Below are 40,476 nucleotides of genomic sequence, written 5' to 3' on the forward strand. Positions count from 1 at the left end.
CCCCGCCCCCCCCCCCCCCCCCCCCCCCCCCCCCCCCCCCCCCCCCCCCCCCCCCCCCCCCCCCCCCCCCCCCCCCCCCCCCCCCCCCCCCCCCCCCCCACGGGGTGCCGGACGGTCTCGCTGCAGACCACCACCGACACGCCCGAGCAGCCACGGCCCACCCCGGCGTGCTCGCTCCCGCCTGCAGCACCGCTGTCCGCCGCGGCTCCGCACGCCCGGTCATCCCGCTGGCCAGGACGTCGCCGACCGCCCGGATCCGTCGATCCGGGCGTTGCCCCCACGCTCGATCACGGTCACCGTGGAGCCGTGCCGCGACGATGGGTCCCCGCCATACCACCGGACGACACCGGCGTGCAGGCCCACGGCCCGCTGCTGCTCAGCGAAGCACCCGGCATCCGCGCCGAACTGGACCACGTCCAAGCCCACGCCCACCCCGCCGGGCTGATGCTGCACCTGAACCTGCACGCCGACGGCGCGCCCGCCCGAGCCGCCCAGCGGCAACTGCTCGACCGGTCCCGCGACCCCCTGGACCCGGCCGGCGGCACAGCCGACCTCGGCTCCCAGCCGGTGCTGCACGTGACGATCAACGACCTGGCCGACCAGGTCCACGCCAAGCAGCGCTCGGTGCGCACCCACCAGGACAACGGCACCGGCGAGGTGCGCCTGACGATGCACGCGCGCTACTGGATCGCCGAACTGCCCGCCGATGCCCGGGTGCGCCTGAGCATCTCCTGGCCACGAGCTGGCCTGCCCCGCACCGAGCACACCCTCACCCTGTCCAGGAACACAGGCCGCTGAACCCCGCGGAGACCCGCACCGCAGGCTCTCGACGCCGGCAGAGCACCAAGACGCTCCAGGGACGACCGGCTGCGCACGGGGCCGCGGCAGTCAGTCCACCCGTTCCAGCTCCTCCTCGCTGAAGACGAAGCCGCCGGCCACGGGGAAGCTGACGAGGAAGCCACCGACAGCGAGCTCCACGTGGACCACCCCGACCACATCCGTCGTCAGCCCGCTCAAGCGATCCTCTTCGTCCACCGCCTTGAGCCGCACCCGATCCCCCGAGCTCAGCCTGCCCCGGGCGTTGACGGGCTCTCGCTCACCCGGGCCTGCACCGCTCACACCCCGATGCTCCACCACGCGCGCGGCGCCCGGACGCACGCACGCGTGAACGGGCGCCGGCGCCCGCTCCTGCCGATGTCGTGACGTCCCCTCCGTGGTGATCTCGCACGGTCGAGGGTTCAACAGTGCGGGATCACCACGGGTGCTGGACGGTCTCGCCGCACCCCGTCGCCGGTGCGCTCGAGGAGTGTCGGGCCGCCCCGGCGTGCCCGCGCTCGCCCGCGGCGCCGCTGTCCGCCACAGGTTCCGACGCACGGGAGTGCCGCGCTCCGGGAGCGGGGGAGCAGCGGCCCCGGCTGCCGGCTGCACGTCCGCAGAACGCACCCGGCGAATGATCGTCGTCGGTACCGTCGGTCCACGTTCCAGCAACAAGGCCCGGTCACGACCAGTTCGAGTAGCGGCTGACGCCAGGCCGCCCCGCCCTCCCGGTGTCGTGCGGTAGGAAGAGGCGTGGGCTACCGCGACACCTTCATCTCCGTGGCCGAGGACTGCCGAGCGGGCACCGGTGAGGTGCCGCCCGCGCGGACCCGGCCCACCGTGGCCGGTGTGCAGCACGCCATGCTCACCGCGCGCCCCGGGCACTACACGCAGGAGGAGGTGCTGCTGGCCTGCTCGCCCCGGCTGCGCGCCCGCGAGGACGTCGACGAGCTGGAGCAGCTGCCCGCCGAGGAGCTGCAGCAGCTGATGGCCGAGTACTTCGCCCAGCCCCGCGCCTGCCTGCGCGCCTCGCCGCTGGCCAAGACCTACGGCTGGGGCCTGCACCACGACGAGCACGGTCGCATCACCCTGCACGCCGTGGACTCCCCGGAGTACGCCCGGCTGAGCGCCGACGCCTCCCTGACCCAGCTGAAGGCGATGCGCTCACGCCGCGCCGGGTGAGCGCGGCGCCGACCCCGCCCGTCCCGCCCTCGCCCCGAACCCCGAACCAGGAGCACGCGTGAGCCCGACGGTCCAGGACCGGCGCCCTCCCCAATGGATCATCGACCGCGTCGCCAACCCCGTGGTGCGCTTCCTGGCCCCCACCCGGTTCGGCTCCCGCCTGCCGGTGGCGGTGCTGCGGTTCACCGGCCGGCGCAGCGGACGCCGCTTCGAGGTCCCCGTGGGGGTGCACGACGTCGCCGGGCAGCGCCTGGTCTTCACCGGCGCACCGTGGCGGGTGAACTTCCGCGGCGGAGCGCCCGCCGGGTTGCTCACCGGCGGGCGGGTCAGCGCGGTGCGCGCGAGCCTGGTGGAAGACCCCGCCGAGGTGGGCGGGTGGTTCCGCGCCGCCTTCGCCGCGGGCACCACCCCGGCCCAGCTCGCCCTGCGCATCGCCCCCGGTCACGACCCCGGCGACGAGGAACTCGCCGCGCAGCGCAACGTCCTGCTCCTGCGCTAGGCGGGCCGCGCCCGCCGCCGGCGCCCCGCGCACCCCGCCGGCGCGTCACACTGTTCGCCATGGCGAGGCAACCCTGGTGGCGGGCGACGAAGACGCTGGAGCAGTCCAAGCGGGCGGGGATGCTCTACGCGGCCCTCGCGGCGTTGTCGTGGACCCTGTGGCACGGCGACAGCAGCCCCCTCATGTGGCTCGTCAAGATCACCTTCACGGTCGTGGGGCTCTACTTCCTCGCCGCCTGGTACGTCAGGCGCTCCCGCGAGGAGGAGGCCGGCTAGTCACGCCGCCGCTGCCGGTCGGGCGCAGCCGGGTGTCGATGGTGTCGACCAGGCCGTCGCGGTCGTTCCAGCGCGGGCGCAGGGCCGGGGCCGTGTGCGGACGCGTCCCGGTCGACGTCTCCTGGCGCAGGGGGTGCGTGCCCCGGTGGTCCGGGGCTGTCGTCGGCGGGCAGGGCCCAGCACGATGGGGGCGTGAGCGAGGAGAGCACCTCCGCCGGCGCTTCCGGTCGTCCTGCGGCCCGCAGCGGGTGGATGAGCAAGGACGAGATGCCCCCGCACGTGCAGCGGCTGCTCGAGGGCACCGGAGCCGAGCGGCGCGAGGCGATGCGCTGGGTGCTGGAGCACGTGCGTCAGGCGGGGCAGCCCCGTGCCGCGGACTCAACGGACTGAAGGCGTCCTCAGCGAGGTCATCGGCCACGGCGTCTTCGCTCGTTCGAGGAGCGGTTCGCCTCGGCGGGAGCACCAGCACCTCGGCACGAGCGCGCAGCCCACGTCGGTGCAGCTCGGGCATCGGGCCCGGCAGGCCGGCGATCGATCCGGGAAGGCGGCGTCGTGGTCGGTGCCGGCGAAGGAGGTGCCGAAGCGCACCGGGTGCGCCGTGACCGCGTGCACGACCGGTGGGGAAGCAGCGGTGCTCACCGGTTGCCGGGCTAGCGTCGAGAGCGTGCCGGAGCCTTCGCTGCAGCAGCCCACGGACGACGCCCGCCAGCCCTTCCGCATCGTGGTGGACGTCCTGGCCACCCCCGAGCAGGTGCACGCGCTGCAAGAGGTCCTCGCGCGAGCGCTGTGCGCGGCCCCGGGAGGGCATCCCGGTGCGTGCCGCGTCGCCTGGTCGATGGCGCACGCCGGTGGTGGTGCCGACGGTCTGGACGGCTCGTACGGCCTGGACGAGGAGGAGGCGGCCTTCCTCCGTGGACACCTGGCACAGGTGCCGGTGTGGCCGCGAGCGGAGGTCGACCGCAGCCTGGGGGTGTCGTCGACCCCGCACCCGTGACCGGCACCCGGCACCGTGGTCGCGTCGCCGGGGCGACCGGCGACGCCCCAGTGCACGCTCAGGTCTTCGATCTCCTCAGGCTTCAGCACGCTGGTGACCACCAGCTCGACGACCCGCCGGCGCAGCTCGGCCAGTCGCTCGTTCCCGGCACGGGTGACCGGACCGGGACGGCGTTCACCCACCGGCCCAGGTTGCCCGAAACCGTGCGGCCGGGTGTGTGCTCGGCGCCCGGCCGTCAGTCGAGGTAGCCGGTTCGCGGGTTGACCCCGGTGAGGAAGTCCGCGATGGCTACTTCCATCTCTGCTGGTGCCATCGCCGAGCCGTCGGAGGACTTCGAGGTGAAGCCGTACGGGTGGGGGCCGCTGAGCCGGTCGGCGTCGTAGGTGCCGGGCTCGCTCTCCCGCTCACGCACCACCCACTGGTGCCCTTCGACGGTGAAGTGCCAGACGGCCATGCGAGCCACGATGCCTGGGGCAGCCGGTGCTCGCTCGTCGGCAGGGGAGGGCGGTCGCGGGACGTCCAGGCCAGCGGGATGACCGTGAACTCGATGGGGCCATCTCGTCGCTCCAGTGCTCAGGAAGCTGCCGTCGCCGGGATCAGGATGGGCAGGTTGATGAGCAAGTGCAGCGTCATGACCGCGCGGTGCGCTGGCGCTGCTGTGAGCGGTGCAGTGCCCTGCCGGTGCGGCCTTCAGGAGGCGGTGGGTCCTTGCAGTCGGCTGTGTTGGTGCCGCGGCTGGTTGCTGTGGGCGCTGTGGATGCTGATGCTGCCCAGCGTGACTACCTGGGTGGTGGGGTCCAGGTGCCCGGTCAGGAATGCCGCGAGCTCTTGTGCGCCGGCCTGGTGCCCACGGGGCTCGTGCGCGTTGCGGGTGAGGATGTGCTCGACGCTGACGTAGCCGCCCGAACCGTCCAGCGGTGTGCCGATCGGTGCACGGGTGCCGTCGGGCAGGGTCAGGGTGCGCGACGCCTCGTCCCAGGTGGTGCCGTGCGGCCAGATGGCGGGGTACTCACCGATGCTCAGGCAGCCGTGGCGGTGGCCGAGCTCACCGTGCACCGAGGCGGTGGCGCTGGTCGTGCTGGTGGTGTGCAGGGTCAGCAGGGGGCCTTGCACGGACCAGGACGCGGTGGGCCGGGTGGGTGCGGTGCCCGGCGCACTGTCCTGCGCGGGGGGCACTGGCTCTGCGAGTGGCGGCAGGATCAGAGCACTTCGATCATTCGGATCGTTGGGATCATCCCCGCGCGGGACACCGGACCAGGGACGGGTCGCCAGTGTCAGCACGCCCATGGCCAGGCTGAGCACGACGAAGACGGGGGTGCCGCTGTGCTGGGCGTTCATCCGGTTGGGCAGGGGTAGCCGCACGCCCTTGACGGTAGGTCGATGAGCGGCCGCGTGAACAGGTGCTCATCGACAAGAGCGCGAGTCGCCGGCGTCCATGATCGCGCGCTGAGCGCGAGATCACCGGCCCCGCCCTAGTACCGACTGAGGCACCTGCAGCTCACGACGTCGCGGCCGTCCCCGCGGCGGCACCCGGTGTCGTCCCGGGGCACACCTCCGCCCAGCCGATGCCGTCCTGCAGGCCGGTGTGCTCGGCGTTGTTAAAGACCACCCGCAAGCTCGTCCCCTCCCCCTCGGCGCTGATGGAGCCGTGCCAGCCGTAGTGGCCCTTGCCGGAGAAGGGCCACCGGGGACCACCGCCGCCGCCCGGTTCAGTGCCTTCCTGCCACACGAAGCGCAGGTCGGCGTCAGGCTCGACGACGACCCCGGCATCGGCGAGAACGTCGGCGACGTCCTGCTTGGCCGCCTGCAGCTGCACGGTGGCCTGCAGGTGCCAGACCGCCTCGACGGGAGTGCCGTAGCGGCAGGTGCTCTCCACGGTCTGGGCGATGCCGGCGCTGGTGAGGGGGTCCAGGAAGTGTTCGCTCAATTGATCTTCAGCGTCGTGGATCTCACCGCCACAGCCAGTGAGCGTCATCATGATCAGCGTGAGGGCGCCGACGGCGCCGAGCGTGCTCCGTCCGTAGCGCACGTGGTGCTCCTCGTCTTGGTTGGAGAGCGGTGTCCTCGGTGTCGAGTCTGCATGCCCTCGGCTCACGCCGATGGGCAACGGGCGAACGAACGACCGGCGGAATCGGGATCGGCGGTGGTGGTCAGCGGGGCCTGCAGCTCGGCGCCCGGCAGGTGATCGCGGCCTCGAGCGACCGCTCGGTCATCGACATGAGAGCAAGATCGTCGAGCTGCCGTTATGGCGCGGATCGCGGCAAGAGCGGGCGTGCCGCAAGGTGGCCCCTACCGTGGTGGCATGGAGCGCCAGCGATCTCGTGCGTGGCGGGTGGCTGAGCGGCTACGGCTCGTCGAGGAGCCTGGGCTACGTCCGGTGGGCAGTCGAGCGTGGTGGCGCCGTTTGGCGTTGGCCCTCGGTGTGGGCTTGGGCGCCAACATCCTCATCCATGCCTTCGACTTCTTCGGCTGAGTTGCCACTGCACGCACCTCGCGGGATGACCGTGCGTGTCGCCTCCGTTGACGGCGGTGCGTGACCGGATGCTCGTCATGTGTCTCGCTCGCTGCACCTGTCGCTTCCGGTGGCCGTCGCGTCCTCTGCTGCGGTCTTGCCCGCGGCGGTCGTCCTGATCGCTGAGCTGGTGCAGTGGCACGCCTCCCGCCACGGCTGGCCGACGGGCGGCCCTGAGCGCGGTGCACGGCTGGTGCCGGGCCCGCAGGTGGTGCTGGTGCTCGGCAGCCCCAGCCGCCCCGGCGGGCAGTTGCACCCGATGCAGCGCTGGCGCACCGACATCGCGGTGCGCTCGATGCACCCGGTGCACGGTCGGCTGCTCTTCACCGGCGGGTGCACCGGCGCTCCTGGCGAGCCCAGCGAGGCGCGCGTCATGGCCGATCACGCCCGCGAGGTCCTCGGGGTGCCGGCGCAGCGCATCGAGCTGGAGGAGGCCGCGCGCAGCACCTGGCAGAACGTGCAGCACTGCCTGGACCAGCTCGAGCAGGCGGGCAGCATCGTGATCGCCTCCGCGCCCACGCACGCGGGCAGGGCGCGGCGCTACCTGGCCCGGCTGCGCCCGGACCTGGCGCAACGGCTGGTGCCGGCTGCGGACTACCGCTTCGGGGAGCGCAGCGGGTGGAAGGCCGCCACCCTCGCCTACGCGCTGGCGCGCACCGCCGGGCGCGTCCTGATGCCCAGGATCGCTGCTGCGTGACAGCGGCATGAGCGAGCGGTCGAGCCCTCAGCCGTCGAACCGGTCCCGGAGGTTGCCGTTGACGAGCTGGTCGATGCGGTAGCGCAGCCGGCGGACCTCTGCGGCGCTGCTGAGAGGTTCGTGCAGCAGCAGCGTCCAGGTGAGTCGACCTCCCCGTGGGTCGTCGGAGAGGCCGAAGCGGATGCGCGCGGTCGGCAGCTCGGGCCACAACGACGACCAGGTGAGCGACGTCGGTTCCTCGGCCGCGATGACGTCCGGCTGCTGCTCGTCGGGGTGCAGCAGCAGCCAGGGGCGGTTCGGGTCCTGGCCGGGGTGGGCCAACGCGTCGAAGAGGACGTGGGGTGGTGGAGCGTGCAGGGTGCTTCGTCCGGCTGCTCTCATCACCGGACCGAGGCTACGGCGCTGCGGCGTGCTCCTACCAGCTCGTCGAAGCCTGGCCGTGTTGGCGGAAAGCGCTGGTCAGCGCCATGAGCGTGATGCGGGTGGTGGCGGGAAAGCGTTGAGGCTGCTCTTGCTGCCTGAGCTCCTCAACGCACCAGGTCCAAGTCCTCGCAGGCTCCGCCCAGCACGTCGGCGGCGTCCGCGTCGATGACCACGCACGCCGCGCTCTCGCCGCGCACCCGCACGGTGACCAGCCGCACCGCCTGCCCGGTGGCCCGGGAGAGCGCCAGGTCCTCGGCCGGGGTGAACACCAGGTGCGGTTGCGACTGGCTCAACCCTGCTGATGCCTCCTCGGCGACGACCTCCCACGCCGGGGCGGTGCGCAGGTCAGCGCCGGCGGCGGTGCGGTCGACGGTCTGCACCACGCGCTCGGCCAGCCCGGCGGCACCACCGGCGGCGGTCACCTGCTCGGTGGCGTCCACCGCGAACAGGTCGTACGGCGCGGCGGGGCGGAAGGTCAGCCACGCCAGCGCCGCGGTGGCAACCACCCCCACCAGCGCCACCGCGGCCGCGGCGCGGGGCGGCACCAGCAGCGCCAGCGCGGCCGTTCCCGCCCCCACCAGGGCACCGGCCAGCAGGCCGATCGGCACCAAGAGCACCAGCAGCGAGCCGACGTCGGCGCTGTAGAAGGCGACGTCGAGCACCACCGCCAGGACCAGACCCAGCCCGGCACCGGCCAGCGCGTGCCGGCCCAGCAGCCCCGCCCCGCGCGCGGCGCCGCTGAGAAGGCGCGAGAGCAGCACCCCGACGTACGTGCACGCCACCACGACCAGCGCCCACCAACCGCTGTCGCGGTCGGTGCCGTCCTGGCCGGTGGCCAGCGCCCCGAACGCCAGGGCCAGCAGCGCCACCACCCCTGCACCGGCCAGGCGCCGCCACCAGCGCAGCGCCCCGGTGCCGAAGGCGTCGGTACGCACCCGCGAGGTCACCTCTCGTGCCGGTTCCCCGTTCAGCCCGGTCGCGCTCACAGCACCAGCATCGCGCTGCGGCCTGCTGGAGGGCACGGCCGAGCGGGCGTTGGGAGCTGTTCCGTGCGCCACAGTCCGCGGGAGCCGAACGGTTCAGCGGGGCGCCCGGCAGCACACAGTGGGGTGGGGTCCGCGATGGTGCACGCCACGTCAGCGTCATGACCGCGAGGTGGTGGCGTCCGTCCTGCACGAGCGATTAGCTGCGCGGGTGGCTGGTCGCGCTCACCCCTGTCGGGCTGGGTGTGGTTGCGGGATGTCGACCACGCCGAAGAAGTCGAAGTAGTAGGCCGCGTCGGCGGTCAGGTAGAGACCGACCACGAAAGCCAGGGTGAGAACCAGACCGCGTCCGGAGCGGGCCAGGGACTGCGATCGGCGCTGCGCCCAGGTCTGGAACCGCGCCCCGACCAGGCGACTGGCGATCAGCAGAGCCAGCGGGAGCAGGACGACCACGCCGTTGTAGCCCACCAGCAGCGGAACCCACTGGATCGGGGGCAGGTCGGAGCTGCCGATCAGGCCCAGGGCGGCCAGGTAGGGGACGGCGGTGGGCAATTCGACGACGGTGACGGCCAGCCCCAGCAGTAGCAGCCGTCCCGGGGAGGCAGTGGCGGCGTCGTTCGTGCGGGGTGGGCGCGCTGAGCGGGTGGGTGTCAGGGTCCCGACGAGGAGCAGGGCCGCGCCGACGACGAGTCGGATGACGTAGGTGGTGCGTGGGGAGACCGAATCCTGCGCCGTGGTGAGGGCTGCGTCGAGGCCGAGGAGCAGCAGGACGCCGCCCGTGATCATGGTGAGGAAGATGCCGGCGAGGTAGGGCAGGACGAGATGAGCGGGGTGGGCGCGGCGCTCGGCGGCGCGCAGGATCAGCAGGAGGGTGACGGTGATCGCTGAGGGGTTGAGGCTGTCGAGGGCGGCCAGGCCAAGGATCGGCAGGATGAGGGAGAGCACCGCGCCTCCTTGGCGGTCTGTTTCGTGTCCAGCGCGGGGTCCGGTTCCGCTCGTCGTGGTGGCGGGGCCTTCACGCAGCTGACTCTCTTGGGTGGTCGTCGGCAGCTGCATCAGTCGATCGGGTGGGGGATCGGCATCCACCGCTGGAGTGCCCACGCCCGCCAGCGCACGTCCATCGGGAAGGATGGACACCGTGATCCTGGAGCAAGCCGTCCTCGACGTCCGAGCCGGCCGAGCCGACGCCTTCGAGGTCGCCTTCTCGAAGGCGAAGACGATCATCTCCGCGATGCCCGGCTTCCGACGCCTCACGCTGTCCCGCTGCGTGGAGCGTCCCGACGCCTACCTGCTGCTGGTGCAGTGGGACACCCTCGAGGACCACACCGAGGGCTTCCGGGGATCAGCGCAGTACCAGGAGTGGAGGCGGTTGCTGCACCACTTCTACGACCCGTTCCCCACCGTGGAGCACTACCGCGAGGTCGCTACCGCCTGAGCCGACTTCGGTGACGCTGGTCGGCGGCACGACCGCGCACACGGAACGCACCTCCCAGCAGTGGCGCCGGGCACGCCTGTCGTCGATCGCCGAAGGGTCCTGGCGCCTCGCCGCGCTCGATCGCCCGGTCCCGGGCGGGCGCTGCGAGCATGGGCGGTGGTGATCGAGCGGGTCGAGGCGGGAGGGGTCATGCCGGTGAGCGCGGTGCTGTCGCGGGTCGGGTTGGTGCTGGTGCACCTGGGGGGTGCGCTGGCTCTGCTGGCCCTCTGGTCCGACGCCACGCTGACCCCTGGTGAGGGCGCCAACATCGGTGGGGCCCTGGCCGTCGTGGCTGGTGCGGGTCTCTTCGTCGTCGGGGTGCTCCTCGAGGCCGGCGCCTTGATCACCCACGTGGTGGGCAGGGGCCGCGACCGCCGTCGTGGTCGGGTCGCAGCCGCCCGCTGAGGACGACGGGCCGTTCGTGGGCGTCCACGACAGCGCCGTGAGCGCGCACCGCGGGAGCCGGTGGGCTACTCGCCCTCGGTTCTCGGTGGTCTGCGGGTGTCGTCCTCGCTGGTGGTGGTCCGCGTCGGTGGGGAAGGCACCGATCGCGAGTCGCCGGGTGTCCAGCCGTAGATCGCCGACTGCACCGCTCCGGTCCGCACGAGGGGGTCGGCGACCTTCGATCTGACGTCTCGGCGCTTGTCGGCCCAGCTCCTGCACCGTGGCACGAGCGGGTCGCGGGCGGCCAGTGGGAGCCTGCCGCGCGCGCCGTGGAGCAGCGGTGGGAGCGGGCGCCGCGCAGGTTCAGTCGCGAGGGGAGCCGCTCGCCAGAGCGGCCAGGCTGTGCGCGATCGACGTCAGGGCCAGGGCTTGGACGGCCTCCCAGGTACCCGGCTTCAGGTTCGCGGCCGTAGCGGCGGCGTGCTCGGCGTAGGACTTCGCTGCTGCGAGGTTCTGGTCGCTCACCTGGAGCACCTCGCCACTCACGCGCGTCCAGCGTCTCGCGGCTCGTCGTGCCGGGGACCAGCCCGGGTGGTGGGCCGGGACGTGCCCGGCACGCCCTAACCTCGGGGCGTGCCGCTGCCCCCGCCCGTCCCCGCCGGCCGGCGAGCGTGAGCGGTGTCCTGACCGGCTTCGTCGTCGTGGCGAGCGTCGTGGCCGTCGGCTACCTGCTGGGCCGCACCGGCGCCCTCGGGCCGGGGGCGCAGGCGGTGGTCTCGCGGCTGGTGTTCTTCGTGGGCACCCCCGCGCTGCTCGTGCGCACGCTCGCCGGCACCGACCCGCGCGAGCTGCTGTCCGAGCAGGTGGTCCTCACCGGCGCGGGGGTCGCCGTCTGCGCGGTGCTGTGGTGGGTCCTGGCCCGCCGGCGCCTGCACCTGGGCGTGCGCGAGGCCGTGATCGGCGCCCTGTCCTCCTGCTACGTCAACGCCGTCAACATCGGGCTGCCGGTGGCCGCGTACGTGCTGGGCGACCTGACGGCCGTGCTGCCGGCGCTGCTGCTGCAGATGGTGGTGCTCTCCCCGGTGGCGCTGGCGGTGCTGGACGTCACCGGGGAGCGCGCGCGGCCACCGGGACGCGCCGCCCGCGCGCGCCGCCTCGTGGCGCCCCTGCTGAACCCCGTCCTGCTGGCCGGGGCGACCGGGCTCGCCCTGAGCGCCACGGGGGCGTCCCTGCCCACCGCGCTCGACCGCCCCCTGGAGCTGCTGGGCGGGCTCGCGGTGCCCGGGGCGCTGCTGGCGTTCGGCATGTCCCTGCACGGGCGGGTCTCGTCGAGCTGGCGGCGCACCGACGTCCTGGTGGCCACCGCGCTGAAGGCGTTCGTGCAGCCCGCGGTGACGTACGCGGCGGCCCGGTGGGGGCTGGGGGTCGGACCCGCGGGCACGTACGCCGCGACCGTGGTCGCCGCCCTGCCCACGGCGCAGAACGTCTTCACCTTCGCGGTGCGCTACGGCGCCGGGGTCGAGCTGGCCCGCGACACGGTGCTGCTGACCACGGTGCTGTGCGTGCCCGTGGTGCTGCTCATCAGCGTGCTCCTGCCGCACGGCTGAACCGGCGGCCCCGCGCGAGCGGTGGTGCGGGGCTCAGCGCGCGGCGCGCCACGCCTCCCAGGCGGAGGAGACGATGTCGTGCAGGTCCTTCGAGGCCGTCCAGCCCAGCTCCTCGCGGATGCGCGTCACGTCGGCGACCAGCTGCGGGGGGTCCCCGGCGCGCCGCTCGCGCACCTCCGGCTCCACGTCGATCCCGGTGACCTCCCGCACCACGCGCAGCACCTCGAAGACGGAGGCGCCCGCACCGGTGCCGACGTTGAAGACGTCGTGCCCCTCCTCGGCGGCCCCGCCCGCCAGGTGGTCCAGCGCGGCCAGGTGCGCCTCGGCCAGGTCCAGGACGTGCACGTAGTCGCGCACGCAGCTGCCGTCGGGGGTGGGGTAGTCGTCGCCGAGCACCACCGGGGCGCGGCCGGCGTCCAGCGCGGTGAACACGATGGGGATCAGGTTCATCACGACCGCGTCGCCCAGGTCCGGCCAGCCGGCGCCGGCGACGTTGAAGTAGCGCAGGTTCGCCGAGCGCAGCCCCCACGCCACCCCCGCGGCGCGGTTCATCCACTCGCCCACGAGCTTGGTCTGCCCGTACGGGTTGATGGGCTCGGCGGGGCCGTCCTCGCGCACCACGTCGACCTGCGGGGCGCCGTAGGTGGCGGCGGAGGATGAGAAGACCAGCCGGCCCACCCCCGCGTCCTGCATCGCCTGCAGCAGGTTCGCCTGCCCGCCGACGTTCTGCTGCCAGTACCAGGCGGGCCTCTCGACGGACTCGCCGACCTGCTTGCGGGCGGCGAAGTGCACGACGGCGTCCACGGAGTGCTCGGCGAAGGCGCCGCGCAGCACCTCCTGCGCACCCTCGGCGGCCAGGTCCACCTGCACCAGGGGGGAGTCGCCCACCCGCTCGGCCCGGCCGTTGGACAGGTCGTCGACCACCACGACGTCCTCGCCGCGCTGCTGCAGCAGCCGCACCACGTGGGAGCCGATGAACCCCGCACCGCCCGTCACCAGAACGCTCATGCCCGTGATCGTAGCCACGGGCGGCGGCCGTCCGGGTGTTCCGCGGCGGCCGTTCACCCCCGTGGGCGCACCCCGTTCCCTAAGGTGCGCAGGGTGTTCGTCCTCGACAACCGCGTCCAGCCCTACGCCTGGGGCAGCGCGCGAGCGATCCCCGACCTGCTGGGCACCGAACCCGACGGCGGACCGCAGGCGGAGCTGTGGATCGGCGCCCACCCCTCGGCCCCCTCGCTGGCCGCACCCGCCGGCGGGGGCGCGCCCCGGCCGCTGGACGAGGTCGTCGCCGCCGACCCGGCGGGCGTGCTGGGCCCGCAGCGCCGCCGCGACCGGCTCGGGTTCCTGCTGAAGGTGCTCTCCGCGGCCGCGCCGCTGTCCCTGCAGGCCCACCCCGACCGCGCCACCGCGCAGCGCCGGTACGCCGAGGAGGAGGCCGCCGGCGTCGCGCCCGACGCCCCGCACCGGCTCTACCGCGACGACGAGCACAAACCTGAACTGCTGTACGCGCTGGAGCCGTTCGCGGCCGTGGCCGGGTTCCGCTCCCCGGCCGCGGCCCGCGAGCTGCTGACCGGCCTGGACCTGCCGCCGCTGCCGCCCGCCGCGGACCACCTGCTCACCGGGCTGCTGCACGACCTCGCCGGTGCCGACGACGGCGCCGCCCTGCGCGCCGCGACCACCCGGCTGCTGGCCGCCGCCGAGGACGCCACCGCACCCCTGGTGGGCGCCGTCGCCACCGCCTGCCGCGACGTCGACGACGACTCCGCGCGCTGCGTCGCCCTGCTGGCCGGGCACCACCCCGGCGACCCCGGCGTGCTGGTGTCCACCCTGCTGAACCAGGTGCGCCTGGCACCGGGACAGGCCCTGTACCTGCCGGCGGGCAACGTGCACGCCTACCTGTCGGGCACCGGCGTGGAGCTCATGGCCAGCTCCGACAACGTGCTGCGCGGGGGCCTGACGTCCAAGCACGTCGACGTGCCCGAGCTGCTGCGGGTCCTGGACTTCCGGGTGCTGCCGCCGCCGCTGCTGCCGCCGCGGCGCGTGTCGGACGACGAGGAGCTCTTCGCCCCCGGCGACGTCGACGACTTCGCGCTGAGCGTCCTGCGGGTGCGCCCCGGCGCCCGCACCCGGTGGGAGCGCGCGGTGCCGCGCGCGCTGCTGTGCCTGGAGGGCGAGGTGCGGGTGGCGTCCACGGCGGGGGAGGTGGACCTGGCGCGCGGGCGCTCGGTGTTCGCCACGGCCGCCGAGCACCCGCTGACCCTCACGGGGTCGGGACGGCTGGTGGCGGCGGGCCCCGGCGGCGCCTGAGCACCCCGCCGGCCAGGGCGCGCGCCAGCACCGGCGCCGCCAGCAGCATCACCAGCAGCCGCAGCACCTGCACGCTGAGCACGAACGTGGCGTCCGCGCCGGAACCGACCGCCGCGGCCAGCACCGCGTACAGCCCGCCCGGCGTGGTCGCCAGGTACGTGTCCAGCAGCGGCAGCCCCGTCGTCGCCGACAGCAGCGCCGCCAGGCCCGCGCTGCCCGCCAGACCGGCCACGATGAGCGCCAGCGCCGCGGGCAGCACCCGCGCCACGCTCGCCAGGCTCGCCGGGGTGAACCGCAGGCCCACCTGCAGGCCGATGAGCGCGTACGCCAGCGCCTCCAGGGTGCCCGGCACCCGCGCCGCGCCGGCCAGGCCCCCCAGCGACAGCGCCGCCGCCAGCAGCATCGGCCCCAGCAGCGACGCCGCCGGCAGGTGCGCCACCCGGCCCAGCCACCGCCCCGCGACGCCGCAGACCGCGAGCAGCAGCAGGCCCGCCCACAGCGGGCCGCCCGCCGCGGGCCCCTGCGGCCCCTGCGCGCGCACCCCGAACGCCACGTGCAGCACCACCGGCAGGGACAGCACCACCACCAGCACCCGCACGTACTGCACCACCGCCACGACGCGCTCGTCCGCGCCGAGCTGGCGGGCCATGACGACCAGGCCGCTCGCCCCGCCGGCCACCAGGGCGAACGCGCCCGTGACGGCGTCCACGTCGCGGTGCCGGCCCAGCAGCGCACCGGTGCCCAGGCTCAGTGCCAGCGTGCCCAGGGTCACCAGCAGCACGGGCAGCCAGTGCTCCCCCAGCGCGGCCAGCGTCGACAGCTGCACGAGGGTGCCGATGGTGACGCCGACGACGGCCTGCGCCGCCGTCCCGGTGCCGCGCGGCAGGGGCAGCGGGCGCGGCAGCAGCAGCGCGTCGAGCAGCCCGGTGAGCAGCCCCGCGAACAGCGTGGGCGAGGGCAGGCCGGCAGCGGCCAGGGCGGCGGAGGCGGCGACGGTCGCCGCGGCCAGCACCACGGCGTGCACGACGGTCCCCGCCCCGCCGGAACGGGGCACCGCGGGCGGCACGGTCAGGTGCGCGGCAGCCGCGCGTCCACCCGCTCCTGCGCGGCGACCGCCTCCGGCAGCGCGTCCAGGTCCGGGGTGAGCACCGCGGAGCCGCCGCGGCACCAGGCGGCCAGCGGGCCGCGGACCGCGTCGGCGGGGCCGACGTCGGTGAGCAGGCGCACCCCCACCGGCCAGGCGGCGCCGGCGGCGGCGGCCTCGGCCAGCAGCGAGCCGTGGGTCAGGCCGTCCAGGGCCCCGTCGCCGGGCGCCGGCTCCGCCAGGGGGGCGTGCACGTCGCCGTAACCGGTGACGACCCGCGCGTAGTCCAGGACCCCGGCCGGCAGCTCCGCGCCGAACGACGTGGCCAGCGGCGCGAGGGACACGGCGACGCGGTCGGCGGGGCCGTCCCCCAGCGCCGCGGCGCTCGCCGAGACCAGGACGTCGGCGTCCTCGTGCGCGCCCGTCAGCGCGTGCGCGCCGGTGGACAGCACCGCCAGCTGCCACACCAGGGTGCGCCAGTGCGCCGGCAGGTCCAGCGCGACGCGGGTGCCGGGACCGGCGTCGAACTCCTCCTCCAGCAGGTTCGCCGTCTTGGCGACCCAGTTGGCCAGCACGCGCGCCGACAGCTCCACGCGCTCTCCCGTGTCGGCGTACCGCTCGCCGTAGAAGGTCAGGCGGGGCGCGGTGGGGTCGCCGGCGACGAGGGTCTGCAGCAGCGCGGGCACCGAGCGGGGGGCGGAGGGCGGCACGCCCCCACGCTACGGCCCACCCCGCCCGCCCCGCCCGACGTGGCGGTGGTCATGGCGGTGATCAAGGAAGTTGCAACTTCCTTGATCACCGCGGGTCTCGTCGTGGGTGGGGCAACCTGGCGGGGGTGTGCGGCGTCTCAGAGGGCAGTCGTCGCGAGGAGGGGCCGTGGAAGGGTCGTTCGAGGAGTTCGTCGCCGCGGGCGGCGGCCGGCTCCTGCGGACCGCGCTGCTGCTCACCGGCGACCGCGCCGCCGCCGAGGACCTCGTCCAGGACGTCCTGGAGCGGGCCTACGTGCGGTGGCGCTCCATCGAGGACCCGCACGCCTACACCCGCACGGCGATGACCCGCGCCGTCACCGACCGGTGGCGGCGGGTGGCGCGGCGCCCGCGGGAGGTGGAGCTCCAGGGCTGGCACGGGCGGCCCGTCCCCGACGGCGCCGCGGACCGGGCCGTGCGCGCGGACGTGGTGGACCACCTGCGGAAGCTGCCGCCGCGGCAGCGGGCCGTCATCGTGCTGCGCTACTTCGAGGACTGGTCCGAGGAGCGCATCGCGGACGAGCTGGACGTCTCGCGCGGGACCGTCAAGAGCCAGGCCTCCAAGGGCCTGGCCAGGCTGCGCGAGCTCATGGGTGCCGACGAGGACGAGGAGGCGATGAGCCGGTGGTGAACGAGGTCGAGGAACGGCTGCGGCGCGAGATGGCCGCCGCGGTGCAGGACGTGGAGTCGCCGGCGTGGCTGCCGGCCGCGGCGCGCAGGGGGGGCCGCCGGCGGGCGAACCGGCGCCGTGCGCTGCTGGCGGCGCCCGCCGCGGCGGCGGCGGTGGGCGCCGTCGGCGTGGCCTCGTGGGGCGGCTGGTCCGGGCCGGGGGGGACGTCGACGGCCTCCCCGGCCGCCTCGGGCGCGCCGGCGACGCAGCCGGACGTGCGGACCAGCGCGGGCCCGACCGCCGAGGCCGGCGGGCAGGAGGCCCTGCGGGAGGCGGCGCGCACCGCGGTGGAGCAGACCAGGGCCCTGGAGGCCTACTTCGCGGCCGGGTACGACTACGACGACGCCGTGGAGCTGGGCCGGTCGTGGAACGTCGAGCCCGGTGAGGCCAAGGTGACCGCCGGCGCGGACCTGCTCGCGGGCCGTCCGGTCCCACTGGAGCCCACCGGCGAGCCGTACGTCGCCGCACCGGCGGACGAGGAGCTCGTGGCGTTCTTCGGGGCCGGGTACGGCTACGCCGACGCCGTGGAGCTGGGGCGGCTGTGGAACGTCGAGCCCGCGCAGGCCAAGACGACCGCGGGCGCGCACCTGCTGGCCGGCGAGGACCTGCCGTTCGAGCCCGCGGAGCAGCCCGTCGAGCAGCCGCCCGCGTCGGCGGACGAGCGGGCTGCGCAGCGCGAGGCGTTCTTCGCGGCCGGGTACGGCTACGACGACGCCGTGGAGCTGGGGGAGGCGTGGAACGTGGACCCGTGGGAGGCGAAGGCGCTGGCCGGGGAGCGCCTGATGGCCGGTGAGACGCTGCCGGTGCAGCCCTGAGCACCTCCGGCGGTGAGCCGGTCCTGCACCGGCGCACCGGGGTGGAGGTGGAACTGCTCGCACCGCGCGGGTCCAGCCGCCGGCACCTGGCCGACGAGCTGGCCCGCCGGTGCGGCGGCTCGGTGCGCCCGGTGTTCCACGCCGACAGCGAGACGTCGGCGACGGCGGGCGTCGAGAGGTTCTGGCACCTGACGCCGGGCTTCGAGGTCCTCGGTGCGGACGGCGCGGTCCTGTGCCGCCTCGTGGACGACACCACCATCGTGCAGGACCTGGACCCCTCGGCCGCGCCGCTGCCGGGCTGGTACCGGGTGCTCACCGACGACGCTCGCCTGCTGCGCCTGGTCGCCGCGCGCACCGACCCGGCGGCCGGGATCGGGGCGGTGCTGGAACCGGTGGCGGAGCTGTTCGGCACGCGGGTCGCCGCGGTGGGGTCGGTGTTCCGCGTGGACGACGGTGCCGGGGCGAGCGTGGCGATGGCGGCACCGCTGCCGGGGGAGCGCGAACGCCCCTGCGAGGTGATCACCCCTCCGCTGGAGGTGGACCACCTGGACGCGCTGGAGGCGCTGCTGGCGCCGGCGCGCGAACTGGGTTTCACCGTGCCCGCCGAGGCGGCGGTGCACCTGCACCTGGACGCGGCGCCGTTCCGCGACGTGGCCGCGTTCCGCGGGGTGCTGCGGTTGTTCGGGCCGTGGGGCCCCGGGCTGCGGCTCCTGCTGGGCACCAACCCCGCCTGCCGGCGCCTGGGCCCGCTGCCGCCGGAGCTGGTGGCCCTGGCGGAGCGGGAGTGGACCGGGTGGGGGGAGCTGCGCGCCGCCGCGGCGGGCACGGGCGTCTCGAAGTTCCGCGACGTGAACCTCACCCACGTGCTCGGGGTGCGGCCGGGCCCGCCGACGCTGGAGGTGCGGGTCCTGCCGGGCTGCGCCGACGGCGGGGGGGTCGTGCGCCGGGCCGCGCTCGTCGAGGCGCTGCTGGACCGGTTCTGCTCCGGGGAGCCGTTGCCGGCGGCCCCCCGGGACGGTGCGGAGGCGGCCGCCGCGCTGCTGGCCCTCGCCGGGCCCGTCCCGGTGCGGCGGTAGCGTCCGGGGCGACAACCGCCGCCGCAGGAGGGGAACCCCCGTGCCGTACTTCGTCGCCACCTACGCCTACACGTCCGACACCGCCGCCCGAGACGAGGTGCGCCCCGTGCACCGCGAGTGGCTCGCCGGGCTGGGCGAGCGCCTGGTGCTGTCCGGGCCCACCGACGCCGACGGCGCCGTCCTCGTGTTCGAGGCGGACGACGCGACCGCCGTGGAGGCGCTGCTGGACGAGGACCCCTTCACCACCGGCGGGATCGTCGCCGAGCGCCGCGTCGTCGGCTGGAACCCGATCCTGGGGCGCCTCGCCGGTTCCCTCTGACCGGGGGACGCCACGGACCCGGTCTCAGCGGCGCGCGGACGCGTACAGCTGCCGCACGACGTCGGCGACGTCGGGTTCCTCCACGGACAGGTCCCGCACCTCCACCAGCCGCGAGGCACCGGCGAGGACCTCGGCGGCGGTGGTGGCGGTGGGGTCGAACGCCAGGCGCTGGCGCAGGCCCTCCGCCTCCACCGCCACCAGCTCCGCGCCGGGCACGTGCAGCGGCGGGGCGGGCTCGCGCAGGTCCACCACCAGGACGCGGCGGGCGCCCACGCGCCGCGCCAGTCCCGGCAGGTCGCCGTCGTAGGCGAGGCGCCCGGAGTCCACGACGAGCACCCGGTCGCACAGCCGCTGCACGTCCCCCATGTCGTGGGTGGTCAGCAGCAGCGTCGTGCCGTGCGTCTCGCGCTCGCCGCGCAGGAAGCGCCGCAGCCGCTCGCTGGACAGGACGTCCAGGCCGATGGTGGGTTCGTCCAGCAGGAGCAGCTCGGGGGAGTGCAGCAGCGCCGCGGCGACCTCCCCGCGCATCCGCTGCCCGAGCGAGAGCTGCCGCACGGGGGTGGGCAGGAACGCGGCGAGGTCGAGCCGCTCGACGAGGTCGTCCAGGCGCGCGCGGCGGCGTGCGGCCGGCAGGCCGTGGATCGCGGCGAGCAGGCGGAACGACTCGGCCAGCGGCAGGTCCCACCACAGCTGGCTGCGCTGGCCGAACACCACGCCGATGCGCCGGGCGAGGTCGCGGCGCTGCGCGGCGGGGTCCATCCCGCAGGTGCGCACGGTGCCGGAGGTGGGCACGAGGATGCCGGTGAGCAGCTTCACCGTGGTGGACTTGCCGGCGCCGTTGGCGCCGATGAACCCGACCGACTCGCCGCGCCCCACCCGCAGGGACAGCCCGTCCACGGCGCGCACGACGTGGCGGCGCCGGCGCAGGCGCCCCGCGCGCACCCGCAGGACGTACTCGCGCACGAGGTCCCGCACCTCCAGCGCGGGTTCCCCCGGCTCGCGCGGGGGCGCGCTCACGAGCCCGCCCCCGTGTACCGGCGCACCCCGCCGCGCCACAGCAGCAGCGCCACCGCCCACACCGGTGCCGCCGCCAACGGGGTGCACCAGCCCAGCCACGGCGGCAGGCCCGCGGGACCGGGCTGCCCGGTCAGCGCGAGCACCGGCAGGTAGGCCACGAAGCTCGCCGGCACCAGGTGGGTGAACACCCACCGCAGCGGTCCCGGGTACAGGGAGGCGGGGTTCTGGGCGGCGTTCGCGCCGCCGTAGGTGAAGGCGTTCGCCGCCTCGCGGCCCTCCACGAGCCAGAACTGCAGGGCTCCGGCGGCGACGAACAGGGCCGAGAACACCGCGGTGCCGCCCAGCACCGAGGAGGCCAGCAGCCAGGCGACGGCGGCGGAGGGCTCCACGTCCGCCCGCGGCAGCGCGACGACCAGGACGACCAGCGCCACCGCCGCCCGGCCCAGCCGCCGCAGCGACACCTCCGAGGTGGCCAGCTGCGCCAGCAGCGGCAGCGGGCGCAGCAGGAACGCGTCCAGGGTGCCCTCCCGCACGTGCCGGGGCAGCTCGTCGAGGTGCCCGACGAGCAGGTCCGCGAACGCGAACGCCAGGTTCGCCAGCGCGAACACCAGCGCGGCCCGCCACACGTCCAGCCCGCCGAGGGAGTCCACCCGGGAGAACACCACGTACAGGGTGGCGAACTCGCTGACGCCCACCCCGACGTTCGCCAGCACGTCGGCCGCGAACGACGTCCGGTACGTCAGCTGCGCCCGCACCCGGGAGGCCAGCACCGCCCGGTACGCCGCGAGCGCCGCCCGGTGCCCGGCCACGTCCTCGGTCACGTCCTCAGCCACCCTGCACCACCAGCCGCCGCGACCCCGCGCCGAGCAGGACCCGGCCGAGCAGGACGAGGCCCGCCAGCCACGCCAGCTGCACGGCCACCACGCCCAGCGCCGCCGTCCCGGTGACCACGCCGGTGAACACGTCCGCGGGCGCCTGGAGCACCGAGGGGAACGGGGTGGCCGCCGCCAGGGCCGCCAGCCACGGCGGGAACCACGCCACCGGCACCGCCAGACCCGTCAGGACGGTGGCGCACACCGTGTACAGCAGCAGGATCCCGCGCACGTCGACCAGCCAGAACGCGGTGAGGCCGACGGCCCAGCGCAGCGTGAAGGAGATCGACACCCCCAGCACCAGGGACAGCGCCCCCAGCAGGTACCCGGCGGGTTCGCCGGGCAGCGCCAGGCCGGTGCTCAGGGCGCCCACGGCCAGCGGCGGCAGGCCGCGCGGCAGCAGCTGGAACGCGGCGCGCCCCAGGTCGTCCGCCCAGGCGGCCAGCTGGGGGTCCACGGGCCGAGCCAGGTCCACGGCGATGTCGCCGGTGCGCACGCGCCGCGCCAGCCGGTCGTCGGCGAAGACCGATAGGGGGGCGAGCAGCGCCTGGCTGAGCCAGGCGAACGTCGCGGCCTGCGCGACGCCGTACCCGGCGACGCTGCCGCCGGCGGCGACCACGGTGCCGGTGAGCACGGCGGCCTTCACCGCGCCGAAGACGGTGTTCGCCAGCGCACCGGCGGCCGTGGCGGCGCGGTAGGCGGAGTAGCGGCGGAACCCGACGACCACCAGGACGGGGTAGGCGGTCACCGGCACGAGCGAGGACCCTAGCGGCGGCGCGCGGTCCGCAGGAGGCAGCGGCGGGCCGGGTGCGACGCGGTTCACCTTGCCGCCCGCCCCGCAGTGCCTACCGTGGAAGGGGACGGGCCGGACCCGCGTGCCCGCCGTGCAGGTCTCGTCCTCGCTCCAGGAGGGGTTCCCCGTGAGCAGCACCCGCACCTCGACGTCCTCGCGCCTGTCCGTGCACCGCTCCCCGGTCCAGCTGACGTCCCTCCTCGTCGGGATCGCGTTCCTCGTCGTCGGCGTCCTCGGGTTCGTCCCCGGGATCACCACCGGCTACGAGCAGCTGTCCTGGGCGGGGCCCGACTCCCACGCCCACCTGCTGGGTGTCTTCCAGGTCTCCGTCCTGCACAACCTCCTGCACCTGCTCTTCGGGGTGCTCGGGGTGGTCCTGGCCCGCTGGGCGGACGCCGCGAAGGCGTACCTGCTCGTCGGTGGCGTCGCCTACCTGGGCCTGTGGGTGTACGGCCTCGTCGTCGCCGAGGACGCCCGGGCGAACTTCGTGCCGCTGAACGCCGCCGACGACTGGCTGCACCTGGGCCTCGGCGCCGGGATGGTCCTGCTGGGGCTGCTGATGCCCCGCCGCACCTCGACGGGCACGGCGCAGACGTACGCGGGGCCCACCGCCGGCGGCGACGTGCAGTGAGCGGCCGCTGAAGCCGGCTCCGGCGGAGCGGGTCGGCGGCCCGCTGCGTCACCCGGCCTGCGGCCAGGTCCAGCCGCTGTTGTCGACCACGCGGCGCAGCCCGGCGCGCCGGTCGGCCTGCGCGCGGACCGCCTGCTCGAAGGTGCCGCCGCCGGCGAGGGGGACGCCCGCCTCGGCGAGCGCGGTCAGCGCGGGGGCGGGCGGTGCGTCCGGGGTGGGCACCAGGGCCGACGTGGCGGCGACGGTCCGCACGTAGCCGCTGACGGCCTCCCGCACCGGAGCCACGGTGCTGTCGTCCGGGCGGGCGTCCGCGGCGACACCGGCGTCGAGGATCAGCGCGGCCTCGTCCAGGGTCGCGACGGCCAGCGATGCCGCCGCCGCGGCCCTGCCGGTGTGGCAGTAGTGCAGCACCGGGTAGGCCAGGTGCTGCTCGGCCACCTGGGCCACTTCGCTGCTGAGGTTCACGAGGTGCTGGGTGAAGGCGGAGCTGAACCGCCCACCGCTCCAGCCGCGCGCCACCACCTCCTGGGGGTGCGTTCCCAGGGCGAAGACGTGCACCGCCAGGGCCCGGGCGGCGACGACGGCCTGCACCACCGAGAGCAGGTACGTGACGGCGAGGGTGATCAGCAGGAAGCCGGTGAACCCGGCGACCGCGGCGAGCAACCGCCAGCCCGGCTGGTCCGCGGTGTAGTCGCCCACGCCGAGGGTGGCGGTGGAGAAGCCGGCGAAGTAGACGGTGTCGAGCACCCCGGCGGCCCGTCCGGTCGTGGAGTTCACGACCGCGCCGCTGCCGAGGAACAGCAGCGACCACCCCGCCCACAGCAGCAGGACCCACGTCGACGCCGTCACCGTCAGCATCAGCACCCCGGAGAACCGCAGCGGCGTGCCCTGCCGGCCCCGGGGGTGGCGCCACAGCAGGACCCGCCACAGCACCCCCGTGACCCGGCTCGTCAGCGGTCCGGCCCCGGTGCTCACGGACAACGTGGTCACCAGGGCGTCGACGAGGGCGAGGATCACGAGCGCGGTCCCCGCGATGATCTCCACTGCTGTCAGCACCGGTCCATGGTCCTCCCCGCCGTCGGTGGGCTACGGTCGCGGGGACCAGCACCGGGACGACGGGAGGCGCCGTGGCCACGACCCGGAGGGCCGCCAGGACCGTCCGCCTGGTGGTGGACACCGACGCCAAGAACGAGGCGGACGACCAGTACGCGGTCGTCCACGCGCTGCTGTCCGAGACGCTGGACGTGCGCGGGATCGTGCCGGCCCACTTCGGCGCGGGTCGCTCGGCGACGAGCATGGCGGACAGCCGCGCCGAGGTGGACCTGCTGCTGGAACTGCTCGGGCGCACCGGTGCGGTCCGGGTCGCGGACGGGGCCCCGGTCGCGCTGCCGGACGAGCGCACCGCCGTCGACAGCGCCGGTGCCCGGCTGATCGTGCAGGAGGCGCTGGCCGACGACGACCGCCCCCTGTTCGCGGCGTTCCTGGGGCCGTTGACCGACATGGCCTCGGCGCTGCTGCTGGAGCCGCGGATCGCCGAGCGCGACCTCACGGTCGTCTGGATCGGCGGGCCGTCCTACGACGGGGTCTGGGACGGGCCGAAGCCGGAGTTCAACCTGTCCAACGACGTGCACGCCGCGAACGTCGTGTTCGGCAGCGGTGTCGAGCTGTGGCAGGTGCCGCGCTCGGTGTACACGCGCGTCGGCGTCGGGTACGCGGAGCTGGAGGAGCGGGTGGCCCCCTGCGGCCGCATCGGCCGCTACCTCGTGGACCAGCTGGTCGCCTGGAACGACGAGCACCACCCCCGGGCCATCGAGCACCGCTCCCTGGGGGACTCGCCCGCCATCGGGGCGGTGCTGAACCCGCAGGGCGCGGTGTGGCGCCGGCGGCCGGCGCCCCGGTTCACCGGGGAGTGCACGATGACCGGTGGCGCCGACCCGGAGCGCACGCTCCTGGTGTGCGAGGAGTTCGACACCCGTTACCTGCTGGAGGACTTCTTCGCCAAGCTGCGCCGCTCTACCCGGCGCTGATGCCGCCCGACCTCGCGCTGAACCGCTACCCGCGCCCGGGAACCACCCCGCGCCCGTCGTCCTGCCCGCCGCCCGGCGAGGGCTCGAGGACCGTCCCGGTGAACGCGAACGGGATCCCCGCGGCCAGGGCGGGGCTGGGCCGGTCCATGAGCTGCAGGTGCAGGTGCGGTTCGCTGGAGTTCCCCGAGTTCCCGCACCCGCCCAGCACGTCGCCCGCCGCGACGACGTCCCCGCGCCGCACCCGCAGCGAACCGCGGCGCAGGTGCGCGTAGCAGGCGAAGCTGCCGTCGCCGTGGTCGACGACGACGTGGTTGCCCACGACGAGCCGCCAGCTCACCAGGTCGCGCACCGCGCCCTCCAGGAACAGGAACGGCAGCGCCAGCCAGCTGTTGCGGGAGCGGTGGTCGCGGGCGCGGCCGGAGGCGCGCACCACGCGCCCGCCGGAACCGGCGAGCACCGGCTGCCCGAACGCCGGGAAGCGCTCCGGCGGCAGGAACCCGCCGCCGGCGGTGAACGGCGGCCGCGAACCGTCGGCCGGGTCGGCCAGCAGGTCCACGGCGTAGGTCTGGCCGTAGCCGTGCGTGCCGTGGCTGGGGACCCGGTCGGCGGGCGTGGACAGCGCCTGCCAGCGCCCGGTGACGACGGGCCCCACCAGCCGCGCGGGCGGCCGGGGCCCGCCGCCGAACCGCGTCAGCACCACCGTGAGGACGACGAGCACGAGCAGGGCCGGCGCCACGAGCGGTTCCACCACCGGCGGCAGCCCCGGCCCGGGCAGCACCTCCAGCGCCACCAGGACGAGGACGAGGGCGCACAGCGCGCGCGCCGCGACGCCGCGCACCCGGGCCAGCGCCCGCACCCACCCGGGCAGCGGTGCGGCGGACTCGACGGTGCGCAGCGGGGGAGCGGTGCGGTGGGTCACGTCGGCCTCCGGTGCTGTGGGGTGTCGGGTGCGCCCCACCGTCCCGCGGCCGGTGGCGGTGCCGGTAGCCCCCGCGGGCCCGGGGCCGCCGGGAGGGTGGCCGGGAGCGTCGGTGCGAGGCGGCACACTGGTGCCGTGACGATGACCGACCCCGCCCCGGCGACCGGAACCGCCCCGGGCACCACCACCACCGACGGGGCCGACCGCCTCGTCGGGCGCCTCCTCGCCGCGCTCGGCGTCGAGGCCGGCTCCGGCGTCGTGGACGCCTCCACCCGCCGCCGCGCCGAGTACACGACCGACGCCTCCAACTACCGCGTCGTGCCCCAGGTCGTCGTCTTCCCCCGCAGCACCGAGGACGTCGAGGCCGTCTTCGCCGTCTGCCGCGAGCTCGGCGTGCCGTTCACCAGCCGCGGGGCGGGCACCTCCGTGGCCGGCAACGCCGTCGGCACCGGCGTCGTCCTGGACTTCTCCCGGCACCTGAACCGCGTCCTGGAGATCGACGCCGAGGGCGCCACCGCGCTCATCGAGCCGGGCGTGATCCTCGACGACCTGCAGCGCGAGGCCGCCCCGCACGGCCTGCGCTTCGGCCCGGACCCGTCCACCCACGCCCGCTGCACCGTCGGCGGCATGATCGGCAACGACGCCTGCGGCTCGCACGCCCTCGCCTACGGCCGCACCAGCCACAACGTGCTCGCGCTGGAGGTCCTCGACGGGCACGGGCGCCGGTTCTGGACGGACGACCCGCCCGCCGACCTGCTCGGCGGGCTGGAGGCGGTGGCCGGCCGCCACCTGGCCACCATCCGCACCGGCTTCGGCACCTTCGGCCGGCAGGTCTCCGGGTACGCCCTGGAGCACCTGCTGCCCGAGACCGGCGGCCCGCGCGGCACCGCCCTGGCCCGCCTGCTCACCGGTTCCGAGGGCACCCTGGCGACGATCCTGCGCGCCCGCGTGCGGCTCGTGCGCCAGTCGCCGTCCACCACGTTCGTCGTGCTCGGCTACGCCTCCATGCACGAGGCCGCCGACGCCACCCCCGCCCTGCTCACCCACCGCCCGCTGGCCGTGGAGGGCATCGACCGCCGCCTGGCCGACGCCGTGGTGCGCCGCGGCGGCTCCGTCGACGGGCTGCCGACCGGCGACGGCTGGCTGTTCGTGGAGATGGGCGGAGAGACCCCGGAGGAGTCCCTGGCCGCCGCGCGCGCGATGGTCGCGGACTCGCAGGCCCTCGACTCCGTGGTCATCCCCACCGCCGCCGACGCGCGCAAGCTGTGGCGCATCCGCGAGGACGGCGCCGGTCTCGCCGGGCGCTCCCCGGAGGGCCAGCCCGCCTGGCCCGGCTGGGAGGACGCCGCCGTGCCGCCGGAGGAGCTGGGGCGGTACCTGCGCGAGGTCGACGCGCTCATGGCCTCCCACGGCGTCGACGGCCTGGCGTACGGCCACTTCGGCGACGGCTGCATCCACGTGCGCATCGACTTCCCGCTCTACGACGACGGCGGCGCCGAGCGCACCCGTGCGTTCCTGGAGGACGCCGCGCGCCTGGTCGCGAAGCACGGCGGCTCCCTGTCCGGCGAGCACGGCGACGGCCGCGCCCGCGGCGCCCTGCTGCCGCTGATGTACGACGCGGACTCCATCGCCGCGTTCGAGGAGGTCAAGCGCGCCTTCGACCCCGCCGACCTGCTCAACCCCGGCGTCCTCGTGCGGCCCGCGCCGGTCGACGCGGACCTGCGCGTCCCCGCCGCCCGCCCCGCCCACGTGCTGGGGATGCCGCTGAAGTTCGCGTACTCCCACGACGGCGGGGACCTGACCCGCGCGGTGCACCGCTGCGTGGGGGTCGGCAAGTGCCGCGCCGACTCCGGCGGCGTCATGTGCCCCAGCTTCCTGGCCACCGGCGACGAGAAGGACTCCACGCGCGGGCGCGCCCGCCTGCTGCAGGAGATGGCCAACGGCACCCTCGTCACCGACGGGTGGCGCTCGCAGGAGGTCCACGAGGTCCTCGACCTGTGCCTGTCCTGCAAGGGCTGCACCGTCGACTGCCCCGCCGGCGTGGACATGCCCACCTACAAGGCGGAGTTCCTCGACAAGCACTACGCGGGGCGGCTGCGGCCGATGAACCACTACCTGCTCGGCTGGCTGCCGCGCTGGTCGCGGCTGGCCACGCTGCACCGGTTCGAGACGAAGCTCGTCAACGCCCTCACCGGCGTCCCCGCCCTGGCGGCGCTGGCCAAGCGCGTCGGCGGCATCGCGCAGGAGCGGCCGCTGCCGAGGTTCGCCGAGCAGACGTTCCGCGGGTGGTTCGGGCGGCGCCCCGTGCGCACCGGCGGGCAGCCGGTCGTGCTGTGGGTGGACTCCTTCACCGAGCACTTCTCCCCGGAGGTCGGGCGGGCCGCGGTGACGCTGCTGGAGCACCTGGGTTTCGACGTCTCCATCACCACCGAGAAGGTCTGCTGCGGGCTGACGTGGGTGTCCACCGGCCAGCTCGACGGCGCGAAGAAGCAGTTGCGCGCCTCCCTCGACGCGTTGAGCGCCCCGGGGCTGCCCGCCGACGCGCCGGTGGTCGGCCTGGAACCGTCCTGCACCGCGCTGCTGCGCGAGGACGCCGCCGAGCTCCTGCCCGGCGACCCGCGCGCCCACGCGCTGAAGACCCGGGTGAAGACGCTCGCCGAGCTCATCACCGAGCAGCGGCCCGACTGGGTCCCGCCGCGCCTGGACCCCGACGGGGACGTGCGGGCCGTCGTGCAGCCGCACTGCCACCAGCACGCCGTCATGGGGTTCGCGCCCGACGCCGCGCTGCTCGCCAAGGCCGGTGTCGACGCGCAGGTGCTGTCCGGCTGCTGCGGCCTGGCCGGGAACTTCGGCGCCGAGGACGGGCACTACGACGTCTCCGTGAAGGTCGCCGAGCACCGGTTGCTGCCGGCGCTGCGCGGCATCGAGCAGGACCCGGACGCGGTGGTCGTGGCCGACGGGTACTCCTGCCGCACCCAGTCCGACAACCTCGCCGGGGTGCGGCCCAAGCACCTGGCGGAACTGCTCGTGGAAGCGCTGCAGCGGCAGGGTTGAGGACGTCGTCACCGCTGCGCGGTGGTCGGGGAGCGGCTCTCCGGCCACCGCGCGGGTGCCCGGTCGCCGTGGCACGGTGGCGGGCATGGACGGTGTGACGCTCTGGTGGGACGGCTGGGCCCCGATCGTGCGGGCGCTGGTCGTCGGAACGCTCGGCTACGTCTGGATCGTGGGGATCCTGCGGATCAGCGGGCCCCGCAACATGGCGAAGATGACCCCGTTCGACTTCGTCCTGACGGTGACCCTGGGGTCGGCCTTCGGTCGGGTGCTCACCTCGAGCGACACCTCGCTGGCCACGGCCCTGGTGGTCTTCACCCTGCTGGTGGTCCTGCAGTGGGTGATGGCGTTCCTGCGCCACCGCTCCGGCGTCGTGAACAAGCTCGTCGCGACGAGCCCGGTCCTGCTGTTCCACGACGGCGAGTTCGTGCACGAGACGATGCGCCGGCACCGCTTCACCGAGGCCGACATCCACTCCGCCGCCCGCGAGAACGGCCTGGGCTCGCTCGACGGCGTGGCCGCCGTGGTGCTGCAGGCGGACGGGGAGTTCTCGGTGATCGAGAAGAGCTCGATGCGCGACGGCGCGTCGGTGGACCCGTTCGTCGTGCGCAGCTGAGCGTCCCGCCGCGGCTCACGGTGCCCGTTCTCGCCGTCGCCGGCAGGGGCCGGTAATTCCGTCGAGGCCGGCACCCGTTCGCAGTAGCGTTCCGGCCGCGCGGTCCGGGGGGATCGCGGCGGGGGCCGCGCCCCACCACCGGGGGGAACCGATGAACGCTCGACGATCCGTGCTGCCCGCACACGCCCGCACGAGCCCGACGGGGGTGCCGGGGCCGGACCCCGAGAAGACGACCAGCAGGCGCGGGCTGCTGCGCTGGGGAACCGCGCTGGGCGGCGGCGCGCTGCTGACCGCCTGCGCCGGCAGCGGTGCGGCGGTGGCGCCGCGCCCAGGGGGCGAGCGCCCGGAGCGGGTCACCGACCCCGAGCAGGCGCTGGAACTGCTGCGGGAGGGGAACGCCCGCTTCGCCGCGCACCCCGAGGACCACACCACCCGCACCGCCGCGCACCGCCTGCGGATCGCCGAGGGTCAGCACCCGTTCGCGGCCGTGCTCTCGTGCGCCGATTCCCGGGTTCCCCCGGAACTGGTGTTCGACCAGGACCTGGGAGACCTGTTCGTGGTGCGCACCGCCGGCCAGGTCCTCGCGCCGCCCGTGCTGGGCAGCGTCCAGTACGCCGTCGAGCACCTGCACGTGCCGCTGCTGGTGGTCCTCGGGCACGAGGGGTGCGGTGCGGTGAGCGCCGCCCTGGAGGCGGTCCAGCGGGGTTCCGCACCCTCGGGCACGGCGATCGACTCGCTCGTCGAGGCGATCCGCCCGGCCGCCGAGTCGGCGCTCGCCGGCACCGGCGGGGAGGACGCCCTCTCCGAGGCCGTGCGGCTCAACGTGGCCGGCGACGTGCTGACCCTGTCCGCGGACCCGCTGCTGGCCGAGGCCGCCGCCGCCGGGCACCTGCGCGTCGTGGGTGCCACCTACGACCTGCACGACGGGGCGGTCACGTTCACCTGACGGGCGCGGGGACCGTCCGGCTCAGCGCCCGGGGCCGTGACGCAGGCGGCGCCGGTGAAGCACCCCGCCGGGCCCTGCGACAGCCGTGGCACGCTGACGCGGTGGCAGCACCTCCCCGTCCCGCCGCGGTGCGCCGCGGCTCGAACCTGCCCCGCGTCGGCGACTACAACCGGGTCGTCGTCCTGGACGCCGTGCGCCGGCACGCCGAGGGCCTCAGCCGCGTGGAGCTCGCGGCCCTGACGGGCCTGTCGGCGCAGACGGTCTCCAACATCTGCCGGCACCTGCTGGAGCAGGGCCTCGTCGTCGAGGCCGGCAAGCAGGGCGGTGGCCCCGGCAAGCCCCGCACCATGCTGCAGCTGGCGCCGTCGGGGCGCTACGCCGTCGGCGTCCACCTGGACCCGGTCGTGGTCACCACCGTCGTGCTCGACCTGCGCGGCGGGGTCGTCGCCCGCTCCGACGCCCCGCTGACGCCGGAGGTCCCGCCAGAGGAGGCGCTGGCGCTGGTCGCGGCGGAGGTCGCGGCCACCGTGGAGGCCTCCGGGGTGCCGGCCGAGCGCCTCACGGGCCTGGGCGTCGCGGTGCCCGGCCCCGTCGACGGGCCGGCCGGGGACGTCGTGGGCGCCCCGAACCTGCCCGGGTGGGCGCGCGTGCCGGTGCGCCGGGTCCTGTCCGAGGCCACCGGCCTGCCCGTGCTGCTCGACAAGGACGTCGTCGCGGCCGCCGTGGCCGAGATGTGGGCCGGCGGTGCCGGGCCGACGGGCAGCTTCGCGTTCTTCTACCTCGGCACGGGCATCGGCACCGGGCTGGTGCTGCGCGGGGAGGTGCTGCGCGGATCCTCCGGCAACGCCGGCGAGGTCGGCCACCTGGCCGCCGACGGCGAGGGGCCGGTCTGCGAGTGCGGGCAGCGCGGGTGCCTGGGGGAGCGCAACGCGACCCGGTCGCTGGTGCTGCAGGCGCAGGCGGCCGGGCTGGGCCCCTGGCCGCTGGACGACGTGCTCGGCGTCGACCGGGCCCTGGGGGAGGTGTGCCGGCTCGCCGACGAGGGGGTGCCCGCGGCCGTCGCGGTCGTCGACGCGGCGGCCGCCCGGGTGGCGCGCGCCGTCTCGGGCGTGCAGAACCTCCTGGACCTGGACCTCGTGGTCTTCGGCGGGCCGCTGTGGCCGCGGCTGGAGCGGCGCTTCCTGGAGGTGGTGCCCCCGCTGGTGCGGGGGCGGGAGGTGGCCGCGCCACTGCACGCGGTGCAGATCCGCGGCACCCGGGTGGGGCGCGACGTGGCCGCCGTCGGCGCCGCCTGCCTGGTCCTCGACGACGCGTTCAGCCCCCGGTCCTCGGTGCTGCTCGTCAGCTCTTGACGAGAGCAAGTCCAATTGATTTACATACTCCGTGGTGGGTCGACGGCGACCCCGTGGCACGTGGAGGAGCACCATGGCGCGCAGACGGCACTTCCTCGCGACGGCTGCCGCCGCGACCCTCGCCCTGACGGCGTGCGGGGGAGCGAGCAGCGGCGGTGACGACGACGGCACCATCCGGGTCGCCTACCAGCGGACGGCCCAGTTCACCCAGCTCGAGGACGTCCTCGAGAAGGCCAAGACCGAGTACGAGGCGGCCAACGAGGGCCGAACCGTCGAACTGGTCCCCATCGAGGCCGAGCAGGACCAGTACTTCACGAAGCTGGCGCTGATGAACCGCTCGCCGTCCACGGCGCCCGACGTCATCTACGAGGACAGCTTCCAGGTCCGCTCCGACGCCGCTGCCGGCTACCTGGCGCCCGTCGACGACATGCTCGCCGAGTGGGAGGACTGGTCCCAGTTCGACGAGACCGCCAAGCAGGCCGGCCTCGGCGACGACGGCAAGACCTACGGGGTCTCCATGGGCACCGACACCCGCGGCATCTACTTCAACGAGCAGATCTTCGAGCAGGCCGGGCTGCCCACCGACTGGCAGCCCACCACCTGGGACGACGTGCTCGCCGCGGCCCGCGCCGTCAAGGAGCGCGTCCCCGGCGTCATCCCGCTGAACGTCTACGCCGGACGCGCCGCGGGCGAGGCGACGTCCATGCAGGGCTTCGAGATGCTGCTGTACGGCACGGGGGACGAGCTGTACGACGCGGAGACCCAGAAGTGGATCACCGGCTCCCAGGGGTTCCGCGACGCGCTCGGCTTCTACGAGGCCGTCTACTCCGAGGGCCTGGGGCCCGACACCTCCCTCATGCTCGACGCGGCCCTCGGCGCCCGCATCAGCACCGAACTGCTCCCGCAGGGCGAGCTCGCCATGGCGATCGACGGTTCCTGGCTGCCCGGCGCGTGGATCTCCGGGGAGAACGAGTGGCCGGAGTGGGAGCAGACGATGGGCATCGCCGCCATGCCCACGCAGAACGGCCAGGACCCCGGCCGCACCTCGATGTCCGGCGGCTGGCTCCTGTCGGTCGGCTCGACGGCCGCCGACCCGCAGGCCGCGTTCGACTTCATCACGGTCGCCCTCAACCGCGAGAACGCCCTGAAGTACGACACCGAGAACAGCCAGATCGCGGTGCGCAAGGACGTCGCCCAGGACCCGGAGTACCTGGCCTACAACCCGTCGTTCGAGTTCTTCTCCTCCCTGGTCCCGGTGACGAACTTCCGTCCCGCCACCCCGGACTACTCGCAGATCTCCGCGAACATCCAGGTGGCCGCCGAGTCCGTCGCCACCGGCAGCCAGAGCCCCGAGGAAGCCGCGGCCGCCTACGACGAGGGGCTCGTCGGCATCGTCGGCGAGGACCGCACCCAGGCGGCGGGCTGACCGTGGCGACCGCCGTCACCACCCACGGCCCGCGCCGGGCGGAGCGGACCCCCGCCCGGCGCGGGTCCGGCACGGCGCTCAAGCTGGCCCCCCTGCTGCCGGCCTGCGCGCTCATGCTGGTGTTCCTGGCCGGGCCCATCGCCTACGCGCTGTACGGCTCGCTGACGAACACCGCCCTCAGCGGCTACCGCGCCGCCGACCCGGAGTTCGTCGGTCTGGACAACTACGCGCAGCTCCTGTCGAGCGGGGAGTTCTGGCAGTCCGCGTGGCTGACGCTGTTCTTCGTGATCGCCTCCGCCGTGGTCGGCCAGAACGTCCTCGGCATGGCCGTCGCCCTGCTGCTGCGCGTCGCCCTCGGCCCGCTGCGCTCGCTCGTCAGCGCCCTCGTGGTGACCGCCTGGGTGCTGCCGGAGATCGTCGCCGCCTTCGCCCTGTACGCGTTCTTCTCCACCGACGGCACCCTCAACGCCGTCCTGGGGGCGTTCGGCGCGGGGGACCCCGCCTGGCTGGTCACCTTCCCGATGATGGCCGTCGTCCTGGCCAACGTCTGGCGCGGCACCGCCTTCTCGATGATGGTCTACGGCGCGGCGCTGTCCGAGGTCCCGCCCGACGTCACCGAGGCGGCCTCCCTGGACGGTGCGAGCGGGGCCCAGCGCTTCTTCCGCATCACCCTGCCGATGATCCGCCGGTCGATCTCCACGAACCTCATGCTCACCACCCTGCAGACCCTCGGGGTCTTCACCCTCATCTGGGTCATGACCGGGGGAGGCCCCGGCACGCGGAGCTCCACGCTGCCGGTGCTGGCCTTCCAGGAGGCGTTCAAGTTCGCCCAGGTCGGCTACGGCACCGCCATCGCCGTGGTGACCCTCGTCGTCGGCGCCGTGTTCGCCGCCGTGTACGTCCGCGTGCTCAAGCCGGAGGTGGACTGATGGCCGGCGCGGGAGCGACCACCCGGCCCGACGCGGTGGCGGCGGTGCCGCCGGCCGCGCCGGCGCGCCCCGGGCTGCACGTCACCTCGCCCCACCGGCGGGGCGCGAGCGTCGCCGCGAACCTCGCGCTGCTCCTCGTGGGCGTCGTCTTCCTCGTGCCGCTGGCCTGGATCGTGCTGGCCTCGGTGGACCCCGACGCCACCGTGTCGGTGTCGCTGCCCGGCGCCCCCACGCTGGAGAACTTCCGCGACGTCCTCACCTACGAGCTCACGCTGCTCCCGCTGTGGAACTCCCTGGTCGTCTCCGGCGGCGCGGCGCTCGTCACGGTCGTCGTGGCGACCCTGGCGGCCTACCCGCTGTCGCGCTACCGCATGCGGTTCAACCGCTCCTTCCTCTACGCCATCCTCTTCGGCAGCTGCCTGCCCATCACGGCGATCATGGTGCCGGTGTACGCGCTGTTCGTCGCCCTGGGGCTGCTGGACTCGCTGACCGGCACCGTCCTGTTCCTCGCCGCCACCTCGCTGCCGATGGCCGTGTGGATGCTGAAGAACTTCATGGACGGCGTTCCCGTGTCGCTGGAGGAGGCGGCCTGGGTGGACGGCGCCAGCGCCATGACCGCGCTGCGCCGCATCGTCGTGCCGCTCATGCGCCCGGGGATCGCCGTGGTGTTCATCTTCGTGTTCACCCAGGCGTGGGGGAACTTCTTCGTGCCGTTCGTGCTGCTGCTCGACCCCGCCCGGCAGCCCGCCGCCGTGTCCATCTACACCTTCTTCGGCACCAACGGCGCCGTCGCGTACGGGCAGCTCGCCGCGTTCTCCCTGCTCTACGCCACGCCCGTCCTCGTCCTCTACCTCGTCGTCCAGCGCCTCGCCGGCGGATCCTTCGCCCTGGCGGGTTCCGTCAAGGGCTGACACGCTCGAACCACCGGCCCACCGCCCCGCGCACGCCCCCGCCACGACCCCGCTCCAGGAGCCGCCCCGTGCACCTCAACCCCGCCCTCGTCGAGATGCGCGTCGAGCGCTTCGTGCGCGAGCGCCTCGAACCGGCCACCCACCGGCGGCGCGTGCCGCTGGAGGTCACCGCGTGGGTGGCGCCGGGCGAACCCGTCCCGTTCGCCGAGGCGGCCGCCGCGACGTACGAGCCGTTCGCGACGGGCACCGCCTGGGGGCGGCCCTGGGGCACCACCTGGTTCCGGCTGGCCGGCCCCGTCCCGGAGGGGTTCGGCGGTGAGGGCACCCGCGCCGAGGTCGTCGTCGACCTCGGCTACTCCGACGTGCAACCGGGCTTCCAGGCCGAGGCGACGGCGTACCGCCCGGACGGCACGGTCCTCAAGGGGCTGCACCCGCGCAACCGGTACCTGCCGCTGGCCGCGGTGACGGGCCCGGACGGTGCGGTGGACGTCCTGCTGGAGGCGTCCTCGAACCCGGACGTCTCCGGCGACGGCGTGTTCGCCACCCCCACCCGGCTTGGCGACCCCGCCACCGCGGGCACCGACCCGCTGTACCGGTTCGCGGGCGCGGACCTCGCCGAGCTCGACGTCGAGGTGTGGGAGCTGCAGCAGGACGTCTGGACGCTGCGCGGTCTGCTGGCACAGCTGCCGGAGTCCTCGACGCGGCGCGCCGAGGTGCTGCGCGCCCTGGACGACGCCGTCGACGCCGTCGACCCCTGGGACGTGGCCGGCACCGCCTCCGCCGGGCGTGCGGCGCTGGCCGGCGTGCTCGCGCAGCCCGCCTCCGCCAGCGCGCACCGCGTCACCGCCGTCGGGCACGCCCACATCGACTCCGCGTGGCTGTGGCCGACGCGGGAGACGGCGCGCAAGTGCGCGCGCACGTTCTCCAACGTGCTGGCGCTGATGGACGAGGACCCGGACCTGGTGTTCGCCTGCTCCTCCGCGCAGCAGTACGCGTGGGTGCGCGACGCCCAGCCGGAGTTGTTCGAGCGGATCAAGAAGCGCGTCGCCGAAGGCCGCTTCGTGCCCGTCGGCGGCATGTGGGTCGAGTCCGACACCAACATGCCCGGTGGGGAGGCGCTGGCCCGCCAGTTCGTCGCGGGCAAGCGGTTCTTCGCCGAGGAGCTCGGCGTCGAGCCGCTGGACGTGTGGCTGCCGGACTCGTTCGGGTACACCGCCGCCCTGCCGCAGATCGCCGTGGCGGCCGGCGCCCGCTGGTTCCTCACCCAGAAGCCGTCGTGGAACGAGGTGAACCGGATGCCGCACCACACCTTCGCGTGGGAGGGCGTCGACGGCACCCGCATCTTCACCCACTTCCCGCCCGCGGACACCTACAACTCCGACCTGGGCGGTGAGGACCTGGCCCGCGCCGAGCGGCAGTTCGCCGAGAAGGGCCGGGCGCGCCGCTCGCTGCTGCCCTTCGGGTACGGCGACGGCGGTGGCGGCCCCACCCGCGAGATGCTCGCCGCCGCGGCGCGCACCCGTTCGCTGGAGGGCTCACCGGTCGTGGAGCTCGCGGGCCCGCACGACTTCTTCCGGCAGGCGCAGGCGGAGTATCCCGACCCGCCGGTGTGGAGCGGGGAGATCTACCTGGAGTTCCACCGCGGCACCTACACCTCGCAGGCGCGCACCAAGCGCGGCAACCGCCGCAGCGAGCACCTGCTGCGCGAGGCGGAGCTGTGGGCGGCGGCCGCCGCCGTGCAGCGCGGCGCGGACTACCCCTACGAGGCGCTGGAGCGGCTGTGGCGGGTGGTCCTGCTGCAGCAGTTCCACGACATCCTGCCCGGCTCCTCGATCGCCTGGGTGCACCGGGAGGCCGAGGCCCGCTACGCCGAGGTGGCCGCCGAGCTGGAGGAGCTCATCGGCACCTCGCTGGGCGAGCTGGCCGGTTCCGGGGACGGCGCGGTCGCCTTCAACGCCTCGCCGTTCCCCCGTCACGGTCTCGCCGCCCTGGGAGCGGGCGCGCCGCAGCGGTCCGGGGACGCCCGAGCGTCGGCCGCCGACGGCGGGTTCGTGCTGGAGAACGAGCGGGTCCGCGTCGCCGTCGACCGCGACGGGCTGCTCGCCTCCGTCCTCGACCTGACCGCCGGCCGGGAGGTGCTGGCCCCCGGTGCCCGCGGCGGCCTGCTGCAGCTGCACCGCGACACCCCCACCCAGTGGGACGCCTGGGACGTCGACGAGCACTACCGCCGGCACACCACCGACCTCACCGCCGCGGAGTCCGTCGAGCTCGTGGAGGAGTCCCCGCAGCGCGTCGCGGTGCGCGTCGTGCGGCGCTTCGGGGACTCGCGCGTGGAGCAGCTCGTCTCGCTCGCGGCGGGTGCCGCCGCGGTGGAGCTGTCCTTCGACGTCGACTGGCACGAGCGGCAGAAGCTGCTCAAGCTCGCCTTCCCGCTCGACGTGCACGCCGATCGCGCCGCCTCCGAGATCCAGTTCGGGCACGTCCTGCGCCCCACCCACGCGAACACCTCATGGGACGCGGCGCGGTTCGAGACGTGCGCGCACCGGTGGGTGCACGTGGGGGAGCCCGGCTACGGCGTGGCCGTCGCGAACGACTCCACCTACGGGCACGACACCGGGCGCACGACGCGGCCCGACGGCGGTACGACGACGACCGTGCGGCTGTCGCTGCTGCGCGCCCCGCTGTTCCCCGACCCGGACGCCGACCAGGGCCGGCACGTCCTGCGCACCTCGCTCCTGGTCGGCGCCGGGATCCCCGACGCGGTGCGCGAGGGGTACCGGCTGAACCTGCCGCTGCGCGAGGTGCGCGGTGCAGGGCCGGTCGACCCGCTGTTCGCCGTGGAGGGCGCCGGCGTGGTCGTGGAGGCGGTCAAGCTCGCCGAGGACCGCAGCGGCGACGTCGTCGTCCGGCTCTACGAGGCGCACGGCGGGCGGGCGCGGGCCACCGTGCGGCCGTCCTTCGCCGCGGCCTCGGTGACCGAGACGGACCTGCTGGAGCGCGACGCCGAGCAGCCGCGCGCCCTGCGCGAGGCCCGCCCGGACGCCGCCGTCCTCGAGCTGCGCCCGTTCCAGATCGCCACCCTGCGCTGGCGCCGCGCCTGACCCCCCACCCCCTCCGTGATCTTGCACGGTTGAGCGTTCACGCGTGCAAGATCACGGAGGGGTCGGGGTAAGGGGTGGGGGTGGGTCAGCTGGGGGAGGGGTCCTGGGAGGCCGCGGCCTCGCGCAGGGCCGGGACGATCTCCGATTGCGCCGCGCGCAGGAAGTCCTCCTGGTGCTCACCGCCCACCTGGACCAGCGCCAGGTCCGTGAACCCCGCCTCGAAGAAGGCGCTCGCCGCCTCCACGACCGCCTCCACGTCGTTCCCGCACGGGATCTGCTGCGCCACGTCCTCCGGCCGCACGAACCGGCTGGCCCCCGAGAAACCCGCCGTGGTCGGCAGGTCCGCGTTGACCTTCCAGCCGCCCGCGAACCACCGGAACTGCTCGTGCGCCCGCGCGACCGCGGCGTCGCGGTCCGCGTCCCACGACACCGGCAACTGCCCGATCCGCCGGCTCGTCGCCGCCTGCGCCGGGTCCCGCGCCCCGTCCCACAGCGGCCCCAGCGACGGGTCCGGCTCCACCGCGATCAGGTGGTCCGCCAGCGGGGCGAACCGCGAGCACGACTTCTCGCCCGACACCCCCACCGCGATCGGCACCCGCTGCGCCGGGCGGTCCCACAACCGCGCCGAGTCCACCCGGAAGTGCTCACCGGCGTAGCTGAGCAGGTCCCCGTCGAAGAGCGCGGAGATGATCTCCAGCGCCTCCACGAGCATGTCGTGGCGCTCCTCCACGGCCGGCCAGCCGTGCCCCACGACGTGCTCGTTGAGGTTCTCGCCCGAACCCACCCCCAGGGTGAAGCGGCCCTCCGACAGCAGACCCAGCGTCGCCGCCTTCTGCGCCACCACCGCCGGGTGGTACCGCATCGTCGGGCACGTCACGTACGTCATCAGCTCCACGCGTGAGGTGACCTGCGTGACCGCCCCCAGCACGCTCCACGCGTACGGGGCGTGCCCCTGCGACGTCAGCCACGGCGAGTAGTGGTCCGAGAAGACCACCAGGTCGAAACCCGCCTCCTCCGCCGCGGCGGCGTCGCGCACCAGCCAGCGAGGGTCGGACTGCTCCGACAGGCACGTGTAGCCGATGCGGACCTCGCTCACGCGCCCGCTCCCGCCAGGTGCTCCAGCAGCGTCTTCGAGAACGCCTCCAGGTCGTCCGGCTTCCGGCTCGTGATCAGCGGCCCCGGCCCGGAGGTGTCCACCACCACCTGCTCGTCCACCCACTCCGCCCCCGCGTTGCGCAGGTCCGTGGCCAGGCTCGGCCACGACGTCAGCCGCCGCCCGCGCACCGCGTCCGCCTCCACCAGCGTCCACGGCGCGTGGCAGATCGCCGCGATCGGCTTGGACGACGCCGCGAACTGCCCCACGAACGCCACCGCCTCCCGGCTCGTGCGCAGCGAGTCCGGGTTCGCCACCCCGCCCGGCAGCACCAGCGCGTCGTAGTCGCCGACGGTGGCGTGGAAGACCACCACGTCCACCTCGAAGGTGTCCGCCTTGTCCAGGTGCTCGAACGCCTGCACCTGGCCCGGCTGCGTGGAGAGCAGCACCGGCTCGGCGCCGGCGTCCTGCACGGCCTTCCACGGCTCCGTCAGCTCAGCCTGCTCGACGCCCTCCATGGCGACCAGGAACGCGACCTTCTTCCCCTGCAGCTGCGTCTCGCTCATGCCCCCACGCTGGCACCGCCGCGGGCCTCCGGCACCTCGGACCGCACCGGGCTCCGGCGCGAGCACGGGTGACGCACGCCTCCACGACCTGCCTGACCGCGAGCGCCCACCCGTGGAAGGATCGGGGGCGCCAGAGCCGCAACGACGAGGAGTCGCCATGCCCATCGCCACCCCGGACGTCTACGCCGAGATGCTCGACCGCGCGAAGGCCGGGTCCTTCGCCTACCCGGCCATCAACGTCTCCTCGTCGCTGACCCTCAACGCCGCCATCCGCGGCTTCGCCGAGGCCGAGAGCGACGGCATCGTGCAGGTCTCCACCGGCGGCGCCGAGTTCCTCTCCGGCACCACCGTCAAGGACATGGTCCTCGGCGCGCAGGCGCTGGCCGAGTACGCCCACCACGTCGCCAAGGCGTACGACGTCAACATCGCCCTGCACACCGACCACTGCCCGAAGGACAAGCTCGACGGGTTCGTGCGCCCCCTCCTGGCGATCTCCCAGGAGCGCGTCGACGGCGGCCGCGAGCCGCTGTTCCAGTCCCACATGTGGGACGGCTCCGCCGTGCCCCTCGACGAGAACCTGCAGATCGCCGAGGAGCTGCTCGCCAAGGCCGCCGCCGCCAAGATCGTCCTCGAGGTGGAGATCGGCGTCGTCGGCGGCGAGGAGGACGGCGTCGCCAACGAGATCAACGACAAGCTCTACACCACCGTCGAGGACGCCATGGCCACCGTGCGCGCCCTCGGCACCGGCGAGAAGGGCCGCTACCTCACCGCCCTCACCTTCGGCAACGTCCACGGCGTCTACAAGCCCGGCGGCGTCAAGCTGCGCCCGGAGATCCTCAAGGAGATCCAGGACCAGGTCGGCGCCGAGGTCGGCAAGGACAAGCCGTTCGACCTCGTCTTCCACGGCGGCTCCGGCTCCCTCGCCGAGGAGATCGCCGCCGCCGTCGACCACGGCGTCGTGAAGATGAACGTCGACACCGACACCCAGTACGCCTTCACCCGGCCGATCGTGGACCACGTCTTCCGCAACTACGACGGCGTCCTCAAGGTCGACGGCGAGGTCGGCAACAAGAAGACGTACGACCCGCGCACCTGGGGCAAGCTCGCCGAGACCGGCATGGCGGCCCGCGTCGTCGAGGCCGCGCAGTCCCTGCGCAGCGCCGGCCAGCGCCTGAAGTGACGTCCCGGCGGCCCGGTCCCCACGGGGTCCGGGCCGCCGTCGTGTGCTGACCTCGTGCGCCGACGTGGTCGGGTGGCGCGGGTGGTGGGACGTCCTCGGGTCCGGGCTCTCCGCCCGCGACCGGGTGCGCCACCTCGCCCGGCTGCGAGGGGCGGGCTCCGGACGCCCGGACCCGAGGACGTC

General features: G+C 74.9%; 43 protein-coding genes. 26 read left to right on the forward strand and 17 right to left on the reverse strand.

The features are described from left to right. The first annotated feature begins 306 nt into the window (after window positions 1-306). From ACRYM0_RS09895 to ACRYM0_RS09920, 6 genes are all read left to right on the forward strand, one after another. Window positions 307-798: a hypothetical protein gene (locus ACRYM0_RS09895; RefSeq protein ID WP_432504558.1), complete on the forward strand. Its 492-nt coding sequence runs from the start codon at window positions 307-309 to the stop codon at window positions 796-798. A gap of 771 nt (window positions 799-1,569) precedes the next feature. Beyond that, complete coding sequence (locus ACRYM0_RS09900) at window positions 1,570-1,998, forward strand: DUF6157 family protein (RefSeq protein WP_432504560.1); 429 nt, start codon at window positions 1,570-1,572, stop codon at window positions 1,996-1,998. Window positions 1,999-2,056: 58 nt separating this feature from the next. After that, the gene (locus ACRYM0_RS09905) at window positions 2,057-2,497 is read left to right on the forward strand and encodes a grhN (RefSeq protein ID WP_432504561.1); all 441 of its coding nucleotides are present in this window, start codon (window positions 2,057-2,059) and stop codon (window positions 2,495-2,497) included. Between the two features lie 59 nt (window positions 2,498-2,556). Continuing rightward, window positions 2,557-2,772, forward strand: a complete 216-nt coding sequence (locus ACRYM0_RS09910; RefSeq protein ID WP_432504563.1) for a hypothetical protein — start codon at window positions 2,557-2,559, stop codon at window positions 2,770-2,772. A 192-nt stretch (window positions 2,773-2,964) separates the two neighbouring features. Then, window positions 2,965-3,162 carry a hypothetical protein gene (locus tag ACRYM0_RS09915; protein ID WP_432504565.1) on the forward strand — a complete coding sequence of 66 codons (198 nt, stop codon included), beginning with the start codon at window positions 2,965-2,967 and terminating at the stop codon, window positions 3,160-3,162. A 274-nt stretch (window positions 3,163-3,436) separates the two neighbouring features. Then, window positions 3,437-3,766 (forward strand): hypothetical protein, encoded by a 330-nt coding sequence (locus ACRYM0_RS09920; RefSeq protein ID WP_432504568.1) that lies wholly within the window; start codon window positions 3,437-3,439, stop codon window positions 3,764-3,766. A 235-nt stretch (window positions 3,767-4,001) separates the two neighbouring features. On the opposite strand, the gene ACRYM0_RS09925 is transcribed toward ACRYM0_RS09920, so the two are convergent. From ACRYM0_RS09925 to ACRYM0_RS09935, 3 genes are all read right to left on the reverse strand, one after another. Beyond that, window positions 4,002-4,220, reverse strand: coding sequence for a hypothetical protein (locus tag ACRYM0_RS09925; RefSeq protein ID WP_432504570.1), 219 nt, complete (start codon window positions 4,218-4,220; stop codon window positions 4,002-4,004). A gap of 236 nt (window positions 4,221-4,456) precedes the next feature. After that, window positions 4,457-4,879, reverse strand: a complete 423-nt coding sequence (locus tag ACRYM0_RS09930) for a hypothetical protein (RefSeq protein WP_432504572.1) — start codon at window positions 4,877-4,879, stop codon at window positions 4,457-4,459. Between the two features lie 385 nt (window positions 4,880-5,264). Next, the gene (locus ACRYM0_RS09935; protein WP_432504573.1) at window positions 5,265-5,795 is read right to left on the reverse strand and encodes a hypothetical protein; all 531 of its coding nucleotides are present in this window, start codon (window positions 5,793-5,795) and stop codon (window positions 5,265-5,267) included. A 580-nt stretch (window positions 5,796-6,375) separates the two neighbouring features. Here ACRYM0_RS09935 and ACRYM0_RS09940 point away from each other — a divergent pair. Next, complete coding sequence (locus ACRYM0_RS09940) at window positions 6,376-6,975, forward strand: YdcF family protein (RefSeq protein ID WP_432504576.1); 600 nt, start codon at window positions 6,376-6,378, stop codon at window positions 6,973-6,975. A gap of 27 nt (window positions 6,976-7,002) precedes the next feature. On the opposite strand, the gene ACRYM0_RS09945 is transcribed toward ACRYM0_RS09940, so the two are convergent. The 3 genes from ACRYM0_RS09945 to ACRYM0_RS09955 form a co-directional block, all read right to left on the reverse strand. Continuing rightward, window positions 7,003-7,356, reverse strand: a complete 354-nt coding sequence (locus ACRYM0_RS09945; protein WP_432504641.1) for a hypothetical protein — start codon at window positions 7,354-7,356, stop codon at window positions 7,003-7,005. Between the two features lie 146 nt (window positions 7,357-7,502). Next, window positions 7,503-8,384 (reverse strand): hypothetical protein, encoded by an 882-nt coding sequence (locus ACRYM0_RS09950; RefSeq protein WP_432504578.1) that lies wholly within the window; start codon window positions 8,382-8,384, stop codon window positions 7,503-7,505. 222 nt (window positions 8,385-8,606) lie between these two features. After that, entirely contained in the window at window positions 8,607-9,326 is a 720-nt protein-coding gene (locus ACRYM0_RS09955) for a GAP family protein (RefSeq protein ID WP_432504580.1), read from the reverse strand. Window positions 9,327-9,519: 193 nt separating this feature from the next. Between ACRYM0_RS09955 and ACRYM0_RS09960 the strand changes: the two genes are divergently transcribed. Both ACRYM0_RS09960 and ACRYM0_RS09965 read left to right on the forward strand, forming a co-directional pair. Continuing rightward, a complete protein-coding gene (locus ACRYM0_RS09960; protein ID WP_432504582.1) occupies window positions 9,520-9,816 on the forward strand; it encodes an antibiotic biosynthesis monooxygenase family protein in 297 nt (98 codons plus the stop codon). 159 nt (window positions 9,817-9,975) lie between these two features. Continuing rightward, window positions 9,976-10,260: a hypothetical protein gene (locus ACRYM0_RS09965; RefSeq protein ID WP_432504584.1), complete on the forward strand. Its 285-nt coding sequence runs from the start codon at window positions 9,976-9,978 to the stop codon at window positions 10,258-10,260. Between the two features lie 342 nt (window positions 10,261-10,602). Here ACRYM0_RS09965 and ACRYM0_RS09970 read toward each other — a convergent pair whose 3' ends face one another. Beyond that, entirely contained in the window at window positions 10,603-10,764 is a 162-nt protein-coding gene (locus tag ACRYM0_RS09970) for a hypothetical protein (RefSeq protein WP_432504586.1), read from the reverse strand. Window positions 10,765-10,910: 146 nt separating this feature from the next. Here ACRYM0_RS09970 and ACRYM0_RS09975 point away from each other — a divergent pair, with 146 nt between their 5' ends. Continuing rightward, entirely contained in the window at window positions 10,911-11,846 is a 936-nt protein-coding gene (locus ACRYM0_RS09975) for an AEC family transporter (protein WP_432504589.1), read from the forward strand. Window positions 11,847-11,879: 33 nt separating this feature from the next. Here the strand turns inward: ACRYM0_RS09975 and galE are convergent, their stop codons facing one another. Next, entirely contained in the window at window positions 11,880-12,854 is a 975-nt protein-coding gene (gene galE, locus ACRYM0_RS09980) for a UDP-glucose 4-epimerase GalE (RefSeq protein WP_432504591.1), read from the reverse strand. 93 nt (window positions 12,855-12,947) lie between these two features. On the opposite strand from galE, the gene manA reads away from it, so the two are divergent. Continuing rightward, window positions 12,948-14,153, forward strand: coding sequence for a mannose-6-phosphate isomerase, class I (gene manA, locus ACRYM0_RS09985; protein ID WP_432504592.1), 1,206 nt, complete (start codon window positions 12,948-12,950; stop codon window positions 14,151-14,153). Here the strand turns inward: manA and ACRYM0_RS09990 are convergent. Then, window positions 14,107-15,207, reverse strand: coding sequence for an AbrB family transcriptional regulator (locus ACRYM0_RS09990; protein ID WP_432504594.1), 1,101 nt, complete (start codon window positions 15,205-15,207; stop codon window positions 14,107-14,109). The genes manA and ACRYM0_RS09990 overlap by 47 nt on opposite strands. Before the next feature lie 14 nt (window positions 15,208-15,221). After that, a complete protein-coding gene (locus tag ACRYM0_RS09995) occupies window positions 15,222-15,947 on the reverse strand; it encodes a TIGR03089 family protein (protein WP_432504596.1) in 726 nt (241 codons plus the stop codon). Between the two features lie 166 nt (window positions 15,948-16,113). Here ACRYM0_RS09995 and ACRYM0_RS10000 point away from each other — a divergent pair, with 166 nt between their 5' ends. From ACRYM0_RS10000 to ACRYM0_RS10015, 4 genes are read left to right on the forward strand one after another with little or no spacing between them, the layout of a single operon-like run. Then, window positions 16,114-16,614: a SigE family RNA polymerase sigma factor gene (locus ACRYM0_RS10000; RefSeq protein WP_432504597.1), complete on the forward strand. Its 501-nt coding sequence runs from the start codon at window positions 16,114-16,116 to the stop codon at window positions 16,612-16,614. Beyond that, the gene (locus tag ACRYM0_RS10005; protein WP_432504600.1) at window positions 16,611-17,468 is read left to right on the forward strand and encodes a hypothetical protein; all 858 of its coding nucleotides are present in this window, start codon (window positions 16,611-16,613) and stop codon (window positions 17,466-17,468) included. The genes ACRYM0_RS10000 and ACRYM0_RS10005 overlap by 4 nt, the downstream gene beginning before the upstream one ends. Window positions 17,469-17,515: 47 nt before the next feature. Continuing rightward, a complete protein-coding gene (locus ACRYM0_RS10010; protein WP_432504602.1) occupies window positions 17,516-18,544 on the forward strand; it encodes an amidoligase family protein in 1,029 nt (342 codons plus the stop codon). A gap of 40 nt (window positions 18,545-18,584) precedes the next feature. Then, a complete protein-coding gene (locus tag ACRYM0_RS10015) occupies window positions 18,585-18,863 on the forward strand; it encodes a YciI family protein (protein ID WP_432504604.1) in 279 nt (92 codons plus the stop codon). Between the two features lie 24 nt (window positions 18,864-18,887). On the opposite strand, the gene ACRYM0_RS10020 is transcribed toward ACRYM0_RS10015, so the two are convergent. Genes ACRYM0_RS10020 through ACRYM0_RS10030 form a run of 3 tightly spaced genes read right to left on the reverse strand, consistent with a single transcriptional unit; the run spans window position 18,888 to window position 21,506 of the window. After that, window positions 18,888-19,880: an ABC transporter ATP-binding protein gene (locus ACRYM0_RS10020; protein ID WP_432504607.1), complete on the reverse strand. Its 993-nt coding sequence runs from the start codon at window positions 19,878-19,880 to the stop codon at window positions 18,888-18,890. Then, window positions 19,877-20,713, reverse strand: a complete 837-nt coding sequence (locus ACRYM0_RS10025; protein WP_432504609.1) for an ABC transporter permease — start codon at window positions 20,711-20,713, stop codon at window positions 19,877-19,879. Before ACRYM0_RS10025 ends, ACRYM0_RS10020 begins: the two co-directional genes overlap by 4 nt. Beyond that, the gene (locus tag ACRYM0_RS10030; RefSeq protein WP_432504612.1) at window positions 20,706-21,506 is read right to left on the reverse strand and encodes an ABC transporter permease; all 801 of its coding nucleotides are present in this window, start codon (window positions 21,504-21,506) and stop codon (window positions 20,706-20,708) included. The genes ACRYM0_RS10025 and ACRYM0_RS10030 overlap by 8 nt, the downstream gene beginning before the upstream one ends. Window positions 21,507-21,672: 166 nt before the next feature. On the opposite strand from ACRYM0_RS10030, the gene ACRYM0_RS10035 reads away from it, so the two are divergent. Continuing rightward, entirely contained in the window at window positions 21,673-22,176 is a 504-nt protein-coding gene (locus ACRYM0_RS10035; protein WP_432504614.1) for a DUF4383 domain-containing protein, read from the forward strand. A gap of 48 nt (window positions 22,177-22,224) precedes the next feature. On the opposite strand, the gene ACRYM0_RS10040 is transcribed toward ACRYM0_RS10035, so the two are convergent. Next, complete coding sequence (locus ACRYM0_RS10040; RefSeq protein WP_432504616.1) at window positions 22,225-23,232, reverse strand: ion channel; 1,008 nt, start codon at window positions 23,230-23,232, stop codon at window positions 22,225-22,227. Window positions 23,233-23,303: 71 nt separating this feature from the next. Here ACRYM0_RS10040 and ACRYM0_RS10045 point away from each other — a divergent pair, with 71 nt between their 5' ends. Next, a complete protein-coding gene (locus ACRYM0_RS10045; RefSeq protein WP_432504618.1) occupies window positions 23,304-24,203 on the forward strand; it encodes a nucleoside hydrolase in 900 nt (299 codons plus the stop codon). 25 nt (window positions 24,204-24,228) lie between these two features. Here ACRYM0_RS10045 and ACRYM0_RS10050 read toward each other — a convergent pair whose 3' ends face one another. Beyond that, window positions 24,229-25,122 carry a M23 family metallopeptidase gene (locus tag ACRYM0_RS10050; protein ID WP_432504620.1) on the reverse strand — a complete coding sequence of 298 codons (894 nt, stop codon included), beginning with the start codon at window positions 25,120-25,122 and terminating at the stop codon, window positions 24,229-24,231. 141 nt (window positions 25,123-25,263) lie between these two features. On the opposite strand from ACRYM0_RS10050, the gene ACRYM0_RS10055 reads away from it, so the two are divergent. The 8 genes from ACRYM0_RS10055 to ACRYM0_RS10090 all read left to right on the forward strand — a co-directional run bounded on the left by ACRYM0_RS10055 (window position 25,264) and on the right by ACRYM0_RS10090 (window position 37,454). Further along, window positions 25,264-28,176: an FAD-binding and (Fe-S)-binding domain-containing protein gene (locus ACRYM0_RS10055; RefSeq protein WP_432504643.1), complete on the forward strand. Its 2,913-nt coding sequence runs from the start codon at window positions 25,264-25,266 to the stop codon at window positions 28,174-28,176. An 85-nt stretch (window positions 28,177-28,261) separates the two neighbouring features. Then, the gene (locus ACRYM0_RS10060; protein ID WP_432504622.1) at window positions 28,262-28,789 is read left to right on the forward strand and encodes a DUF421 domain-containing protein; all 528 of its coding nucleotides are present in this window, start codon (window positions 28,262-28,264) and stop codon (window positions 28,787-28,789) included. Window positions 28,790-28,958: 169 nt separating this feature from the next. Then, window positions 28,959-29,735: a carbonic anhydrase gene (locus ACRYM0_RS10065; protein WP_432504624.1), complete on the forward strand. Its 777-nt coding sequence runs from the start codon at window positions 28,959-28,961 to the stop codon at window positions 29,733-29,735. A gap of 101 nt (window positions 29,736-29,836) precedes the next feature. Further along, window positions 29,837-31,087, forward strand: a complete 1,251-nt coding sequence (locus ACRYM0_RS10070; protein ID WP_432504626.1) for an ROK family transcriptional regulator — start codon at window positions 29,837-29,839, stop codon at window positions 31,085-31,087. A 73-nt stretch (window positions 31,088-31,160) separates the two neighbouring features. Next, window positions 31,161-32,513 carry an extracellular solute-binding protein gene (locus ACRYM0_RS10075; protein ID WP_432504628.1) on the forward strand — a complete coding sequence of 451 codons (1,353 nt, stop codon included), beginning with the start codon at window positions 31,161-31,163 and terminating at the stop codon, window positions 32,511-32,513. Further along, window positions 32,510-33,442: a carbohydrate ABC transporter permease gene (locus ACRYM0_RS10080; protein WP_432504644.1), complete on the forward strand. Its 933-nt coding sequence runs from the start codon at window positions 32,510-32,512 to the stop codon at window positions 33,440-33,442. Before ACRYM0_RS10075 ends, ACRYM0_RS10080 begins: the two co-directional genes overlap by 4 nt. After that, window positions 33,442-34,353 (forward strand): carbohydrate ABC transporter permease, encoded by a 912-nt coding sequence (locus ACRYM0_RS10085; RefSeq protein ID WP_432504630.1) that lies wholly within the window; start codon window positions 33,442-33,444, stop codon window positions 34,351-34,353. The genes ACRYM0_RS10080 and ACRYM0_RS10085 overlap by 1 nt, the downstream gene beginning before the upstream one ends. A gap of 68 nt (window positions 34,354-34,421) precedes the next feature. Continuing rightward, window positions 34,422-37,454 carry an alpha-mannosidase gene (locus tag ACRYM0_RS10090; RefSeq protein WP_432504633.1) on the forward strand — a complete coding sequence of 1,011 codons (3,033 nt, stop codon included), beginning with the start codon at window positions 34,422-34,424 and terminating at the stop codon, window positions 37,452-37,454. 85 nt (window positions 37,455-37,539) lie between these two features. Here ACRYM0_RS10090 and ACRYM0_RS10095 read toward each other — a convergent pair whose 3' ends face one another. Both ACRYM0_RS10095 and ACRYM0_RS10100 read right to left on the reverse strand, forming a co-directional pair. Beyond that, window positions 37,540-38,550 carry a TIGR03557 family F420-dependent LLM class oxidoreductase gene (locus ACRYM0_RS10095; protein WP_432504635.1) on the reverse strand — a complete coding sequence of 337 codons (1,011 nt, stop codon included), beginning with the start codon at window positions 38,548-38,550 and terminating at the stop codon, window positions 37,540-37,542. After that, window positions 38,547-39,113 carry a type 1 glutamine amidotransferase domain-containing protein gene (locus tag ACRYM0_RS10100; protein ID WP_432504637.1) on the reverse strand — a complete coding sequence of 189 codons (567 nt, stop codon included), beginning with the start codon at window positions 39,111-39,113 and terminating at the stop codon, window positions 38,547-38,549. The genes ACRYM0_RS10095 and ACRYM0_RS10100 overlap by 4 nt, the downstream gene beginning before the upstream one ends. A gap of 157 nt (window positions 39,114-39,270) precedes the next feature. On the opposite strand from ACRYM0_RS10100, the gene fbaA reads away from it, so the two are divergent. Next, the gene (fbaA, locus tag ACRYM0_RS10105; protein ID WP_432504639.1) at window positions 39,271-40,293 is read left to right on the forward strand and encodes a class II fructose-bisphosphate aldolase; all 1,023 of its coding nucleotides are present in this window, start codon (window positions 39,271-39,273) and stop codon (window positions 40,291-40,293) included. Window positions 40,294-40,476 lie beyond the last annotated feature (183 nt).

It is taken from the genome of Kineococcus arenarius subsp. arenarius, assembly GCF_050871845.1.
Classification (GTDB): domain Bacteria; phylum Actinomycetota; class Actinomycetes; order Actinomycetales; family Kineococcaceae; genus Kineococcus.

What these genes read in the sequence shown, in the direction of transcription:
- ACRYM0_RS09910 (WP_432504563.1), top strand. Translation starts at nt 2,557, where the DNA reads ATGGCGAGGCAACCCTGGTGGCGGGCGACGAAGACGCTGGAGCAGTCC.
- ACRYM0_RS09925 (WP_432504570.1), bottom strand. Translation starts at nt 4,220, where the DNA reads ATGGCCGTCTGGCACTTCACCGTCGAAGGGCACCAGTGGGTGGTGCGT.
- ACRYM0_RS09945 (WP_432504641.1), bottom strand. Translation starts at nt 7,356, where the DNA reads ATGAGAGCAGCCGGACGAAGCACCCTGCACGCTCCACCACCCCACGTC.
- galE (WP_432504591.1), bottom strand. Translation starts at nt 12,854, where the DNA reads ATGAGCGTTCTGGTGACGGGCGGTGCGGGGTTCATCGGCTCCCACGTG.
- ACRYM0_RS10055 (WP_432504643.1), top strand. Translation starts at nt 25,264, where the DNA reads ATGACCGACCCCGCCCCGGCGACCGGAACCGCCCCGGGCACCACCACC.
- ACRYM0_RS10060 (WP_432504622.1), top strand. Translation starts at nt 28,262, where the DNA reads ATGGACGGTGTGACGCTCTGGTGGGACGGCTGGGCCCCGATCGTGCGG.
- ACRYM0_RS10075 (WP_432504628.1), top strand. Translation starts at nt 31,161, where the DNA reads ATGGCGCGCAGACGGCACTTCCTCGCGACGGCTGCCGCCGCGACCCTC.
- ACRYM0_RS10085 (WP_432504630.1), top strand. Translation starts at nt 33,442, where the DNA reads ATGGCCGGCGCGGGAGCGACCACCCGGCCCGACGCGGTGGCGGCGGTG.
- ACRYM0_RS10100 (WP_432504637.1), bottom strand. Translation starts at nt 39,113, where the DNA reads ATGAGCGAGACGCAGCTGCAGGGGAAGAAGGTCGCGTTCCTGGTCGCC.
- fbaA (WP_432504639.1), top strand. Translation starts at nt 39,271, where the DNA reads ATGCCCATCGCCACCCCGGACGTCTACGCCGAGATGCTCGACCGCGCG.